Source organism: Sporacetigenium sp. TC11 (genome assembly GCF_058146105.1).
Window position 1 is genome coordinate 115,343 of record NZ_JBYVNY010000006.1, and the last position, 57,671, is coordinate 173,013.

At 29.3% G+C, this 57,671-nt stretch carries 61 protein-coding genes, 1 pseudogene and 1 riboswitch (1 of these 63 cut by a window edge); of the genes and pseudogenes, 50 read left to right on the plus strand and 12 right to left on the minus strand.

The features are described from left to right. Positions 1–102 precede the first annotated feature (102 nt). Complete coding sequence (locus tag ACUSRV_RS10500; protein ID WP_490141906.1) at positions 103–1,311, plus strand: DHHA1 domain-containing protein; 1,209 nt, start codon at positions 103–105, stop codon at positions 1,309–1,311. A 67-nt stretch (positions 1,312–1,378) separates the two neighbouring features. Here the strand turns inward: ACUSRV_RS10500 and ACUSRV_RS10505 are convergent, their stop codons facing one another. Next, on the minus strand, positions 1,379–1,840 hold the full coding sequence (locus ACUSRV_RS10505) for a hypothetical protein (protein WP_490141907.1): 462 nt from the start codon (positions 1,838–1,840) through the stop codon (positions 1,379–1,381). A 278-nt stretch (positions 1,841–2,118) separates the two neighbouring features. Here ACUSRV_RS10505 and ACUSRV_RS10510 point away from each other — a divergent pair, with 278 nt between their 5' ends. Beyond that, positions 2,119–2,679 (plus strand): flavin reductase family protein, encoded by a 561-nt coding sequence (locus ACUSRV_RS10510; protein ID WP_490141908.1) that lies wholly within the window; start codon positions 2,119–2,121, stop codon positions 2,677–2,679. Positions 2,680–2,738: 59 nt separating this feature from the next. Here the strand turns inward: ACUSRV_RS10510 and ACUSRV_RS10515 are convergent, their stop codons facing one another. After that, on the minus strand, positions 2,739–3,638 hold the full coding sequence (locus ACUSRV_RS10515; protein ID WP_490141909.1) for an acetamidase/formamidase family protein: 900 nt from the start codon (positions 3,636–3,638) through the stop codon (positions 2,739–2,741). Between the two features lie 212 nt (positions 3,639–3,850). Here ACUSRV_RS10515 and ACUSRV_RS10520 point away from each other — a divergent pair, with 212 nt between their 5' ends. Further along, on the plus strand, positions 3,851–5,023 hold the full coding sequence (locus tag ACUSRV_RS10520; protein ID WP_490141910.1) for a PucR family transcriptional regulator: 1,173 nt from the start codon (positions 3,851–3,853) through the stop codon (positions 5,021–5,023). A gap of 95 nt (positions 5,024–5,118) precedes the next feature. On the opposite strand, the gene ACUSRV_RS10525 is transcribed toward ACUSRV_RS10520, so the two are convergent. Then, the gene (locus ACUSRV_RS10525; protein WP_490141911.1) at positions 5,119–6,360 is read right to left on the minus strand and encodes a sensor histidine kinase; all 1,242 of its coding nucleotides are present in this window, start codon (positions 6,358–6,360) and stop codon (positions 5,119–5,121) included. Then, positions 6,361–7,038, minus strand: coding sequence for a response regulator transcription factor (locus tag ACUSRV_RS10530; protein WP_490141912.1), 678 nt, complete (start codon positions 7,036–7,038; stop codon positions 6,361–6,363). Positions 7,039–7,173: 135 nt separating this feature from the next. Between ACUSRV_RS10530 and ACUSRV_RS10535 the strand changes: the two genes are divergently transcribed. From ACUSRV_RS10535 to ACUSRV_RS10565, 7 genes are all read left to right on the plus strand, one after another. Then, complete coding sequence (locus tag ACUSRV_RS10535; RefSeq protein WP_490141913.1) at positions 7,174–7,962, plus strand: polyphosphate polymerase domain-containing protein; 789 nt, start codon at positions 7,174–7,176, stop codon at positions 7,960–7,962. Next, positions 7,911–8,597: a DUF4956 domain-containing protein gene (locus ACUSRV_RS10540; protein WP_490141914.1), complete on the plus strand. Its 687-nt coding sequence runs from the start codon at positions 7,911–7,913 to the stop codon at positions 8,595–8,597. Before ACUSRV_RS10535 ends, ACUSRV_RS10540 begins: the two co-directional genes overlap by 52 nt. Positions 8,598–8,611: 14 nt before the next feature. Next, entirely contained in the window at positions 8,612–10,096 is a 1,485-nt protein-coding gene (locus tag ACUSRV_RS10545) for a CotH kinase family protein (protein WP_490141915.1), read from the plus strand. Positions 10,097–10,187: 91 nt separating this feature from the next. Then, positions 10,188–10,856 carry an N-acetylmuramoyl-L-alanine amidase gene (locus tag ACUSRV_RS10550; RefSeq protein ID WP_490141916.1) on the plus strand — a complete coding sequence of 223 codons (669 nt, stop codon included), beginning with the start codon at positions 10,188–10,190 and terminating at the stop codon, positions 10,854–10,856. 141 nt (positions 10,857–10,997) lie between these two features. After that, positions 10,998–11,594 (plus strand): hypothetical protein, encoded by a 597-nt coding sequence (locus ACUSRV_RS10555; protein ID WP_490141917.1) that lies wholly within the window; start codon positions 10,998–11,000, stop codon positions 11,592–11,594. A gap of 197 nt (positions 11,595–11,791) precedes the next feature. After that, positions 11,792–13,174 carry an MATE family efflux transporter gene (locus ACUSRV_RS10560; protein WP_490141918.1) on the plus strand — a complete coding sequence of 461 codons (1,383 nt, stop codon included), beginning with the start codon at positions 11,792–11,794 and terminating at the stop codon, positions 13,172–13,174. A gap of 213 nt (positions 13,175–13,387) precedes the next feature. Further along, positions 13,388–13,951 (plus strand): NUDIX hydrolase, encoded by a 564-nt coding sequence (locus ACUSRV_RS10565; protein WP_490141919.1) that lies wholly within the window; start codon positions 13,388–13,390, stop codon positions 13,949–13,951. A 155-nt stretch (positions 13,952–14,106) separates the two neighbouring features. On the opposite strand, the gene ACUSRV_RS10570 is transcribed toward ACUSRV_RS10565, so the two are convergent. Beyond that, positions 14,107–14,736, minus strand: a complete 630-nt coding sequence (locus tag ACUSRV_RS10570; RefSeq protein WP_490141920.1) for a nitroreductase family protein — start codon at positions 14,734–14,736, stop codon at positions 14,107–14,109. A 130-nt stretch (positions 14,737–14,866) separates the two neighbouring features. On the opposite strand from ACUSRV_RS10570, the gene ACUSRV_RS10575 reads away from it, so the two are divergent. The 4 genes from ACUSRV_RS10575 to ACUSRV_RS10590 all read left to right on the plus strand — a co-directional run bounded on the left by ACUSRV_RS10575 (position 14,867) and on the right by ACUSRV_RS10590 (position 17,516). Next, entirely contained in the window at positions 14,867–15,193 is a 327-nt protein-coding gene (locus tag ACUSRV_RS10575) for a winged helix-turn-helix transcriptional regulator (protein WP_490141921.1), read from the plus strand. A 16-nt stretch (positions 15,194–15,209) separates the two neighbouring features. After that, complete coding sequence (locus ACUSRV_RS10580) at positions 15,210–15,848, plus strand: oxygen-binding di-iron domain-containing protein (protein WP_490141922.1); 639 nt, start codon at positions 15,210–15,212, stop codon at positions 15,846–15,848. A gap of 31 nt (positions 15,849–15,879) precedes the next feature. After that, positions 15,880–16,638 carry an HpcH/HpaI aldolase family protein gene (locus tag ACUSRV_RS10585; protein ID WP_490141923.1) on the plus strand — a complete coding sequence of 253 codons (759 nt, stop codon included), beginning with the start codon at positions 15,880–15,882 and terminating at the stop codon, positions 16,636–16,638. A 209-nt stretch (positions 16,639–16,847) separates the two neighbouring features. Continuing rightward, the gene (locus ACUSRV_RS10590; RefSeq protein WP_490141924.1) at positions 16,848–17,516 is read left to right on the plus strand and encodes a C40 family peptidase; all 669 of its coding nucleotides are present in this window, start codon (positions 16,848–16,850) and stop codon (positions 17,514–17,516) included. Between the two features lie 62 nt (positions 17,517–17,578). On the opposite strand, the gene ACUSRV_RS10595 is transcribed toward ACUSRV_RS10590, so the two are convergent. Then, complete coding sequence (locus ACUSRV_RS10595) at positions 17,579–18,469, minus strand: prohibitin family protein (protein ID WP_490141925.1); 891 nt, start codon at positions 18,467–18,469, stop codon at positions 17,579–17,581. A gap of 207 nt (positions 18,470–18,676) precedes the next feature. Here ACUSRV_RS10595 and ACUSRV_RS10600 point away from each other — a divergent pair, with 207 nt between their 5' ends. The 8 genes and pseudogenes from ACUSRV_RS10600 to ACUSRV_RS10635 all read left to right on the plus strand — a co-directional run bounded on the left by ACUSRV_RS10600 (position 18,677) and on the right by ACUSRV_RS10635 (position 24,028). Continuing rightward, positions 18,677–19,138, plus strand: a complete 462-nt coding sequence (locus ACUSRV_RS10600) for a hypothetical protein (RefSeq protein WP_490141926.1) — start codon at positions 18,677–18,679, stop codon at positions 19,136–19,138. Positions 19,139–19,202: 64 nt separating this feature from the next. Beyond that, positions 19,203–19,676 (plus strand): hypothetical protein, encoded by a 474-nt coding sequence (locus ACUSRV_RS10605; protein WP_490141927.1) that lies wholly within the window; start codon positions 19,203–19,205, stop codon positions 19,674–19,676. 458 nt (positions 19,677–20,134) lie between these two features. Beyond that, a complete protein-coding gene (locus ACUSRV_RS10610) occupies positions 20,135–20,731 on the plus strand; it encodes a YdcF family protein (RefSeq protein WP_490141928.1) in 597 nt (198 codons plus the stop codon). Positions 20,732–20,982: 251 nt separating this feature from the next. Continuing rightward, positions 20,983–21,135, plus strand: a pseudogene (locus ACUSRV_RS10615) (IS1595 family transposase); the annotation flags it as partial. A gap of 175 nt (positions 21,136–21,310) precedes the next feature. Next, positions 21,311–21,811, plus strand: a complete 501-nt coding sequence (locus tag ACUSRV_RS10620) for a hypothetical protein (protein ID WP_490141929.1) — start codon at positions 21,311–21,313, stop codon at positions 21,809–21,811. A 583-nt stretch (positions 21,812–22,394) separates the two neighbouring features. Continuing rightward, positions 22,395–22,925: a hypothetical protein gene (locus ACUSRV_RS10625; RefSeq protein WP_490141930.1), complete on the plus strand. Its 531-nt coding sequence runs from the start codon at positions 22,395–22,397 to the stop codon at positions 22,923–22,925. 173 nt (positions 22,926–23,098) lie between these two features. Beyond that, positions 23,099–23,575, plus strand: a complete 477-nt coding sequence (locus tag ACUSRV_RS10630) for a glutathione peroxidase (protein ID WP_490141931.1) — start codon at positions 23,099–23,101, stop codon at positions 23,573–23,575. A gap of 21 nt (positions 23,576–23,596) precedes the next feature. Beyond that, the gene (locus ACUSRV_RS10635) at positions 23,597–24,028 is read left to right on the plus strand and encodes a MarR family winged helix-turn-helix transcriptional regulator (RefSeq protein WP_490141932.1); all 432 of its coding nucleotides are present in this window, start codon (positions 23,597–23,599) and stop codon (positions 24,026–24,028) included. A gap of 51 nt (positions 24,029–24,079) precedes the next feature. Here the strand turns inward: ACUSRV_RS10635 and ACUSRV_RS10640 are convergent, their stop codons facing one another. From ACUSRV_RS10640 to ACUSRV_RS10650, 3 genes are read right to left on the minus strand one after another with little or no spacing between them, the layout of a single operon-like run. After that, a complete protein-coding gene (locus ACUSRV_RS10640) occupies positions 24,080–24,850 on the minus strand; it encodes an ABC transporter permease (RefSeq protein WP_490141933.1) in 771 nt (256 codons plus the stop codon). Next, a complete protein-coding gene (locus ACUSRV_RS10645; protein ID WP_490141934.1) occupies positions 24,837–25,565 on the minus strand; it encodes an ABC transporter ATP-binding protein in 729 nt (242 codons plus the stop codon). The genes ACUSRV_RS10640 and ACUSRV_RS10645 overlap by 14 nt, the downstream gene beginning before the upstream one ends. Then, positions 25,565–26,500, minus strand: a complete 936-nt coding sequence (locus ACUSRV_RS10650; RefSeq protein ID WP_490141935.1) for an ABC transporter substrate-binding protein — start codon at positions 26,498–26,500, stop codon at positions 25,565–25,567. Before ACUSRV_RS10650 ends, ACUSRV_RS10645 begins: the two co-directional genes overlap by 1 nt. A gap of 157 nt (positions 26,501–26,657) precedes the next feature. Here ACUSRV_RS10650 and ACUSRV_RS10655 point away from each other — a divergent pair, with 157 nt between their 5' ends. The 4 genes from ACUSRV_RS10655 (at position 26,658) to ACUSRV_RS10670 (ending at position 31,781) form a co-directional block, all read left to right on the plus strand. Then, positions 26,658–27,593: a prenyltransferase gene (locus ACUSRV_RS10655; protein WP_490141936.1), complete on the plus strand. Its 936-nt coding sequence runs from the start codon at positions 26,658–26,660 to the stop codon at positions 27,591–27,593. 18 nt (positions 27,594–27,611) lie between these two features. Then, positions 27,612–28,583 (plus strand): TIM barrel protein, encoded by a 972-nt coding sequence (locus tag ACUSRV_RS10660; RefSeq protein WP_490141937.1) that lies wholly within the window; start codon positions 27,612–27,614, stop codon positions 28,581–28,583. A 127-nt stretch (positions 28,584–28,710) separates the two neighbouring features. Next, on the plus strand, positions 28,711–31,134 hold the full coding sequence (locus ACUSRV_RS10665; RefSeq protein WP_490141938.1) for an HD domain-containing phosphohydrolase: 2,424 nt from the start codon (positions 28,711–28,713) through the stop codon (positions 31,132–31,134). Between the two features lie 23 nt (positions 31,135–31,157). After that, a complete protein-coding gene (locus ACUSRV_RS10670; RefSeq protein ID WP_490141939.1) occupies positions 31,158–31,781 on the plus strand; it encodes a GyrI-like domain-containing protein in 624 nt (207 codons plus the stop codon). A 132-nt stretch (positions 31,782–31,913) separates the two neighbouring features. Here the strand turns inward: ACUSRV_RS10670 and ACUSRV_RS10675 are convergent, their stop codons facing one another. Beyond that, positions 31,914–32,936 carry an epoxyqueuosine reductase gene (locus ACUSRV_RS10675; RefSeq protein ID WP_490141940.1) on the minus strand — a complete coding sequence of 341 codons (1,023 nt, stop codon included), beginning with the start codon at positions 32,934–32,936 and terminating at the stop codon, positions 31,914–31,916. 127 nt (positions 32,937–33,063) lie between these two features. Here ACUSRV_RS10675 and ACUSRV_RS10680 point away from each other — a divergent pair, with 127 nt between their 5' ends. The 18 genes from ACUSRV_RS10680 (at position 33,064) to ACUSRV_RS10765 (ending at position 49,794) form a co-directional block, all read left to right on the plus strand. Next, on the plus strand, positions 33,064–33,990 hold the full coding sequence (locus ACUSRV_RS10680) for a LysR family transcriptional regulator (protein ID WP_490141941.1): 927 nt from the start codon (positions 33,064–33,066) through the stop codon (positions 33,988–33,990). Positions 33,991–34,440: 450 nt separating this feature from the next. Beyond that, positions 34,441–34,929, plus strand: a complete 489-nt coding sequence (locus tag ACUSRV_RS10685) for a prolyl-tRNA synthetase associated domain-containing protein (protein WP_490141942.1) — start codon at positions 34,441–34,443, stop codon at positions 34,927–34,929. Between the two features lie 90 nt (positions 34,930–35,019). Beyond that, a riboswitch (Lysine riboswitch) is annotated at positions 35,020–35,203 on the plus strand. 123 nt (positions 35,204–35,326) lie between these two features. Further along, positions 35,327–36,709 carry an APC family permease gene (locus tag ACUSRV_RS10690; RefSeq protein WP_490141943.1) on the plus strand — a complete coding sequence of 461 codons (1,383 nt, stop codon included), beginning with the start codon at positions 35,327–35,329 and terminating at the stop codon, positions 36,707–36,709. A gap of 17 nt (positions 36,710–36,726) precedes the next feature. Continuing rightward, positions 36,727–38,325, plus strand: coding sequence for an amidohydrolase (locus ACUSRV_RS10695; protein ID WP_490141944.1), 1,599 nt, complete (start codon positions 36,727–36,729; stop codon positions 38,323–38,325). Positions 38,326–38,482: 157 nt separating this feature from the next. Further along, entirely contained in the window at positions 38,483–39,124 is a 642-nt protein-coding gene (locus tag ACUSRV_RS10700; protein ID WP_490141945.1) for a CPBP family intramembrane glutamic endopeptidase, read from the plus strand. A 186-nt stretch (positions 39,125–39,310) separates the two neighbouring features. Beyond that, entirely contained in the window at positions 39,311–39,898 is a 588-nt protein-coding gene (locus ACUSRV_RS10705; protein ID WP_490141946.1) for a hypothetical protein, read from the plus strand. 59 nt (positions 39,899–39,957) lie between these two features. Beyond that, entirely contained in the window at positions 39,958–40,110 is a 153-nt protein-coding gene (locus ACUSRV_RS10710) for a hypothetical protein (protein WP_490141947.1), read from the plus strand. A 175-nt stretch (positions 40,111–40,285) separates the two neighbouring features. Further along, on the plus strand, positions 40,286–40,477 hold the full coding sequence (locus ACUSRV_RS10715; protein ID WP_490141948.1) for a hypothetical protein: 192 nt from the start codon (positions 40,286–40,288) through the stop codon (positions 40,475–40,477). 68 nt (positions 40,478–40,545) lie between these two features. Beyond that, complete coding sequence (locus tag ACUSRV_RS10720) at positions 40,546–40,752, plus strand: hypothetical protein (RefSeq protein WP_490141949.1); 207 nt, start codon at positions 40,546–40,548, stop codon at positions 40,750–40,752. 32 nt (positions 40,753–40,784) lie between these two features. After that, a complete protein-coding gene (locus tag ACUSRV_RS10725; protein ID WP_490141950.1) occupies positions 40,785–41,051 on the plus strand; it encodes a DUF2651 family protein in 267 nt (88 codons plus the stop codon). Positions 41,052–41,080: 29 nt separating this feature from the next. After that, positions 41,081–41,836, plus strand: a complete 756-nt coding sequence (locus ACUSRV_RS10730; protein WP_490141951.1) for a hypothetical protein — start codon at positions 41,081–41,083, stop codon at positions 41,834–41,836. Between the two features lie 77 nt (positions 41,837–41,913). Next, positions 41,914–42,186 carry a hypothetical protein gene (locus ACUSRV_RS10735; RefSeq protein WP_490141952.1) on the plus strand — a complete coding sequence of 91 codons (273 nt, stop codon included), beginning with the start codon at positions 41,914–41,916 and terminating at the stop codon, positions 42,184–42,186. Positions 42,187–42,235: 49 nt separating this feature from the next. Continuing rightward, complete coding sequence (locus ACUSRV_RS10740) at positions 42,236–42,937, plus strand: hypothetical protein (protein WP_490141953.1); 702 nt, start codon at positions 42,236–42,238, stop codon at positions 42,935–42,937. A gap of 409 nt (positions 42,938–43,346) precedes the next feature. Beyond that, positions 43,347–44,165 (plus strand): nitroreductase family protein, encoded by an 819-nt coding sequence (locus ACUSRV_RS10745; RefSeq protein WP_490141954.1) that lies wholly within the window; start codon positions 43,347–43,349, stop codon positions 44,163–44,165. Positions 44,166–44,325: 160 nt separating this feature from the next. Further along, complete coding sequence (helD, locus tag ACUSRV_RS10750) at positions 44,326–46,632, plus strand: RNA polymerase recycling motor HelD (RefSeq protein ID WP_490141955.1); 2,307 nt, start codon at positions 44,326–44,328, stop codon at positions 46,630–46,632. Between the two features lies 1 nt (position 46,633). Beyond that, on the plus strand, positions 46,634–47,797 hold the full coding sequence (locus ACUSRV_RS10755; RefSeq protein WP_490141956.1) for an aldo/keto reductase: 1,164 nt from the start codon (positions 46,634–46,636) through the stop codon (positions 47,795–47,797). A 132-nt stretch (positions 47,798–47,929) separates the two neighbouring features. Then, complete coding sequence (locus ACUSRV_RS10760) at positions 47,930–48,538, plus strand: hypothetical protein (RefSeq protein WP_490141957.1); 609 nt, start codon at positions 47,930–47,932, stop codon at positions 48,536–48,538. Between the two features lie 227 nt (positions 48,539–48,765). Next, positions 48,766–49,794 carry a DUF362 domain-containing protein gene (locus tag ACUSRV_RS10765; RefSeq protein ID WP_490141958.1) on the plus strand — a complete coding sequence of 343 codons (1,029 nt, stop codon included), beginning with the start codon at positions 48,766–48,768 and terminating at the stop codon, positions 49,792–49,794. A gap of 64 nt (positions 49,795–49,858) precedes the next feature. Here the strand turns inward: ACUSRV_RS10765 and ACUSRV_RS10770 are convergent, their stop codons facing one another. Beyond that, complete coding sequence (locus ACUSRV_RS10770) at positions 49,859–51,529, minus strand: ribonuclease J (protein ID WP_490141959.1); 1,671 nt, start codon at positions 51,527–51,529, stop codon at positions 49,859–49,861. A gap of 291 nt (positions 51,530–51,820) precedes the next feature. On the opposite strand from ACUSRV_RS10770, the gene ACUSRV_RS10775 reads away from it, so the two are divergent. From ACUSRV_RS10775 to ACUSRV_RS10795, 5 genes are all read left to right on the plus strand, one after another. Next, on the plus strand, positions 51,821–52,195 hold the full coding sequence (locus ACUSRV_RS10775) for an ArsR/SmtB family transcription factor (protein WP_490141960.1): 375 nt from the start codon (positions 51,821–51,823) through the stop codon (positions 52,193–52,195). Positions 52,196–52,204: 9 nt separating this feature from the next. Next, entirely contained in the window at positions 52,205–52,945 is a 741-nt protein-coding gene (locus ACUSRV_RS10780) for a metallophosphoesterase family protein (RefSeq protein ID WP_490141961.1), read from the plus strand. Between the two features lie 25 nt (positions 52,946–52,970). Further along, positions 52,971–54,017: an ACR3 family arsenite efflux transporter gene (gene arsB / locus ACUSRV_RS10785; RefSeq protein WP_490141962.1), complete on the plus strand. Its 1,047-nt coding sequence runs from the start codon at positions 52,971–52,973 to the stop codon at positions 54,015–54,017. A 77-nt stretch (positions 54,018–54,094) separates the two neighbouring features. Further along, the gene (gene arsD, locus ACUSRV_RS10790) at positions 54,095–54,403 is read left to right on the plus strand and encodes an arsenite efflux transporter metallochaperone ArsD (RefSeq protein ID WP_490141963.1); all 309 of its coding nucleotides are present in this window, start codon (positions 54,095–54,097) and stop codon (positions 54,401–54,403) included. A 1-nt stretch (position 54,404) separates the two neighbouring features. Next, positions 54,405–56,225, plus strand: coding sequence for a TRC40/GET3/ArsA family transport-energizing ATPase (locus ACUSRV_RS10795; protein WP_490141964.1), 1,821 nt, complete (start codon positions 54,405–54,407; stop codon positions 56,223–56,225). A 66-nt stretch (positions 56,226–56,291) separates the two neighbouring features. On the opposite strand, the gene ACUSRV_RS10800 is transcribed toward ACUSRV_RS10795, so the two are convergent. Then, a complete protein-coding gene (locus tag ACUSRV_RS10800) occupies positions 56,292–57,089 on the minus strand; it encodes an arsenite methyltransferase (protein WP_490141995.1) in 798 nt (265 codons plus the stop codon). Positions 57,090–57,276: 187 nt separating this feature from the next. Here ACUSRV_RS10800 and sigZ point away from each other — a divergent pair, with 187 nt between their 5' ends. After that, positions 57,277–57,671, plus strand: the 5' portion of a protein-coding gene (sigZ, locus tag ACUSRV_RS10805; protein WP_490141965.1) for an RNA polymerase sigma factor SigZ. The gene runs 157 nt beyond the window's last position; 395 of the gene's 552 nt are visible here — the first part of the coding sequence; it begins with the start codon at positions 57,277–57,279; the stop codon falls past the right edge of the window.

Consider the following 57,671-nt stretch of genomic DNA (forward strand, 5'->3'; position numbering starts at 1 on the left):
TACATAACATATTTTTCTTTTAATTTAATGACTTTCAAATTAATATATAGTATATAATTGTATTATAGACAACAAAAAATAGTCAAAAGCGGAGGAATTAAATTGGAAAAATTATATTACAATGATCAATACATAAGAGAATTTACAGCAGAGATAATTGATATAAAAGAAATAGATTCAAAGTTTCATGTTGTATTAGATAAAACTGCATTTTTCCCAGGTGGCGGAGGACAATTTGCAGATAGTGGGAAAATAGATATCCATGAAGTAGTTGATATATACGAAGAAGATGGATTAGTTTATCATGTATTAGAAAAGAAGCCCATAAAAATACATAAAGTAAAATGCTATATAGATTGGGAAAAAAGAGAAGATGGAATGCATCAACATTTTGGACAACATATATTATCAGCTTCTTTTGTAAAGTTATTTAATGCAAATACTGTAGGATTTCACCTAGGAAATGAAGTTAGTACAATAGATATAATAGGGCAATTTGTTGAAGAAAAAATAAGAGAAGTAGAAAAATACGCAAATGAAATAATAAGTGAAAATATAACTACAGAAATTTTAGTTCCTACAAGAAAAGAACTAAAAAAGATGGGATTAAAAATAGATGTTACTAAAATTGATGAAGAAATAAGAGTTGTAAAAATTGATGATTTAGATGTAAATCCTTGTTGTGGAGTACATCCAAGATCAACTTTAGATGTTAGAATGATAAAAATTAAAAAATATGAAAAATATAAACAAGGCATGAGAATAGAGTTTTTAGCAGGCAACAGAGCTATAAATTACTCTATTGAAAAAGATAGTATTTTAACTCAAATATGTAGATATCTAAGTTGCAGTGATAAAGATGCTATAAGAGGTATAAGTAGTTTGAATGATAAATTACAAAGTGTTCTAGCTCAAAACAGAAAGATTGAAGAAGAATTAATGAAATATCAAATTAAAGAAATGATAGATACATCTCAAAGAATTGGAGATATTTCTGTAGTTAAGAAAATCTATGAAGATAAAAATGTTAAAGAAGTAGGAAAAGTAGCATCAAAAATAGTAGAACATGAAAATGTTATAGCATTAATGGTTGCTAAAGGTGATGATAAAGTTAACTTTATTTTTGCGTGTTCAAAGAATATAAAGAATATAAGCATGAATGACTTATTAAAGGATGCTTTAACTTTAGTAGATGGTAGAGGCGGAGGAAGTCCTTTCTTAGCACAAGGTGGAGGAAACAACAACGGAAATATAGATTCTGCAATGGATTATGCATTTATGAAAATTAATAATACAATAAATAATAAATAATAATTTAAAGTCTAGGTGTAAAATCACCTAGACTTTTTTCTTCGAACCATTGTATAGTTGTATTTATCTAAACTTCTCCTTTAAGAGTATCTTCAATTTCTTGGAATATAAAATCATATCCGTATAGATTTCCTACACTTTCTCCAATTAATTGCGAATTTCCAGATGATATTCCTTTATATAGACTTTCATAGTTTTGTTTATATAGATTAATTGTATCTAACAGTTTTTTGTTAATATCAGTATACTTTGTAGGTATTTCATTTGTATAATTAAATTCATTTAGCTTATTAAGTCTTAGATCTATAGGTTTTCTACTTTCCTCTGGATTATCCTTATTAAAGGCAAATATTATAGGGTATGTTTCTTCTACATTCTGAAATTCATCAATAAATTTTAAAACGTATTGTTCATATTCTTCTTCACCTGTGCCGTTTTGTAAAGAATATACATTTTTAAAGCCAAAACCAAGTAGGGCTATAGTTGCTACTAAAGTTAACGCTGTTAATATAGATTTTTTATTAAACATAATAATGGCTCCCTTTTTATATATTTATATAATATTTTTTGCAAAATATAATTTTATATGCGTAGTATATTTTACTTATAATTTTTTATTTTCAAAATAATATATAATTAAAATATAAACAAAAAAGAGACTGGGAAATACCAGTCTCTTTTTTGTTTGCCCTTAGGCGCACTATAACAATAAGATACTACAAGGGAAAGAAAAAGTCTATAGTTTTATTAAATTTTGACTTATAATTTCATTGTCGCGACAAACAAATAATTTATTGGAGGAGAAATATGATAAAAAAGAAAATAGCAAATATACCTTTCGGCCCTTATGTTACGGTTTTAGCAGGGGCTACTGTTAATGGAAAGCCAAATTATGCCACAATAGGTGCATATGGGGTTGTAAGTCAAAAACCTGTATTGTATATTTCATTAAAAAATTCTCACTGTACAACTTCAGGTGTAGTGGAAAGTGGATTTTTTAGTGTAAATATACCGTCAGCAGATTTTATTGAAAAAACTGATTTTTGTGGAAGAGTTTCGGGGAATAAAATAGATAAATCAAATGTTTTTAAGTCATTTTATGATGAAGCAGGGAATGCGCCTATGATAAAAGAATGCCCTGTGAATTATCTTTGTAAGGTAATAGAAACTATTCCTATATTTGATTTCACAATGTTTCTTGGAGAAATTGTTGCAGCATATGGTAATAAAGATTGTTTGGAAAATGGAAAACCAGATGCTCTAAAGGTAAATCCAACGATACTAATGGATACAGGTTATTTTGATTTAAAAGGTAGGGTAGGATCAGTATTCCAAGCATGTAGTGGTTATTTAGAAAATATAAAGTAGGATTAAAAAACTCCTAAGCAATGATTGAAAATCTACTTAGGAGTTTTTTTATCCTTATTCTAAACCATTTTGTAGTTGTATTTATCCAAAATATATTTTGGAAGTTCCATACGAGCTGTCATTAATGGGTCCACAACCTGGCAAATTCTTAAATCACCAACTAAGGACAACAACGTTCCAGCTTCATAAGCATCCATATTTAATTCATTTATCAAAAACTTATGCATATGTATAGTAGCGGTTTTTGCTGCTTCATCTAAGGTTTTTTTAGAAGCGATAGTCATAATATGTTCACCTTCAACAACCATAGGTAGGGGAAGAGCCTTATCTTTAATTACATCAACTTTTACCACTGTTTCACCGCTTACTTCTAGCCCACATATAACAATTTCTCCATCGGCCATAACGGCATGTAAATCCCCTATTGATAATAATGCACCCTTAGTATGTACTTGTAAATATACAATAGAACCTTTCCTTATTCTTTTGCAATCTAAATTTCCGCCATGGGAATCTGGTATAGTAGTTTTAATCTCACCATCGTAAGGTGCCACCCCGATAACTCCTATCATTGGATTTATCGGTATTTGAATCTTATCATTAAAAATAACTTTGTCATTTTCTATAGGAATAATTTTTGATTTCGTTTCATAAAAAAACTCTCCTAAAATGCCACTATCAGGTCTTATAGTCATTACACCATGATTGTTTATTTTAATATCAATAATTTCTATTTTTAATATATCTCCAGATTCAGCTTCATCAATATATAATGGTCCAGTAGCAGGATTATTTAGCTCTCTTTTAATAGTACTAAATGGTTGATTTTCACTTTCTATTTGATTATTATAGCAGTCATATGTTTCAAATATAACAGTATCTCCTGAATGTACTTTTAGGGCTGGTTTATGATCCTTTGACATTGTATATATACAATCTTCTTTTTTTATTTTTTTCAATTGGAAGCCTCCCTTTTATGCCATATATAAGCAATTATTAACATATATTTTTAAATATATTAGTTTATTGGATCTTTTTTTATTAATCCTTTAATTTATTATATCATTTATAGAAGAAGCAGTTCGTATACTTAATTTAAATTGCTATTTGACATGACCTAGCTAAGCCCTTAGAATTAATATAAAAATATTGTTACAAAGGGGAAGCAAGTATGTCTATTACCGTACTAGAAGCAACAAAATTAGAGACATTTAAAAACTTTAGATTAGTAGCAGGCCATCGTGGTCTTGATAATATTGTAGAGAAAACAGGAATACTAGATTGGGAGTTTATTACAAAGTTAGAAGGCCACATTATTGAAGGTGAATTTGCTAAAGGCGAATTTGTTCTTAGCAGTTTATTATTTGCAAAGGACAAACCAGAGCTAATTATAGAAGCAGTTAAATATTTAGGAGAAAGTGAAGTAAGTGGTTTGGCAATAAAAAATATTTATTATGATAATCTTCCTATTGAAGTAATCGACTATGCAAATGAAAAATCTATTCCTATATTTATTTTTGATAATAGTGTATATTTTGAAGATATTATTACCGAAGTGATGGATAAAATAAGATCTATAAACAATTATGAATTACTTGAAACCAAAGTTGATGTGCTTATTAAAACGAATCTTAACAAGGCATTAATAAGGGATATAGCCTTTGAAATAAACAGTAGCTTCAAAGAGTTTAATTTTGTTTTATATATCAAAGAAAAAAGATTTTTTGGAGATAATAAGATAATTGCACTAATTGAAAAGTTAAAAAGAAATAAAAGCACCAGCCTTTATGATTCTGTTTTAAAATATGGAAATGGTATTTTAATAATATCTACCTTGGAAAAGCTTGAAGAAAAAAATTTTAAGAACACAGTTAATTTATTATTGAAAACAATTGGTATAAACATTTCAGAATATTATATAGGTATTAGCAATTTACATACAAGTCTTAGTGAACTTGGAAATGGAATAAACGAAAGTATTTTTGCACAAAGAACAGGAGAGGTTTCTCCTAATAGCTTTAATTATTTTAGCGATATAGGTGTATACGGCATTCTTATGCCTTATATTAAGGATACCTGGATTCATAGTTTCTATAACAGAATAGTAATGCCAATTAAAAATTATGATGAAAAATACAATGCAGAATTGTTTAGCACAGCAATTAAATATATTGAAAATGACGGGAAAATTAATGAAACTGCTGACGCGCTTTTTTTACATAAAAATACTATTAGATATAGGATAAATAAAATAAAAGAATTGTTAAATATGGAGGATTGTGAAGGCAGCTTTTACGAACAGCTTTCAATATCAATAAAGCTATATAAGATTTATAATATTTAGATCGAATATTATAAAATAACCACTTAATATAGGAATAACACTATACTAAGTGGTTATTATTTTGCAAAAAATTAAACTTATAAAGTAATTACTTCTTAACGTATAGAATGTAGTTCAATACTAAATACTGTACTTTCATTTAAGGCACTTTTAGCTGAAATCTTTCCTCCATGTTGCTCAATTATAGATTTAGCAATGGCAAGGCCTAGTCCATAACCACCACTGTTTCGAGAACGAGATTTATCTACACGATAAAACCTATCAAATAGCTTATCTATATATTCTTCGGGAATTCCTTTGCCACTATTGGCAACTGATAAAACAATATTATTATTGTATTTTTTCAAAGTAACGTAAACTTTTCCATTAGGGTTTGTATACTTTAAAGCATTATCTAAAAGTATAATTATTACTTGTTTAATTTGCTCATTGTTACCATGGATTAATAAATTAGGTTCAATATCATAATCTAATAAAATATTATTTTCAAAGATAACAGCTTCCATTGTTAGAATTACATTTTCAACGGTTTCACTTAAATCAAAGTCAGAAAAAAACATTTTTATATCTGGTGAATCTATTTGTGTTAGATAAAGTAAATCATTTGTCAATTTAGTCATTCTTTGTACTTCAGATTTAATATAATAAAGCCATTTTGACTGAGTATTCATATTATCATTTTCATTTAAAAGCACATCCACATTTGTATTTATAACAGCAAGTGGAGTTTTTAGTTCATGTGACGCATCTTCAATAAATTGCTTTTGTTTATCAAATGCTTCTTTAATTGGTTTTATTGATTTATTTGCGAAAAATCTACTTATAAAGAAAATAATAATTAACATAACGAAAGCAACAATTAAAAATGTATAAACCAAATTTGTAAGGATACTTATTCTTGAAGTTATATCTAAAAATACTATTCTATATCCGTCTATATATGATTCTTTTATAAATGCCCAATTATTATCATCTAATTTAAAGTTCCCTCTATCTTTACTTTTTGAGAGTGCTATATTTTTAGCAGTTTCATAAAAATCATTATCCATATCAAATACTGAAAAAGAATTTATTATAACACCTTTAGTATCAGTTATTAGACTAAATGAAACTGAGCGTTCTGGAGGAGGTTCATTATTATTAAAATTATAGTGCAAATCCCTAGGACCTTGGCCAGATTTTACTTTAAACTCTGATAATTTATGTAATTCTGCATCTATACCCCTTTGAACATTATTATATGTAATTAAATATATAGATGAAAAAGATGCTAACATCATAACAGAAATTATAACTAAATTAAGAATGAGAAATTTATTTCTAAGATCTTTAAACATTTAATTTTTTACCTCCAGAATATATCCTACTCCGCGAATAGTGTTTATTCCTACATTTGAATTCAAAAACTTAAGCTTTTTTCTTAGGAAAGAAACATAAACTTCCACATGATTATGCTCAACTTCAGAATCAAATCCCCAAAGTTTTTCTATTATTAATTCTTTAGATGTGACTGCTTTTTTTCTAGAAATAAGAAGTTCTAAAAGTTCACTTTCCTTTAATATAATCTTCATATCTTTATTTTCTCTGGATAACTTAAGTGTTGAAGTATCTAACTCAATATCTCCAAATTTTAAAGTATTGTTAGGTAACACCTCACCCTTACGTCTTGATAGAGCTCTTATTCTTGCAAGTAACTCTTCTGTTGCAAATGGTTTTGGCAGATAATCATCTGCGCCACTATCAAGTCCAACTACCTTATCAGAAATTTCTCCTTTAGCTGTAAGTAATATAACTGGTGTTTTTATTCCATCTTTTCGTATTTGTTTAAGAATGCTTATACCGTCCATTTTAGGAAGCATAATATCTAATATTATCAAGTCGTAAATATTACTTAAACAATTATCAAGTCCAGATTCTCCATCACTAACTGCATCAACTGTATAATGATTTTTTCTTAATATTTGAAATAATGCTTCTGCTAAATGAAGCTCATCTTCTATTAATAATATTCTCAAAATCAAACCTCCTATTTATATTATTAATTATTATATCATACCAAACCTTAAATAAACCTTAAGTGAAAAATGTAATCTATTTAAGGTTTGTTTAAGGTTTACTTTGTAAAATTAAACTCAGAAAGGGGTGTTACTATGGCAATTGAAGTTTTTAATAGACATGAAAGTAAGTTTTTAATTGATGAAGATATATATAATTATATTCAAAATGATCTTTTAAAGTATATGGACCTTGATGATCATAATAAGGAATATGGATTTTATACTATAAGCAATATCTACTTTGATACAAATGATGACTATTTAATAAGAAACTCTATATCTAAGCCAACATACAAAGAAAAACTTAGAATAAGGGCTTACGGAGTTCCAGATATTGATGAGAAGGTTTATTTAGAAATAAAGAAAAAATTTAACGGTATTGTAAATAAAAGAAGAACAAAGCTAAAGCTAAGTGAAGCCTATGATTTTGTAAAGAATAATACAAAACCTAATATTAAGAATTACATGAATAAGCAGGTGATAAATGAAATCGAGTATATTTTAAAAATATATGATCTTAGTCCTAAGGTTTATTTAGCTTATGATAGAAAGGCATTGTTTAGTAAAGAAAACCGTGACCTGAGAATAACCTTTGACACAAATATAAGAACAAGAAGATATGATCTAAAGCTCGAAAATGGTGACTATGGAGAAAGTTTATTAAAAGGCAATAAATTACTTATGGAAGTAAAAGCAGAAAAGAATATTCCTCTGTGGTTGTCGAAACTACTTTCAGAATACAAAATATATAAGACCAGTTTTTCAAAATACGGTAATGAATATAAAAAAATGTTAGTAAATGAAAGAAATTTGAAAGGAGAAAATATTATATGTTCGAAACAATATTCAATTCAACATCAGCTGATACAGCAATATCTTTAACAAATGCAATGCTAACAATGGCTATATCATTTATTTCAGGAGGGCTAATAAGTTTTACTTATATAAAAACCTGTAATAAAAAAGGATATTCTCAAAATTTTGCTCTTACACTTATTATTATACCTATAGTTGTTGCAATAATTGTACTTTTAATAGGAAGCAATATAGCAAGAGCATTTAGTCTCGCAGGCGCCTTTTCAATAATTAAATTTAGAAGTGAGCCAGGAGATTCAAAGGATATATCATATATTTTATTTACAATGGCAGCAGGACTTGCTTGCGGAGTAGGAGCTTTTGGATATGCAGTTTTATTTACAATATTTCTTTGTCTGTTAATGAGAATTCTTAATTTATTAAATTTTGGTTCAAAGAAAACATCACAAAAGCTACTTAAAGTGACTATTCCAGAGGATTTGAACTATGAGGATGCCTTTGACGATATATTTGAAAAATTTACAACAAGTTATGATCTTATAAAGGTAAAAACTACTGATTTAGGCAGTCTTTATCAGCTTGTTTATGGGGTATCAATGGATAATAAAATAAGTCAAAAAGAATTTTTAGATGAACTAAGATGTAGAAATGGTAATTTGAACATTACATTATCTATGTATGCTGATAAATTGGAGTACTAATGGAGGAAAATAAAATGACCGAGAATACAAAAATTAAAAAAATAGTAGCTATAGCCTTTGTTGCCATAGTTATAATTGCAGCAGTTGCTTATAAAGTTTATAATAAAAATTCAACGCCTGTATCAAGTACAAATAATAAAACATCAGTAAAATATGAGTCAATATTTAAAAAGGATGAAGTAATAGATATAAAAGTTGAAATACAAGAAAAGGATTTAAAGAGTATTCTCGATGATCCTATGGCAGAGGAATATAAAAGTGCAAAAGTTACAGTTAATGGTGAAACTATAGAAAATGTAGGTTTTAGAACAAAAGGAAATCTTACTCTAAAATCAGTTGCAAACACTGATTCTGATCGTTATAGCTTTAGAATTAAGTTAGATGAATATGTTAAAGGACAAAATATTTTTGGACTTGATGAATTTGTTGTAAACAATATGTATTCAGACCCTTCATATATGCGTGAATATTTAAGTTATGAAGCTCTAAGGGAAATAGGGGCAGATGTACCAAAAGCAGTTTATACAAATCTTTATATAAATGGAGAACTTTATGGATTTTACCTTTGCGTTGAAGCTATTGATGATAGTTTCCTGGAAAAAAGCTTTGGAAGTAGCGATGGTAATTTATATAAGCAAGAACGAGGTAGCACACTTCAATATGTAGAAGGCAGTAACTATGATAACAGTGAATTAAAATCAGGAGATAATAAGACAAAGGCAGATCTTAAAAATTTCATTAAAATCTTAAATGAAATGCCAGAAGGGCAAAAGGGTGATATTGAAAATGTACTGGATGTAGACAGTGCATTAAAATATATTGCCGCTAATACTGTCCTTGGTAATTATGACAGTTATAGTGGAAGCAATGTACAAAATTACTATTTGTATAGCCAAAATGGCAAATTTAATGTTATACCTTGGGATTACAATATGTCAATGGCGGGGTTTGGTTCAGGAGGAAGTGCTACAACTATACCAATAGATGAACCTGTAATGGGGGTTAATATAGAAAATCTTCCTCTAATAGATAACCTATTGGAAGTAGAAGAGTATAAAACACAATATCATGAATATGTACAGCAGCTTAATAATTATCTTGAAAAATTTGAGCCGAGGGTAACAGAACTTGCCAATATTATAAGACCATATGTTGAGGCAGATCCTACGAAATTTTATACAATGGAACAATTTGAGGCAAACATAAAATATTCAGAGAATAACACAGATTCAGTATCGAGTGCTACGCAAAATTCAAATGAAAATCCAACAAATAAAGAGCGTCCTGAAGAGATGCCACAGAGAGCGCCAGAAGGATTTTCAAATAAGGAATTACAACCACCACAAGGCAAACCTAATGGAGGTAAAGTAATGATGGGCGGCTCTATTATAAATTATGTGAGAGATAGAGTTGAAAATATTAAAAAACAATTAGCAGGAGATATTCCTACTACTGGAAACACAACTATGAATAACGACAAAATGGGGGATCGGAAGTAAGTTTTTGGAACTTATTGATAGAGATTATAATAATATAATATAGGGCTTCCTCTTTGGAAGCTTATTTTTAAGTTTAATGTGGAGGTATATTATGAAAATATGTATAAATGCAGGACATACTTTGAGTGCAGCCGGTAGTGGAGCTATAGGTATAAAAGTCGAAAGTATAGAAACTAGAAAGGTAGCAAAAGAAGTTATTAGGTTGCTAAAAGAAGAAGGTCATACGGTTATAGACTCAACGGTAGATTATACCAATTCACAATCAGAATATCTTAAAAAGGCTGTTGATCCAGCTAATAAAAATAATTGTGATTTATTTGTAAGCATTCACTTTAATGCTTTTAATAGTAGAGCATTTGGTACTGAAGTTCTTATTTATTCAAATGATTCTAAAAGCAAGGATGAGGCTGAGAGAATATGTAAGAGTATAAGTGATTTAGGGTTTAGAAATAGAGGAGTTAAGGTAAGAGATGATCTTTATGTTTTAAAAAACACTAATATGCCTGCACTACTTGTTGAGTGCTGTTTTATAGATAATGAAGAAGATATGTATATTTATAACCCTAAGGATATGGCAAAGGCTATTGTAGAAGGATTACTTAATAAAGATATAAAAGATAAACCTATAGAAAAACTTCAGGATGATGGTGTGGTTTATAGGGTAGTTGTAGGTTCTTTTAAAGATAAGGAAAACGCAGAAAATATGCTTCAAGAAGTAAAAAGTAAGGGATATAAAGATGCTTTTATAGCTAAGAGTTAAATTTAGATCTTATTAAAAAACTCCATTTATGGAGTTTTTTATATTTATCATTTAAGGTTTATTTAAGCTTAGCAATTTAGAATATAGATATAGACAAAGGAAATAAACTCAAAATATAAACAAAAGAAAGGTGATAGAATTATGATGAAATTAATAAACAAAAAAGGATATTTAGTACCTATTATAGTAACAGTGGTATTGTTAATGATTTCAGCCACATATGTTTACAAATTAAAGACAAAAGACAATGTGGTAGGGCGTATAGGTAATGAAACTATTACTAAAGACGAATTATATAACTATTTGGTTAAGGAAAATGGACAAACAGCATTAGACTCATTAGTAGCTGAGAAAGTTATTGAACTAGAAGTTAAAAGTAAAAATATTAATATTGCTGAGGAAGCAATACAAAAGCAACTTGATGAGCTTATAGAAGAAAATGGAGGAAAAGAAGTATTTAATCAGACATTAGAGTATTACAGCTATACAATTGATGATATAAAAAAGAATATTAAACAAGATCTAAGCATTAAGAAGTTACTTGAACCTAATATTAAAATAACAGAAGCTGAGATAAAAGCTTACTATGAAGAAAATAAAGAAACTTTTGAAGATGCTAAATACGAAGATAGTAAAGAAAAAATAAAAGATATTATTTTTGAGGAGAAATTATCAACGGAATATAGTACATGGATTGAAGATAAGTATACTGAATATAAAGTAGAAACATTGCTATAAAGAAAATATAAATTTGCACTAAAAAGAATTCTTAAAATACCTTTTATTTATGTCACGACTCACCAATGTATTATATGATATAATAGTACTAAAATGTCTTGTTGTAGTATTATATTTCTGTGGTTTTTATATTTTTGGAGAATTAAATTTATTTTTAAAAATCAACGGATAAAATTTAATTAGATGGGAGTTTTGACATGAATAAAGAGACAACTAACAGATTAGGGACAGATAGTGTAGGTAAATTATTGCTAAGCTTAGCACTTCCAGCAATTATAGCACAACTTGTGAATATGCTTTATAACATTATTGACCGTATTTACATAGGACATATACCACAAATAGGAGCAACTGCTTTAACTGGTGTAGGAGTAACATTTCCTATTATTATGGTTATTACTGCTTTTAGCTCACTCATAGGAATGGGCGGTGCACCAAGGGCTGCAATAAAAATGGGGGAGAAAAAAGATAATGAAGCTGAAGAAATTTTAGGTAATTGTCTTGTTCTTTTAATAGTTATTTCAATAGCCTTAACAGTTATATTACTAGCTACAGGGGAAAAATTATTAATGATGTTTGGTGCAAGTAGTGAAACTATTAATTATGGGCTTGATTATCTAAATATATATGTAATTGGGACAATATTTGTAATGATTACATTAGGATTAAACAGTTTTATATCAACACAAGGATTTGCCAAAATTAGTATGTTAACAGTATTAATAGGCGCTGTTATTAATATAGTTCTTGACCCGATTTTAATATTTACTTTTAATATGGGTGTTAAAGGTGCAGCTATTGCAACAGTAATTTCCCAAGCTTGTTCAGCTATATGGGTTATAAGATTCATGTTAGGAAAAAAGACTAAACTAAAAATTTATAAGAAAAACATGAAGTTAAAAAAAGAAGTTATAATTCCTGTGCTTTTATTAGGGAGTTCTCCTTTTATAATGAATAGTACTGAGAGTCTTTTAAATATTGCTTTAAATTCTTCACTACAAAGATATGGAGGAGATATTGCAGTAGGGGCAATGACAATTATTGCAAGTTTGATGCAAATACTATTTTTACCTTTAATGGGATTAACACAGGGAGCACAACCAATAATTAGCTATAATTATGGAGCCAAAAATAATGATCGTGTAAAAGATACATTTAAACTGCTTTTAATATCATCTTTAATTTTTTCATCTGTTTTGTGGGCATTGATGATGGTATTTCCACAATTCTTTGTCTCTTTATTTAGTAAAGATCCTAGGCTTATGGATCTTACAGTATGGGCAATGAGGATTTACTTGGGAACTGCCTTTGTACTTGGAGCACAAGTTGCCTGTCAACAGACTTTTATAGCAATTGGCCAAGCAAAAACGTCACTTTTCCTTGCACTACTTAGAAAAATAATTCTATTAATACCTTTAATATATATTTTACCAAATTTCTTTTCTGACAAGGTTTTTGCAGTATTTTTTGCAGAACCGATATCAGATGTTATAGCAGTTAGCATTACGGTCATTGTTTTTATAAGTCAGTTTAAAAAATTATTATACGAAAAAGAAGAAAATACACCACTAAAGTTTTAGTGGTGTATTTTTATAACATATATTTATTGACTTTATATTTTAATAATTGTTTTGATATTCCTAGTCTTCTAGCCGCTTCAGCAATTTTATTATTTCAATTTTAAATAATTAGTTTACATTATAGCATAAAGGAAAAAAATTTACAAATTTGCGAATCTTTTTTATTATTAATATATAGACAATAGATAATAGAAGGAAGGGGTTTGAAAAATTATGAATTTGATTGAATATATAAAAAAATATAAAGCGTTTAATGAACAAGAAGAAAAGGATAAAGAAACAACTATAAAATGTTTGGAGATGTTTGATAATATACTAACAAGAGATAACGAAATAGTACATATGACAAGTTCTGGATTTGTAGTAAATAAAAATAAGGATAAAGTCTTATTGGTACATCACAACATATATAATTCCTGGTCATGGACTGGAGGACATGCTGACGGAGAGGCAGATTTATTATATGTTGCACTTAAGGAAGTCGAAGAAGAAACAGGAGTAAAAAATATTTACCCTGTTAGCGATGATATTATATCATTAGATATTATACCAGTGTTAGGCCATATAAAAAAAGGAAAGTATGTATCTCCACATTTACACATATCAATTGCTTATTTAATTGAAGCTGATGAACATGAACAAATTTTTGTTAAGCCTGATGAAAACAGTGGGGTTAAGTGGATACCTATAAAAGAAATAGATGAATATTCTAATGAGCCTCATATGAAACAAATATATAATAAAATAATATCTAAAATTAATACATCATCAATATAACATTAGAGATAAACTTACAACTATCGTTGGATTTATAATAGGAGCAATTGTTTATAAGTTTATACCTAAGAATGAAGCTGAAGTAAATAAATAAAAAATACTGAAGTAATAAAAAAATACTACTGTAGCTTAATAGCAACGGTAGTATTTTTGTTTTATATTTCTTTTAAAATTAATTCTTCTTTATCTAATCTAGGTCTTTGTGAAGGAGATTGATCTGGATAACCAACAGGTAATAAGGCAACAATGTCGTATCTAGAGTCAAGTCCTAAAAGATCTTTAACCTTTTCTTGATCAAACATCATAATCCAACAAGTTCCAAGTCCTAAATCTACAGCTCTAAGAGTTATATGATCAATTGCAATAGCTGCATTTAAGTTTAAATATGACTTTATAGAAGCTTCATCTGAAAATCTTTCTTTTTTATTATTATCACTAGGTTTATTAGCTTTAGCCGAATAATCATTATCCAGTGGAGTATCTTTAAAAGCTTGAGCTTCACTAAGTTCTTTCATTCTATCTAACATTGAAGCCATAGATTGATTATCAACACAACATGCAATTATTGCTGGAGCATCACCTACAAAAGGAAGTGGAGTACATTCTTTTAATTTTGCTCTTGCTTCTTCACTTTTTATAACTACATAACGAGTAGGTTGTAAATTTGTTCCTGAAGGAGCCAATCTTCCTGCTTCTATTAATTCGCTAATAAAGTTTTCTGGTATCGCATCAGATTTAAATTTTCTTATACTTCTTCTTGATTGCATTGCTTCTAACAATTCCATAAAAACACCTCTGTATGTATAGAGTTGTAATAACTCTAATTATTTTATATACTAATTATATATTTATGTAATTGGTTTTAATAGTATGCACTTTTATGTGAGATACTATACGAAAGGAGAGTGACATCAAATGGAGAATACAGATGACAGGAAATATAAATGTCCTTTGGAGTATACACAAAAGGTTATAGGGGGAAAGTGGAAGCCTATTATACTTTGGCATTTATCTATTGAAGGTGTAAAAAGATATGGAGAACTGAAAAAGTATTTAACAGGCATTTCACATAAAATGCTGTCTCAACAGTTAAAAGAACTTGAAAAGGATAAGTTAATTCATAGGGAAGAATATCATCAGATTCCGCCTAAGGTAGAATACTCTATTACAGAAAAAGGTAGAACAATACTTCCAATATTAGAACAAATGCATAAATGGGCAGTAGAAAACTTAGAAAAATAGGAAGGGAAAAAATAATATGGCAACTATTTATGAGAATTTACATCAATTTAGCAGTTATATACCACCTATCGACCTTACATTTCACCAATATTTATTGTTAGCTGATGAAGCTGTGTTAGTGCATACAGGAAATATGCAACAAGCAGAAGCACTAATTCCAAAACTTAAAGATATTCTTAAAAATAAAACTTTAAAATATATTTTCATTTCACACTTTGAATCTGATGAATGTGGAGGGCTATCAGTAATATTAAAACATTTTCCAGATGCTAAGCCAATTTGTTCTGAAGTTACAGCAAGACAGTTAAGTGGTTTTGGAATCACAAATGATTTTATTATTAAAAAGCCTGGAGAAAAGCTAATTACAGATGATTATGAACTTGAATTTATAAGTTATTTATCTGAAATGCATCTATGGGAAGGTCTACTTCTTATGGAAAACAAAAAAGAAATATTCTTTAGTAGTGATTTAATGTTCCGCCTTGGGCAAGCTAATGGTAAGGTAATAGATGGAAATTGGCAAGAAGAAGTAGACAACATTGCCCCACATCAAGTACCAGATCCAGATAAAAGATTAGAACTTCAACAAAAATTGTCAAAATTAAATCCTAAGTTTATTGCAACTGGACATGGTCCGTGTGTTAAAATACAATAAAAATATAATATAAAGTTAAAGGGGGATTAACATGTTTGAGAACAAATTGAAAAAAATGCTTAAAGAAGGTAAATCTGCAATAGGTACATTTGTATCTATGGATAGTCCTGATTTAGTTGAAATAATGGGATTAACAGGTTTTGATTTTGTTATTATAGATGCTGAACACGGCCCTATGGATGCAGAAACATCAATGAATTTGATTCGTGCAGCAGAGCTTCACAATATGACTCCTATTGTACGTATTAGAGAAAACTCTGAAACAGTTGTCTTAAAGCACTTAGATGTAGGAGCTCATGGGATACAGGTTCCTCAAATAAATACTGCTGAAGATGCGAAGTTATTAGTACAAAGATCGAAATACAGTCCTTTAGGTAAAAGAGGGGTTGCAATGCCAAGGGCTGCTGATTACGGATTATATCCAATAATGGATTATTTTGAAAAGGCAAATAATGAAACAATGATTATAGCTCATTGTGAGAATATAACTGCTTTAGAAAACCTAGAAGATATAGCAAAGATTCCTGGGATAGATGTAATATTTTTAGGACCATTTGATATGTCTCAATCTATGGGAATTCCTGGACAAGTTACACATCAAAGAATTGAAGAAGCAGCACAAAGAGTACTTGATGTTTGTAAAAAATACGATAAAGTACCAGGTATATTTGCTGTAACTGCAGAAAATGCAAAGTCGAGAATAGAACAAGGATTTAGATATGTTCCTATAGGAATGGACTGTACTTTAATTGGAAGTGCTTTCAAAGAAATTGTAAGTAAGGTTAAATAAACTTTTAAATAATCAGCCTAACATCTCAACTTATAAGGTGTTAGGCTTTTTTCTGTTGCAATAAAATAATGTAACAGTATATAAAAAGTATCAGAAAATTCTATTAAAGAAACTTTTTCTTCACTTCTTGTCAAAAATAGTATATTATTATACATATAGGACACTACAAACTCAATTCGGAGGATAACTACCCCCAAGGAGGATACATAATGAACAAAAGTATAATAGTTGCAGCTATAAGTTTATCTGCTTTAGGCTTAGGAATAAATACAAATGAATCTTATGCACAAGAAGTAGGAACTATAACAGCTAGCTCATTGAATGTAAGAGCTGGGGCTGGAGCTAAATATAGTAAAGTAGCAACTGTATATAAAGGCAATAAAGTTGAAATAATTTCATCATCAAATGGATGGTATAAAATAAAATTAAGTAACGGAAAAACAGGATGGGTTGCAAGTAATTATGTAACTAAAAGCAAGGCAAATCAAAATACTCAAGCACCATCTCGAGGGGTAGGAAGAGAAGTTGCTGTAGAATTAGCTTATAAGCAATTAGGTAAGAAGTATGTATGGGGAGCAGAAGGTCCTAATAGTTTTGACTGTTCTGGCCTAACATCTTATGTATATAGAAATGCATTAGGTAAAACTATTCCTAGAACTTCATCAGCTCAAAGTAAGTATGGAGAATATGTACCCAGAGCGGAACTTCAACCTGGAGATCTAGTATTCTCAGGAGCAAAAGGAAGCGTAAGTCATGTTGGTATATATATAGGCAACGGAAAAATGATACATGCCCCACAAACTGGTGACGTAGTTAAAATATCTGATATAAATAGTGGTTATTATAAAGACAGATACATAACATCTAGAAGACCTTAATAAAAAACAGCTTGATAAGTCGATTATCAAGCTGTTTTTTATTAACTAATACTCTAAATATATTATTGTTTACCAACATCAACTATTAAACCATTTCCCCCATTTGATTCAACATTAGGTCTCTTTCCATTCCACTTTTCTAAGTACTTCATAGTGGCCTTATAATTCATCAAATCTTTATTCATAGATTGCTGAATTATTTTATTAGCTTCAGCTTCACCTTTTGCTTCAATAATTCTTCTTTCAGCTTCTAATTGAGTTTGTTCTTTAGCTATTTTAGTTTTTTGTAATGCTAATTTTTGCTTTTCTATTTCTTGAGCTATAGCTTGTCTATCTCTTATTGCAGCCTCTACATTTTTAGGCACACTTGTTCTTGATAGTGCTGCTTCCTCAATAACAATACCATATTCTTCTGCATTTTGCTGCATATACCTAGTAAGCTTGTCATTTACTTCAGCTTTCTCAGTTAGATAAACTTCCATTGTAGTATAATCTTTTGTAACCTCAGTAACCCATGCTTTTATTTTACCACGCATGATATCATTCATTATTTCTTCCCCTGATTTTCCTCTATATCTCTTAAATACATCAGGCACATTATTTTTATTAAATGAATATTGTACTGTTAAATCTACATTAACAGCTCCATCTGAGCATTGAACATCAAAACTTTCATCACCTTTGCTACCTTCTTTTTTATTTTTAGATAAATAAAACTGCTCAGTAGCAACAGAATAAAGTGTAACTTCTTGCCATGGCATAACAACTCTAAGACCTTCATTTAACACGGTTTGTTTAACTCCACCATTTAACGAGTAAACTACCCCAACGTATCCTTGTGGTATTTTTTCTGTAAATAAGGTAAATCCAATAACTACAACAACCAACGATACAATAAGTTTAGGCAATTTAGGACTTATTTGAGGTTTCTTAAACACACTACTCTTTTCCATAAAATATTTTTCTCCCCTTAATTATTTTTATAAAATATACAATTTAAATCATAACCTCAGATGGAATTTTATACAAGTCTAAAAAACACCATTCAAAACAAAACTAGTACTTTTTAATATTTGGAGAATTTTGTTTGAAATATAACAACTTAATTACCAAAAATGTTATAATTAAGCAACAATATACATAATAAGGGGAGAAGTTTTATGAAAAAATTGACTATTACTATACTTTGTTTAGTAGCAATGGGATTACTGTGGTATTTATTAGGAAATACTAGTGAGCAAAAACAAGTAGAAAAAGTTGCTAAGAATTATTATTCTGCGCTTGTAAGCGAAAATTATGAACAAGCATTTGAGTATTTATATGTTTATGATGAACATTTTGATGTGGGTACTAATCGTAGTAGAGCAGAAGCTAAAAATGTCTATATGAAAAATATGAATCAACTAAAAGAACGTGGTTATAAAGTGAAAAACTTTGAAATAGACCAAATTAGACTGAAAGATGGAGTGTTATTAGTTGATACCACTGTTTCTATTGAATACGATGAAAAAACAAAACCAAGAATTGAAACATTACAGTATAATAACTCAAAAGTTTTTGTTGATTATTCTGAAGATGAATTTGCACATTATAGAGGTGGAAAGTTAAATATGCTTCCTTAAAATTATAGTATTATCTATTTAATTAATAGATATATGAAAACAATAAGGGATTAGGGGGAATATCATGAAAAAATTGTTATTATTTACTACAATTACTATTATAATAACCCAGCTTTTAATAGGTTGTTCATCCAGTAAGGTTGTTGCATTTAATGAACTTAACTCTCAGGTAATTGGCTTTACTGAAAATGATGAAAAATCAAAACTCATTCCGCCAGATACACTACTTATGATGACGAATAACGATTTCCAAAGATTTAGGAATAAGTACTTTACACCAAAAAAAATCCCGATGGAATCACCAGATAAAGAAAAGTCAGTTTTATATTTGCAGATTCCATCTTCAACGTCGTCGGTAAATCAGTATAGTGTTGAAAGTATAAATGTAAGCAATGATACTTTAAACGTAAACTTAAAACAAATCGGAGCTACAGAAGTATGTACAATAGAAGGCGTTGTTACAATAAATTGGGTTATGATAATAGAACTAGAGAAAACTAATTTAAAAGATAATATGAAAATAGTTATAAATAAATAAGATAATATTAGTATGAACTACTTAGGACTTTGCAACTTTATTTATACGAGAATGATAAAATGTCATTCTTTTTTTGCTTATTTTAGATAAAATCTAATTAATAAGTTTACAAAATTTATATTAATGTGAATTTGGGTTTAGAATATAGAAGAATATTCTATGATTTATGATATATATTTAATATCTAGTTTAATTAGGTATTATTGCATAGTTGTATAAAAATGTGTAATAGTTTAATAAATAATAGGTTGTATTAAATAATTCTGTTGATATTTGAATAAAACGAGCGACTATTCTATAATGTAAGAAATATAAGTGGATTGTGAAAAATTTTTAGGTATCGTTGAAATGGACGAGACTTATTTCCTATACTATGAGAAGGGTAAACGTAAAGTGAAAGGAAGAAAATCAAATATATAAATAACGACTATATTAACATTGAAAAGGATTGATTCAAATTGACCCCAAAAAATGGATTAAGATTAGTCTTTACCGTAATAGTCATTTTTCTTATTTTTATTAGTTATTCAGCTTTTAGCATTTGGATTTTTAGTAACAAAGTTCAATTAGTTAAAACTGATGTGGCTGTGGTACTTGGTGCTGCTGCTTGGGATAATGAACCATCTCCTGTTTTACGCGAAAGGATAAATCATACTATCTGGCTTTATGAGAATGATTATGTAGATAAAATTATTTTTACTGGTGGTAAGGGCAAAGGCGATAAATATGCTGAGTCTGAGGTTGCAAGGGATTATGCTATTAAAAACAATGTTAATTCTGATGATATTCTGATTGAAACTAAATCAAGAATCACAGAAGAGAACATAAAATACGCTTATGAAATTGCTGTTGAGAAAAACTTCAACACCTTTACTATTGTAAGCGACCCTTTGCATATGAAAAGAGCAATCTTAATGGCAAAAAACACTGGAATGGAAGCATATTCATCACCTACGCAAAGTTCCGTATATAAAACATTGAATAGCCAAGTACCATTCTTCTTTCGAGAGTTGTTTTTCTATATCGGTTATATTTTCAGTTTGCCATTTAGGTAATTCTCGTTAGAAAATAAAAGGGGTTAAAATAAGCAATGCAATTTGAAATATTAGATGATAGAAAACACCAAATAATATAGTTCTTTGACTAATACACAATGCTAATTTTTAGAAAGATATAAGATGGTCCGAGCAATATTGCTTGGACTTTTTAATATAGGACACAGTTGACACCTAAAAATCTATTAAAGGTGGTTAAATAATGATAAGAATCATATTGTTAATATTTATTGCACTTAGTTATCTTTACAATAGGCTACTACATGAGTTGGTTTAAATGGCTTAAGTTATTTGAAACAGATAAAGACACTATAAAGACTAAAAATTTTATAATTCAAAGTAATGTTGCTTATTCTTATGCAAGGATAAGTGATTTTAAGTATAGAACACCATCATTTGCTTAAGTTGTTATAATTACTTTGTAAATAAAATATGATTCAGTAAAAACAAATAACAAAGGGGGAAGATTTTAGAGTTAAAAAATCTACATTTATTGTTATCATTTTATTACACAGTTGTATAGTATTGTGCATTGGTCTAATCTGTAATACTAAATATAAAATTCAGGGGGATTAAATAATGAAAAAAAGGAATGTAATTATTTTTATACTTTTGATAGCGTTTCTTTTTATAAGCTATAACTTTGGGTTAAGAAACTCTTTTAACTCCTTAGAAATCACTAAGGTTGATGAAAAAACAATTTCAGAATACCTTGATACAAAAACAGATGATATTCTTGCTGCAACAGATGGTAGCGTGTATAGTGCGTTTACTATTTTAGGAACTGATAAAGATAGGATATATTTATGGTTATTAAAAGAAGAATATATAAAGAAGGATAATGACATAACTCTACAAAGTGGTGTATCTTTACCTGTAGTTTTATATATTAAAGATGATAGCAATAATATTGAAATTATAAGTCATAAGATACCAGCAGATGGAGCAGAACATGAGGAAACTATGAGAAAATTATTCCCTAGAAATATAAGAAATAACATAAATCATAATTATAATGAACGTGCAAAGAGTCTCGAATTGGATATTAAAAATAGAGTTAAAGAAGATTTCAAAAATTAAAATATAAGATTTTACTTTTAAATTATTTTTTTATAGTCATTACAATTTTTTGTTAAAGAAAAAGACTAATCATTTCTATTCACAATCTTTATATACTTTTCAGTATGGAGCAAATATGCTAGATGAGATTCTCGACACGCTTCTTGTTGCTTTCGGAATATCTCTGTTAAATTGTGTGATTAATATGATAATAAATCATTTTTGTAGAGAGTCAGAATTTGAAAAAGGGTTATTATTTAGTATTTGTGTATTGATACAAGTATTTACAGTACTATTTTTCTTATATAGTTTATATGGATTTATTGCAGCTAATATCTTCCATAGATTTACCTTTGAAGTTTTTATGAATAGTTATACTCCAGTTTACTAGTGTTGATTTTTATATTATTTTATATGAAATCTGGATAGTAAGTCTATAAAAATATAATCTTGATTTATACAGCATAACTGTACCAGAGCAACTTAAAGAAGAATTAGATGAGTAGGCTGTTAAATAGAGAATCAAGGTGTTATAAAATAGGTAATATGTAGTTTAGGGTTAGATTGTTATAGGAATATAGGTAAATGACTACAAGGAGGAGAAATGTCTAAAATATTTAAAAATATTATTGGATATATAGTTTTTACTATAGTATTTGGGTTAATGATATATTTTTCAGTTACCTCACCTATTAATAGGTATGAGGATACAAATGAAGATCCTAGAATTATTATTTTCATGATTATCTTTGGTTTAATATTTGCAATTTCCTATTGGATTGCAAAAAAACTTACGCAAAAAGGATATAGTCGTTTAAAAGTAAGACTGATTTTTTCAACATTAGTAGCTTTAGGTAGTGGAATAGTACTTAATGTTAGCTCGATGTTGTCAGGTAGCAGTATAAGTTTAACTTATACGTTACTTACGATGGCAATAGTTGGAATAGGAGTCTTTATGAGAAGTTACGGGGATAAAACTATAAAACAAAAGGATTTATTAGATTTTAATAGGGAAGAAGGAAAAAAATCAGACTTGAAAAAATCTATAAAGAACTCTTTATTGCTATTAATTATTATGTTTTTTCCTTTATTGAGTATTTTTGTTGTCGTAATAATTATATATTTAGTAAAATAGGTAATCTAAAATAAAAAGATAAATCTACAATTTATATTATAAATCGTAGATTTATCTTTTTATTTTAGTCAAAATCATTGACAGTAAAATTTTTAAAAGGTAATATATAAATAAATTGAATACAATTAAATTTGATAAAATTAAAAATAAAATATATTAAAGGAGAATTAATTATGAATTTTTATGATTTTTCAGCCAAAAAAATAAATGGGCAAGATGTTAATATGAATAAATATAAAGGCAAGGTAGTGTTAGTAGTAAATACTGCAAGTAACTGAGGCTTAACACCACAATTTTCTCAGTTAGAGGAATTATACAAAACTTATAAAGATAATGGATTTGAAATCTTAGGATTTCCTTGTAACCAATTTAAAAACCAGGATCCAGGAAATAACAATGAAATTCATAACTTTTGTCAATTAAATTACGGAGTAACTTTTAATATGTTTGAGAAAATAGATGTAAATGGAGAAAATGCACATCCACTATATAAATTCTTAAAAAGTGAAACTAAAGGATTCTTAAATGATGAAATAAAGTGGAATTTCACAAAGTTTTTAGTTAATAGTGAAGGAAAAGTAATTAGAAGATATGCACCAACAACTACTCCAATGAAAATAAAAAGTGATATTGAAAGATTACTAAAGTAAAAAAGATTGTAGGTGAACTTTATGGATAAAGATATATATTTAAAATTAGATAACCAGCTATGTTTTTCCTTATATGCAGCATCAAGAGAAATAATAAAACTATATAAACCATTTCTCGATGAACACAATCTTACTTATACTCAATATATAACTATGCTTGTATTGTGGGAAGAAGAAAAGGCAACTGTTAAGGATATTGGCAAAAGACTACATTTAGATTCAGGAACATTAACACCATTACTTAAAAAATTAGAAAGTATGGAGTTAATAACAAGATATAGAGATAAAAACGATGATAGAGTAGTCATAGCAGAATTAACTCAAAAGGGATATGAATTAAAAGAACAAGTATCAGACATACCAGAGAAACTATTCTGTAAAACTAATATGACATACGAGCATGCGATGCAATTAAAGGAAAACTTAGATAAGTTATTAAAAACTTTAGATTAAAATTAAAAGCTATGAATTTAGAACCATATTATTCTAAATCCATAGCTTTATTTATATTGTGTCCTTCTTACCTATTTTAATCCATCTACAAAGCTTATCTTCTAACATATCAATAAACTTAAATATTAAATACCCCATAATACTAAGGGCTAGTATTCCACTAAACATTTCAACATAGGTTACCATCATCCAGCTATTCATTATAAAATATCCAATACCATAGGTTGTTGCAAAATTTTCACCAAAGAATAGTACAGATATACTGACACCAACACTAATTCTTAAGGCAGTTATTATTTTAGGAAGTACTGATGGCAGTACTAAATGTCTATAAATTTGCATCCTGTTTAATCCAAGGGACATAACAGAATAAAAAAGTTCCTTTGGTATTTCCTTAACTCCATCCCTTGCTGCAACAATAATTTGAAATATAATTATTATTACTATAAGCACAATCTTAGGAGTATTTCCAAGTCCAAATAAAATCATTAATATTGGTAGAAATGCTATTTTAGGAATGGGATAGAGTATATAAACTATAGGAGTTATAAGTTCATCTGCTTTTTTATTCATACCAATCCAAAGTCCAATTATACTTCCAAATACTAATGATATTAAAATTGCTGCAGATATTCTTCCAAGACTTACTAGTAAATGAAGGCTTAGAGTACCTGGGAAAATTTCAATGAAATTTAAAATTGTCTCATAGGGCGAAGGGATTGCAGAAGATCCAACAAATAAATGAAGTATGTACCAAAACAAAATTACTACTAAACTTCCATATAAGGTTTTGTTGTATATAATTGCTTTAAGATTCTTCATTTAAACACTTCCTTACCTCAAGACACACCTTATAAAACTCTAAGTTGTTTCTTAAATCCTCAGCTCCAAAATATGGATTATCTATTATATTCTTAATTTTTCCCTTGCTCATAATTACAATCTTTTGCCCAAGAAAAACAGCTTCTTCAATATTATGAGTTACCATTACCAAAGTAATTTGTCTTTCCTTATATATATCTAATATAAGATTTTGAATATGTTCCTTTGTCATGGCATCTAAAGCTGATGATGCCTCATCCATAAGTAGCAAATCAGGCTCTAGAGCCAAAGTTCTTCCAATGGCAACTCTCTGCTTTTGCCCACCACTTAATTCCCCAGGAAATCTTTTTGCATATTCATTTATTCCTAAGTCATTTAGTATAGATGAAACTTTAGTATTAACTTCATCTTTTTTAAATCCCCTTGACTTTAATGAAAAAGCTATATTATCCCAAACACTTTTCCATGGAAGAAGACCATAATCTTGAAGGATTAATCCAGTGCTTTTTCTTATGTCTCTTAGTTCATCATTATTAATAACTATACTTCCTGAAGATGGCTTTATAATTCCTGCCAATGTATATAAAAGAGTAGTCTTTCCACATCCTGATGCACCAATAATAGCACAGGTAGTATTTTTATTTACACTTAGAGAAACTTTATCTAATGCTTTTTCCCTACCATAGAACACGTCTATATCTTTGATTTCAATCATTAATTAACGAACTTTCCTTCAACTAGGTCTTCATATTTTAAAGTTATTTCTTTGTTTAAAACTTTTTTGTTCCAATCCATAATACTTTGAAGATATTCTTTGCTAGGTACTCTTGCATTATGATATTCTGGTAAGATTATTTTATCTTTAGTTTCTGGATTTAATTTTAGAGTGTCAATTAATATTGATCTTGCTATAGCATCATCATTATTTATTTCGTCAACAGCCTTGTTATATGCTTTATGGAATAACTCAACTGCTTTTTCATTTTCTTTTATAGCTTTTCCTGTAAACACCATTACATCTGGTGAGAACTCGTCATCAGTCTCAATTAGTTTCTTAGTAAGACCTTTTAGTTCACCTTGAGATGCCATTGGCTCAGGGATAACAGCCATATCTAAAGTTCCTTTACCAATCATTTCAAGTCTAGCAGGTATTTCGTTTATGTAAACCTTTTCTACATTATATTTATCACCTAAGCTTTTATCTGATAAGTAGTTAGATACACTGACTTCCATCATTCCAACCTTGATATCTTTCTTTTCTTCAAATCCTTTTTTAATTAAGAAAGGGAATGCTCCATCAGTACTTGTTGTTACCTTTATATCAAAACCATTTTCAACATTGTTTACCAAAGCAATAACGTCTGTCATAGCCCCATCTAACTCACCACTTTGAAGAGCACTTTGTCTGTTCATTGCATTTGTATAAACTTGAACATCTACATCTAAACCAAGTTCTTCAAAATATCCATTTTTATCTGCAAGAAGTATTGGTGCAGAGTCAACAGCTGGCATAACTCCGACTGTTAAAGTTAAGTTTTCTTTTGGCGTATCCTTGGGAGTTTCTTCTGTAGAAGCTTTTGGACTACAGCCAACTGCAAAAGTCATCATAGCAGCTAAAAGTATTGCAGATAGTTTTTTAGTGATTTTCATTGATACATCTCCTTTTACATTATTTATTAACATAATAATTGTATTACTTTGAGACAAATAAATCAATAATTCTATCTTTTATTATTCTAGTTTACAAAAACCTCATGTATAATTAAATGTATGTTTAAAATTATATGATTTAATGGGAGATGAAATTATGCAATTGAGAGAGGAAATGACAGAGTACTCAAAAAAAGAGTATATTTTGAAGTTAATAAAGGATTTATGGATTGCACTAAGACCCCTATCTCTTACACTTGCCATAGCTTCAACAACTCTAGGTATGCTTATAGCTAATAGAGAAGGAAAGCTATTTAGTGGAGATTTAGCATTAGATATATTCAAAATAGTATTGATCACTATAGGGGGAATGCTTGTACAAAGTTGTGCAAATTTAATAAATGATTTTTATGAAGGATCTTTTAAATACCACAGACCAGGAGAAAAGACATATAAGTTTTTAAAGTATGAAAGAACTGCTTTTGACCTTTTGGTATTTACTTTTGGTATGTTATGTATAGCAGGAACTGGACTTATTGGATTAATATTAATGTATTTAAGTACTCCAAAGCTTATTTATATTGGAATTGCTGGTATTATTGGCTCTTATGCTTATACAGGTGAACCATTTGTATATAAAAAGAGGGGATTAGGGGCTGTTTTATCACTTATACTTATGGGGCCTTTAATGGTATTAGGTTCTTATGTTGTATTTACGGGTGAATATTCTATTACTCCTATAGTACTTGCATTACCAGCAGGAATTATGATTCCTCTGATGATGATGGCAAATGAGATAAGAGATTTTGAAAGAGATAAAAATCTTGGAATAAGAACACTAACAGTTATACTAGGTATTAAAGCGGGTAGAGCAATTTATATTTCATTAATAGCTATTGCATATGGTATGACTACAATACTTGTTATTACAAAGGACTTACCTATATTGGCTTTATTTGTATATTTAACAATGCCAATAGCTATTAGGTCATATAAAAAGGCATCTATGCCACAGACTAGCGCAATAAAAATTACAAATATACTTCACATAACATTTAATCTTATTACTATAATTGCTTTAATTTTAGGTTAAAAATATTAAGGGGACGACATGAGATATTTAACAAATTTGACTACATTGGACTATCACATGGATTGGTTTGATAATGATTGGGAAAAAATAAAAGAATTCATAAATAGAAATAAATTGAATGGATTAGAATTAATGTTCTTAAAAGGGTATGACGAAAAAAACATTCCAAAAGATACTGTAGTTGGAATGCATTTGAGTTACTGGTCTATGTGGTTGGACTTTTGGAGAGAAAATCATACTGCCTTAATTGAGCAGTTTGGAAGTGAAGAAAATATTATATCCTTTTATGGTGGATTAGATAAAAATACACTAATTGAACATTATAAATGGGAAGTTGAAAATGCTAAAAAGTTAAATGTAGAATATGCAGTTTTTCACGTAACACATTCTGAAATACTTCATACTTATAATTTTGAATTTACCTATAGTGATTGGGATGTTCTTGAAGCTACGGCAGAGTTAGTAAATGAATCTTTTGGAGATGTAGATGAAGGTTTTACATTATTATTTGAAAATCTTTGGTGCCCAGGTTTAAAGCTAACTGATGTAGATTTAGTAGAACGATTTTTAGATAAAATCAATTATCCTAATAAAGGGATAATGTTAGATATAGGTCACCTAATGATAACAAATCCTAAAATCCAAAATGAAGAAGAAGCTTGTAAATATATTCTTTCAGTTATAAATAATCTTGGAGATTTAAAAAATTATATTAAAGGTATTCATTTAAACAAGTCATTATCAGGGGCTTACTTAAGGTCAGATCATAGTGAAAAAATAGAAATTCTTCAAAGTAAGAAAGATTTTTGGGATAAACTTGAATACTCGGGAAGGCATATTAAAAATATTGACTTACATGTTCCCTTTGACTCTCATTTTGTAAAAGAGGTAATAGATGAAATAAAGCCAGAATATCTTGTATTTGAAGTACTAGCCCCAAATTTAGAAGAACTTGAAAATATGCTTACAGTCCAAAGAAGTATATTTTAAAATTAGTTAAAAAAAAGACAAATATTGTATAAAAATGTAGAAATACAAAGGAAGAAAGCTTATAATATAATTGCATTGTCTTTAGATGATGCAATTATTTTTTTGGTTACAGTAAGAAGGTGATTATTTGAAGATAAGAACTAAAATAACTTTTATCACAATGTTTATAACTGTTTTATTTGTTTTTTTTAGCAATATTGCATTTGAAAAGTTCTTTTCAAATTATCTAGAAGATCAAGAACAAGATCAGATTGAGTACATTAGTAAAAGTATAAATTCTTTTTTTGATGAGAGGAAAAATCAATATAGAGGTAGTGTTAACGATTGGAGTCATTGGGATGACACCTATAATTTTACAAATAATAATTACCCAGAATTTAAAGAAAAGGCCCTTATAAAAGACGATTTTATAAATCTTGAATTAAATTTTGCTATTGTTGTTGATGAAGATAATATAATTAAAAGTAAACAATTTTACAATCTTAATAATAAAAAATTCGCACAATTTCCTGAGGGATTTAATAAGGATATTGATGAAGTTATAAAATATTCGGTATCTAATGAAGATACGTCCAGTATAGCGAAAATAGGAGATGAATTTTATTTTATTGCAACATCACAAATAACTGATACTAATAAAGAAAAAGACCCTAATGGAAAACTGATATTCGGTAGACTTATTGATGAAAATATGATTAAAGACTTAGAAAAAGTCACAGATAGTCAAATATCTTTTTCTACAATAAATAATCTATATGAATATATATCAAAAGAAGATTCTCTAAAAGAAAGTGGAAATATTTTATTTAATAAAGTTAAGTTCAGTAAGAATAAGGACACTATAGTAGTGGAACTTATTTATCCAAATACCTTCCATGAAGATGATTTTACTTTAGTCAAATTAGAAAAAACAAGGGATTTATTTATAGCAGGAATGAATCAGATAGAGAAATTTATGTATATATATGCACATATAATGGTTTTAATTTTATTTGTAGTTTTCACTTTATTGGGAAGATATATATCAAAACCATTTACTAAGTTAATTAGTGAAGTAAAAAATCTAGATTTAACAAAAAGTGAAACTCAAAAATTAAAAATATATGGCAAGGATGAGTTTTCGTTCTTGAGAAATTCAATAAATAATATGTTAAGTAAAATAGAGACAGAACAATTTAAGGTAAGGGAAAACAAAGAGAAATTATATGCGATACTAACATCTGTAGGGGATGGGGTTATAGCAGTTGATAAAAATGGGAAAATAGAGTTTATAAATGATATAGCACAAAAGTTAACTGGTTGGAGAAAAGAAGAAGCTTATGGGCAACCATTTGAGAACGTATTCAAAATTATTGGTGAACATAACAACACAATTTTAATTTCGAAAGATGGATTAGAAAGAGATATTGAAAATACATCAGCACCAATTAAAGACAAATTTGGGAATGTAATCGGCGTTGTTTTAGTATTTAAGGATATTAGTGAAAGAAAAGAAAAACTAAAGCAAATTGAATTTTTAAGTTACCATGATCAATTGACAGGGTTACATAATAGAAGATATTTTGAAGAAGCATTAGAAAAATTAGATACTAAAGCTAATATGCCGTTATCAATTGTGTTTGCTGATGCAAATGGCCTTAAGACAATAAATGATGCTTTTGGCCATGAATATGGAGATTTACTTATTCAACAAATTTCAGATGTTTTAAAAACAGAATTTCGCACAGAAGATATAATATCAAGGACTGGTGGAGACGAATTTGTTATATTACTTCCAAAAACTGAAGGATTTGTTGTACAAAACTTGATAAAAAACATTAAAGAAAAAATTGAAAAGAAAACAATAATGGATATTAATATATCGGCTTCATTTGGATGGGATACAAAACATAATGAGAGTCAATCTATTTGGAGTATCTTGAAAAATGCTGAGGATTTCATGTATCAGAAAAAAATACTTGATGGTTCAAATAAGCGAAGTACGGTAATTAAATCTATAATTAATACATTATATCTTAATAATCCTAGGGAAGATGCTCATTCAAAAAGGGTAGGTATTTTGTGTGAAGATATTGGAAAAGCATATAACTTAAGTGATGATAAACTTAAAGAGCTAAAAGTTGCTGGTGAGTTACATGATATAGGAAAGATTGCAGTTGATGATACTATATTAAATAAGCCAAGTAAATTATCTAATACGGAATGGACGCAAATAAAACGCCATCCAGAAACGGGTTATAGGTTATTATGTACTTCTAGTGAGTATTATAATATTGTAGAATATATTCTTGCACACCACGAAAGATGGGATGGTAGTGGTTATCCAAAAGGGTTAAAAGGATATCAGATTCCATGGAAAGCAAGGATAATATCTATTGCTGATTCATATGATGCAATGACATGTGATCGTTCTTACAGAAAGCCGTTAAGTAAAGAAGAAGCAATTGAAGAAATAAAGAAAAATGCTGGAACTCAATTTGATCCAGAAATCGCAAAGGTTTTTGTTGAAATACTTGAAAATGATAGTAAACAAACTATTTATAACATATAAAAGGATATATAGGGGGTATACATATGACTAAAAAGATAGAGTATAGAAAAACGTATAAACACATTTACCTACCAAAGACTACACCAGATATTATTGACCTACCTAAGATGCCATATATAATGATTAATGGTAGTGGAAATCCAAACGGTGAGGAGTTTGCAAAAGCTACAGAAGCATTATACAGTATAAGTTATGCAATTAAAATGTCATATAAAAGTGATGATGTACCACATGAATACTATGAATATACGGTTTTTCCACTTGAGGGAATATGGGATTTAATTGATAAGTCAAAGCCATCAACTGATAAGGATAATTACAAATATACAATTATGATAAGACAACCAGACTTTTTAACTGACGAATTATTTGAGAGATTTTTAGAACAAACTAAAAAGAAAAAACCAAATCCATTTCTTGATAAATTAGTATTTAGTGAAATCACTGATGGATTATGTTGCCAAATGATGCACATAGGAAGTTATGATGATGAGAAAGAAAGCTTTGATAAAATGGAGAAATTCTGTGAAGAAAATGGATATATACGTGCTTGTAAAACTCATAGAGAAATATATATATCAGACCCACGAAAGACAGAAGTTTCAAAGCTGAAGACTGTTTTGAGATTTTCTGTAAAAGAGGGTTAGTAGATAAAGTACTTATTTAATATAGTGCTTGAGTTAAGTATGTAGTTAAAGGGGGAAGTTATTTTTTTCCTTTAACTACATAGTATATAAATAATGCGTCTTAGATAAAGATAGATTATTCAAAAACAATATTTATAACTTTGACAAAACCCATTTTGCCATATTTTGCACATTTTCATTTTTATCGTTACAGGCTCTTTGAATTAATGGTAAATACTCAGGTTTGTATGCGTTTAGCATGGAATTAAGTGCATTTGTTTTATAACGCCAAACCTTATCCTGTGGGATATACCAGAGTTTCGGTTGTATAACATTTTCTAGAAACTCATAATCTGCTTCAATTATTTGCTCAAAAGACAATCTTTGACACAATTCAGAAAGAAATGGAAACTCTTCATCCTCTGACCATGAATTTTTATTAAACGGACAAACATCTTGACAAACATCACACCCAAATACCCAACTGCCCATCTGTTCATTAAATTTTTCATTTGGTAAATCCCAGCCTTCCCATGTAGTAAGACAAGAGATACATGAGGAGCGATTCATAGTATATGGCTGTGATAAAGAAGAGGTTGGACAGGATTTAATACATAAATTACAGAGTTCAGGACATTGCTTCAATTTTGGTATTTCAATAGATTCCAACTCTTTGTCAATTAACCATGCCTCTAAATACACCCAAGAGCCCGATTCTGTATAAAAGAAATTATTTTTACGCACTAATCCTAGTCCAGCTTTTAATGCAGCCCAACGTAACCCAGTAATACCGAATTTCCTTTCAGTAGCTGTTTTAAGCCCCATTTTTTGCATATATCTTTCAAATCTCAAGCTATCTTGAAAATCTTTAGAGTTCTCATCTTTTCTACTATCTACTAAATAATACTTAGCAATTAAACCTTTCACGTTCTGTGGAATATGATATTTTCCATATCGTCTTACACAAATAACTATTGATTTTGCCCATGGATACATATCTTGTAAATGAGCAAAACGATAAAAACCTTCATAATATGGCTTCGATTCTGGAACCCGCTCAATTCTTTCATTAAGTTTTTCTTCATAATCATACATATCAGATATTTTAATAATACCGCATTTTTCATAACCAAGATCAAGTGCTGTACTTTTTATTTGTTCTGCAAGTAAACTCATTTCATTTACACCCCTTTCATAATTTTATACTATCAAATCAGTATGTATTTGTAAAATTGATATATTCGAATTGACAATTCATTTTTACAAATATATTATTTATAATATAGAGAATGGAGTGAAATAAATGGATATTAGACACTTAAAAACATTTAAAACTATTATAGAAGAGGGTAATTTTTCAAATGCTGCAATGAAACTAGGATACACGCAGTCTACTGTTACATCTCAAATTCAGCAACTAGAGCAAGAGCTCTCGATTAAACTATTTGAAAAAATTGGTCGTAACATGGTATTAACGTCCTTAGGGAAAGAATTGACACATTATGCAAATGAATTGCTTGACACAGTAAAAAAAATAGAGAGTATTGGGAAATATGCTGATAACATTACAGGTGAGTTGAAAATTGCAGTTGCAGAATCATTGATGTCTTATAAACTACAAAATGTGTTGAGCTTATTCAAAGAAAAAGCTCCTGATGTAAAACTTTCTATTATTTCACTGAATTGCCTTGCCATAAAAAATATCTTATCAAATGGAGAGGTAGACCTTGGTTTAATGTACGATGTAGGGAGTCAAAATGATAGTTTGATTACTATTAAGCTATCTGATTTCCCTTTAGCTTTAATATGTTCACCTTTATTAGAGCAAGATAAATTTGATTTTTGCAAACATAACCAAGAAATAAATACAAGTCTTATTGTTAATGAGCCTGAATCTATTTATCGAAAAATAATTGAAAATTATTTTTGTGATAAAAAGATATTCTTAAATAACACAACTGAACTTTGGAGTATTGAAGCAATAAAAAGATGCGTTGCAAGTAATTTAGGAATTTCTTTATTGCCTCGCTTCACAGTAGAAGAAGAACTGAAAAATGGTAAGTTAAAAGAACTGGAGGTAGGCTGCTCTGATACCAAAATCACAGCAATTTACGCTTATCACAAGAATAAATGGATTAGTCCTGCAATGTCGTTGTTTATGCAATTAGTGAGGGAAAACTTTAATATTGATTATAATGATTTACATAACAAAAAAGACCTTCATATATGAGGTCTTTTTATTTAATGTTTTTAGTTGATATGCTTATCTAATTATCTTTTTCTTTTTTGTTTTTCTTATACACGATAGTATCTATTATAATTCCGCCTACACCTACTATAGTCATAACAAGATACATAATGGCTTTATTGGGTGCTCTAAACAAACCATTCAATCCATACGTTATCAGTAATAAATTTACAATCATTTGCATAATAAACATATGCTTAGGGAATTTCTTAATTGTAATCACTCCTTTTAAAGATATTCTTCTTAATTGTATCATCAATTACGAAGCATAACTACTCAATATATTTTATTGATTTGGCTTTGTTAGATAAAATTGCATATAATTGTACATTAATTTAAAAAATTATAAATTATCTTAATTGGAAAATATAGTATAATAGTGATTAGAGATTTTATTATCACTAGTTCTATGAAATAAAGAGGAGGTATATTATGGACAAGCAACAAAAGGTTTTTCAAAAACTTGATGAATTAAACATTACATATGAGGTGACAAACCATCCACCAGTTTACACAATAGAAGAAATGGATGATCTAGGTATTTCAAAACATGGAGATGTATGTAAGAATTTATTTATTAGAGATGCAAAGGGAAAAAGACATTTTCTTGTTGTACTAGATAAAGATAAACAAGCTGATCTAAAAAACATAAGGGAGCAACTTGGTACAACTGGTTTGAGTTTTGCATCTGAAGAGAGGCTATCAAAGTATTTAAATCTAAGTAAAGGTGCTGTAACTCCTTTAGGTGTTGTAAACGATGAAGACCATTTAGTTGAGGTTGTATTTGACAGAGATTTAATAAATAAACAAAAGCTAGGGGTTCATCCTAATGACAATACAGCAACGGTTTGGATATCTTTTGATAACCTTAAGAAACTAGTAGAAAATAATAAAAACACAATTCATTATTTGACTATTTAGTATTGATTGTAATATGGATAATGTTGACAACATATAAATATAGTGTTATGATATTAAAAATCAAAACTTCATAAAAATCCTCATCCTAAAGGGTGGGGTAGAGGCGCGGTTGTTAAGAGTAACTATATCGAGGTTGGAAGCCTATGACATATAGTAAAAGGAGCCACCGCCGAAGCTTCAGATACCAAAGTCTGATTGCTGGGTCTGTATCAAATAGGTGCAGGACTGTCATCATTGTATATGCTCGATACTTTGATGTTGCGCTATCTCACATTGAGCCAGAAGGGAGAGAGGATTGTCTTTAGCTTTGCTATACGTATGTATACACCTGACAAGCCTGTTAGGTGTTTTTATTTTGCAATTTTTTAAATATGGAATATAATGGGAGGAATAATATATGAATAATAATTTAGCACAGCCAACTCAAAATACGGAGTCTGGCTTTAAAAAAGAAATTAGTTTATTTGGTGGGGTAAGTATTTTAGGCGGTATAATGGTAGGCTCTGGAATTTTTTATTTAGGGTCATATGTATTAATGAGAACTGGAATGAGTTTAGGGTTAGCCTTATTAACTTGGGTTTTAGGAGGAGTAATTTCATTATTAGGCGGAATTTGTTATGCAGAACTAGGTGCATCAGATCCTCGTGCTGGAGGACTTACTGTATATTTAAGTAATGCATATTCACCTATAGTTGGTTTTTTAAGTGGATTTAACAACTGGTTAATAGCTGGTCCTGGTTCTATTGCAGCTTTGGCAATTGCACTTCCAAGTGCTTTAACTGCTATACTTCCTATGGGGGAATGGACAGTTAAGTTTGTTGCTATAGCATTGATAATATTACTTACAGTTGTAAATTATTTTGGTGTTAAGTTTGGATCAAAACTTCAAAATATTTCTATGGTTGCAAAATTAATACCTATTGGAATAATAATGGTTTTAGGCCTTGTATTTGGTAAAGTAACACCGGATTTAAGTTTAGCTCCAGTGGCTGGTGACGTAAGCTTTGGCTCAATTATAAGTATGGTGGCATTTGCAGTTGTTGCAAGTTTATGGGCATATGAAGGATGGACTAATTTAAATACTGTAGCTGAAGAGGTAAAAAATCCTAAGAAAAACCTACCTCTTGCAATTATAATATCTATTGTTTCAATAACAGTACTTTATACATTATTTAATTATTCTATATATAGAGTTATACCTTTTGAAGAAATTCAAAGTCTAATAGCAAGTAATGAGTATTATTTAGGAACACATGCAGCACAAAAGTTAATGGGGAATACCGGTAGTATTTTAGTTATAGTAGGTATGGTAATAGCTATGTTTGGTGCTTTAAATGGATGTATACTAGCATTTCCTAGAATGTATTATGCGATGAGTCAAGAAGGTCATTTCTTTGAAAGCTTTAAAACATTACATCCTGTACATAAAGTTCCTCATAATGCTTTAATTGTACAATGTATAATATCTATAGTTTTGGTATTACTAAGAGACTTAAATCAGTTAACTTCTTTAGTTGTATTCTCAGGGATGTTGTTTAACACTTTAGGGGTATATGCTGTTATGGTTTACAGAAAGAAATTCCCAAGTGCAGAAAGACCTTACAAGGTAATTGGATACCCTGTTACAGTAATATTAACAACTATTTTATTCTTAGGATTAATGGTAAATACATTTATTGAAGATCCTCAAACTTCAATTATAGGTTTACTTGTTCCAGCGATAGGTATAATATTTTATATATATTTTGATAGAAAAAACAAAAGAAGACAAAACATATAAGACAGGGGGATTATCTTATGAAAACAATTTTAAAAAATGGGAAAATATATATTGAAAAAAATAATTTTGGGGAAGCAGTTTTAATTGAAAATGGGGTTATTAAAGAAGTTGGCACTAATGAAGAAATATTAAAAAATAACGCTGATAGTATTATACATCTTCAAGGGAAAACTGTTTTGCCAGGTTTAAACGATAGCCATTTGCATATTTCATCGGTGGGAGATGCAATGAGTTCATGTGATTTAACAAATGCAAGATCAATAGATGATGTTATTGAATTAGGAAGAAAATTTATTGAAGAAAATGAAGGAACAACTGCATTATATGGTCGTGGATGGAATCAAGATTATTTCACTACTGGTGAAAAAAGATTATTAAATAGATTTGATTTAGATAAAATATCTACAGAAATTCCAATTGTATTTGATAGAGTATGTATACACGTTGCAGTTGGAAATACAAAGTCTATAGAAATAATAGGTGTAGATGAAAATACTGTTGTAGATGGTGGAGTAATTGAACTTGGAGATGATAATAAGCCAAACGGTGTATTTAACGAAAACGCAACTAGTTTAATTCGTTCAGCTATACCTAATAAAAGTGATGAAGATATAGAAAAAGAATTTTTGTTAGGTGCAAATTATGCTTTAAGTGTTGGTATAACATCGATTCAATCATGTGACATTATGAATAAAGAATTTAAGAAAATGTTTGATATTATTAATAATATATATGCTACCGAAAAAACGAAGTTAAGATATAGTTATCAGTTCAATTTCCAAGATATAAATGATTTTAAGACTTATCTACAAACTGAACATAAATATGGAGCATATGATGAAAAATTCTTATCAAAAGGTGCTCTAAAGTTATTTAAAGATGGTTCTTTAGGTGCTAGAACTGCTTTAATGTTAGATGATTACAAAGATGCTCCTGGTGTTAGGGGTGTAGCTGCATTAAGTGATGAACAGTTACAAGACTTATGTGACTTAGCAACAGAAAATGGAATTAGAGTAGCAACTCATGTCATTGGCGATGGTGCAGTGGAGAGTGTTATTAACGCCTATGAAAAAACTATGAAAGATGGAAAAAATCCTCTTCGTCATGGTATGGTTCATTGTCAAATAACAAGTAAAGAACAACTTGAAAGAATTGCTAAATTGAATATACCTGTTATGTATCAACCTATTTTCTTAGATTACGATATTCAAATTGTAGAAGATCGTGTTGGAGCTGAATTTGCGGCTACATCTTATGCTTTTAATACATTGTATAAATTAGGAGCTCCAATAAGTTTAAGTTCAGATGCTCCAGTAGAAAACTGTAATCCGTTTCCTAATATTTACTGTGCAGTAACTAGAATGAGAATAGATGAAACTCCGGCAGGAGGATTTTATCCAAAGGAAAAGATGGAGCTAGAAGATGTTATTGATGCATACACATATGGAAGTGCTTTTAATGAATTTAAGGAAGATTTCAAAGGAAGATTAAAACCAGGATATGTAGCTGACTTAATTGTACTTGATAGAGACATATTTACTATAGATGAAGTAGATATAAAAGATATTAAGGTGGAAAAGACAATGGTAGACGGTGAATTCGTATACGAAAGATAGAAGTAGGAGCTAGGGTTAAATAACTCTAGCTCTTTTTTATTGTAAATGGTTAGATTTAGTAATGTTAAAAATGTGGCACATCTAGTATAATTAAATCATAATTTAATATACGGTTATATAAAACTGAAATAAAGACCATATATCTGGGGGATGGAAAGTGGAAAATATTAAAAAAATATCTATAGTTGCAATGATTGCAATGGCAGCCATATCTTTTACAAATCTATTTGGAATTAGTGTTGCAGGAATATCTGTTTTTATTGGTGTGGCATTTTTCTTCGTAAATAAGACAATGGAAAAGCAAGTTTTTGCTGGTAGTGGGTTAGATTTTAAAGCAATTGGAACAGATCTAAAAGAAAAATCCATATGGTTTTGGATTGCTATGCCAATTATAATGGATATAGTTTCTATAACATTGTCAAAATTATTTTTACCAGAGTACATTGATCACGTACTTGCAAGAGCAGGAAATCTTGTTTCCTTTAACGCTGGTATTTTTCTTATTGTACAACTTATAGTATTGGCTTTAGGTGAAGAAATAGCATGGAGAGCCTTCTTTCAAAAGCAACTTCAAAAAGCGTTGCCAATTGCACCTGTGCTTATTACTTCTTCAATATTGTTTGCACTAGGGCATATTACAAGTGGTAATTTTACAATTGTTGCTTATGATGTTTTCTTTGTATTTGTGAACAGTATTCTTTATGGTGTTATATTTCATAAAACGAACAATGCATGGATTAGTACAATATCACATTTTGCTGCCAACTTATTTAGTGTTATAGTTTTGGTATTTTTATAAAATATCTATCTAAAGGCCCAATCTTAATTATTACAAACAAGGTTGGGCCTAAATAAATTAGTATTGTAAATACGATTAACTATTAATAATTCTTATACTCGGGGGATATTTTATGGATATCGAGATACAGCTCTAGAGATATTACGTAGTAGCATAATAATGCGTATCAAAGGAGGGAGCGGATTTATGAAAAAAAATATTATATTTTTAATATTAATCTTAATGGGTATTTCATTGTTTTTAGTAGTTAAATTCATTGATGGTGCAAAAACAATAGAAGAAGCAATAAACATACCTGGCTCAAATAAAGTAAGTGTTATTCACGAAGAAAAACATGGTAAGGGGAGTATAGTGTTCAGTTATACATCTAGCGAAAAGGGGCTATACACTGCTGTTGTTAGAAAGGGCATAAGGGGGTATAAAACTGTATACAGTGGTGTGCAGGGAGATGTAAAATTTGTTTCAGAAAAACACGGGATGTCCCACACCTATTTTCCTAATATAGAAAAAATTGGTCTCCCAATATATTTCGGAATTATTGGAAACTCTAATATAAGTGAAATTAGAATTGTTGAGAAAAAAAGAGGGGTTGAAAGGCAGGCAAAAATTATTGAGTCGAACGGTACAAGGATATGGCTGGTATACATGAATCGACTTGAAGGCTCCGATTTTGATATCATAGGTTATTCAAAAGACGGCAAGGAACTGGTTAAAATAGACGGCAACATATCTCCATTCTACGTAGAGCAAAAACCATTCAAAGGTTATCAATAATTAATTTAAGATTAATACAAATTATATTTGAATATAATATATTAAAGGAGGGCTTATTCATGGAAATATTAATAAATATATTTGAAAGCGTTGCTCACCTTATAGTAGGTATATTTTCAGGTAATGAATGGAAGAAAATTAGTAAATGGATAAAAAAACAAATTAAAATTATTTATAAACACATACAATGTAATTATAGTATGAAGGGGTAGTGATTAATCACTACCTTTTTTAGTTCAATAAAATATACAACTATCACTTCACAGTTTTTACATATTGCTAAATATAAGTTTGTTATCTAACATTTTATACTCAAGGTTTTGATAATATATGTTAAAATGTATTATAGTATTAACAAATAAAAATCTTACCTAAGGGAGGTATGAAATGGCAAAAAAAATATTTTTAGCATTAATTATATCTGTAGGTATTATAATGCTATCTTTATATGTATTCCCTATGATTTTTTATGGATATGGAGATGCAGCTCTAGAGATATCGTTGGCATTTGGAACAAATTTTACTATTTTACTTAGTTTATTAATTATACTTGAAAAATTAGATAATAAAAAAGAGTAATTTTAAAACGTAATATATATATTTGGTAGTAGTATAAAACTACTACCAAATAGAATAGGGGAGAATTTATGGAAAAAAGGAATTTAATAAAACTTTATGGACTTGCTTTTATTGTTGGAATATTAATACTGATGAACTCTATAAATATAGCTCAATCTGATGCCTATAGCTATGTTAATCTAGAACAATCTATTGTAAACTATAGATTTCTAGGCTCTATAATAGCAATATTAGGTGGATTAGGCGTGATAAAAAATACAAATATTGAGTCATAATATTTATATATTGCGGAAGAGGTGAAATATATATGTCTAGCTTTATTAATCATAATCCATTTGAATTGGTATTAATTATTTTTCCATTATCTACTTTTATAATATCTTTAATAGGCCAATTTTTAATAAAGAAAAAAGTAATCATTTTAAGCATTGTATTTATAGGATATTTAATTGCAACATTTACTTTATTTAACTCATCCTTTCTAATATGGTGTTTTGTTTACACTGTCATATCGTTATTTGGAACACTTATTGCAGATTTAATTCTTAGATACAAGAAAAAATCTACAACATAAATTTTATATAATATAAAGGGGGTCTGGATTTGTTTTATATTATTTTTGGTTTACTTCTATGCTTACTTATATTTGTTGTTTCTTTACAAAACAAAGAACCTGAAAAATGGTTATGGGCAAAAATTATAGGAATTTATCTTTGTTATTTCGTATCTATTTATATTGAGGTAATTAAGATACCAATTTTAATTATTATAGTCTATTTTATAATTAAGAAAAAATCAAATCTAAATATAAATTCGAAACTTTTGGCTCTTGGATTTTCTCTTATCTTATACATTGCAATAAACTATGTTGTCCCTCAAGAAGTATTACAGCCGATTTATGGAAATAATAGAGAATCTATAATCGAATGTATTAAAAGAGATCCTATTATAAAAGATAAGAATAATTTTGCAATTGCAGATATTGTAGATACTGACAAAAATACAAGAGTAGTAGGATTTTTTTCTAGTGGTGGAACAGGGGTTGCCACATTTATCAAAAATAAAGATAATAATTACAAAATGGAACAAAGAGAGATACAAGAAAACACAATGACCGCCTATTTTACCATTGTAAATCCTAATACATTAGTTAAGAAGCTTGTAGTTGTATCTAATGGTAGCGATCTAGACAAAATAGAAGTTATAGTAAACGGAAAGTATAAGAAAACTAAAGACAATCTTATAAATAAGTCATCTGTATCTATATTTGATATAGGATTGCCGACAGACGAAGAAAAAGATATTAGTATAGATTTTAAATTTTTAGACGTTAATGGAAACGAATGGGAAATAAATTGATCTAAAAGTTCATATGGCGGTAAATTATAATTGAACTTAAAGGGAAATACAAATCAATATAAAAAGGGGGGATTGCCATGATATCGATTAATTATCCAGTTAATTATCCGGTTTTATGTTTTCTTATAGCCATTGTCACAGCAAGTATAGTAGGGGTAATATATTTAGTACGTAACCATAGATTAAGAAGGAAAGATTATATAATTGTCTATGCTATTACTTTGATAATACCTGTAATAAATTTGATGAGTCCTGTTAAAGCAAGAGCTATCCTTGCAATTATGATTTGGGCCATTTTTCCTACACTAATATTAGGGACAATAACTAATTTTTTGTTTGACAAGAAATAGTTTATTTTACAATATCTATAGACTGGATATTAAAGGGGTGAAAATGTAAATGAATTTTATAAAAGCTATTGGGCTTTTAATATTTTCATTTTTAGGTTTTATTGTTCTTGCAACTATAGTTGGAATAGGTACGCTAATCTTGTTTTTTGTAACACAGCTTTGGTTATCTGGAGAGAAAAGTTATTTGTTGTTTGTATCTAATAATTGGAATATAGTTTCTGTAATTATGCTAGAGTTTTGGGTTGTTTATTTATTAATTAGTATAAAAGACAAGTTTACTAAAGAAAAAATATCGAGAGATGATAAAAATATAATAAGAAGATTTCAAAGAGCTCCAAAGCTTTATAAAATTATTTATGTGGTAGCTCTAATAATTAGTACATACTGTGGGATTACAAGCTATACAGTTTTATACGAAGGTAGCATTAAGGTAAGTTCTCCGCTAGCTCCTATTGGACTTACATATGAGTATAGTGATATTAAGAATGTTGATGTTGGAGTAAGAAGAGTTGATCTGAAGGATTATACTCCATATTATAGAGTAAAATTTTATAATGATAAGACTGTTGACCTTTTTGGTGCAAGTATGGACGAACAAGAAGGAAGATTTTTTGAAGATATTTTAATTGATTTAGATAAAGAGCTAAAAACTCAAGGAGTTAGGAAAAATGTGAACAGGAAAGATTTTGACAAATATTCAAAAGGATTAGATAAAGAATTTGTAAGTAATATAGAGAAAATTTTTGAGTAGAAGAATAATATTCTTAAAGATGAACAAGAGGGATATCTATGTTTACTGTTAATGGAGCGTTATATTATGGTTTTTTTAGTATGGTTTTTGATTGGTTAATAAAATTTATAGCCATATATACGATGTATACAGCTATAAAGGCTTTTAAAATCTATATAAAGAAAAATTCATAATGTTTATATACTATGAAGCAAAAATATGAGAATTAATTTAAACACTATATTAGAACATAACCTTAAATAAAAATATTAGCTTAATAGTATAATTTGTTACTTTATTTTTTTTCATTGTGCTATAATACCTAATAGGGATTTTCCTTTTTCGTAGTTAGTGCGAAATTGTAGAAAGTCCCTAAAAGCTTTTTTGTGTATAAAATGTAAATTTAATATAATCTAAGGAGATGGGGTTTATGATTAGAATAGACGTTGAAAAATGTATAGGATGCGGACAATGTGTTAAAGACTGTTTCCCAAGAGATATAGAAATAATAGATGGAAAAGCTAAGGTTAACAATGTAACTTGTATGAAATGTGGACATTGTATAGCTATATGTCCTAGAGAAGCAGTATCAATAAATGAGTATGATATGAATGATGTAGCTAACTACGATAAAGATGAGTTTTCAATAGATGCAGATAAGTTACTAAACTTTATAAAATTTAGAAGAACTGTAAGACAATTTAAGAACAAAGAAGTAGAACAAGAAAAACTACTTAAAATTATAGAGGCAGGAAGATTTACTCAAACAGGCAGTAATTCACAAAATGTAGCTTATACAGTAGTAAGAGATAATTTAGAACAATTAAAGAATTTAACTTTTAAAGCTTTAAAATCAATGGGAGAAGAATTATTAGAAAAACTTCCTAAAGATGATGTAAGATTTAGAAGATATGCAAACATGTGGATAAACATGAATAAAGAGTATAAAGAAGATCCTAAAAATGATAAAATATTTTTTAATGCCCCAGTTATTATAGTAGTTACAGCGGGTTCAGAAGTAGATGCAGCCCTAGCTTCTTCTAACATGGAGCTTATGACTAATGCCCTAGGCCTTGGGACTTTCTTTAGTGGGTTCTTTGTAAGAGCAGCACAGGGAAATAAGGAAATTATGGAACTGCTTGGATTAGATGAAGATAAAAAAATTGTAACATGTATGGTAATTGGATATCCTAATGTTAAATATTTTAGAACAGTACCGAGAAAGAATGCAGATATATCTTGGAAATAAAAATTTAAGAAAAGTCAAAAATTAAAATTATATATCACTGCACAGTTTTATAATACGCGGTAAAAGGAGGAGAACTATATCTTCTCCTTTAATTATTTATAATACATATATATAAAACAAATGATAAAATAGTATATATATAAAATTGAAAGGATAAAACATGACTGCTAAAAAACATCCTGATTATAAGGAAGAAATAGAAAGACTAGAATATACTATAGACTATATAAAAACAACTTTAAGAGCAACGGCAGATTATAAGAATTTATATAGAGAAAATATAAGAGATGCTATGAAAAATTTAGATGATACAGATGCCAGTCAAAACTACATAAACATAATGTTAAATACTAAGTTTTTAGAAGTGGCAGAGCGTAATTTAGATGCATTAGCTAGAGCTAAAAACAAACCTTATTTTGCTAGAATGGACTTTAGATCAAAGGGTAGTGATAAAACAGAAAAATTATATATTGGGAAAACATCATTGTTTAGAGCAGAAGATGACATACCCCTTATAATAGATTGGAGATCTCGCATTGCCAATCTATATTATGAGTCAAGGCTAGGTGAAGTATCTTACAAAACAGAAGTTGGAGAAGAAGAAGGAGAACTGTTCTTAAAAAGACAATATTCAATAGAAGAAGGAAAACTAGAAAATATACTAGATATCGATATAACTACAAATGATACATTCCTTCAAGCATCTTTAGAAGCTAACGCAGATAATAGACTTAAGGATATAGCATCTACTATACAAGCCGAGCAAAACAGGGTAATAAGAGCGGCAATGAGTAAGCCACTTATTGTTCAAGGGGTTGCAGGTAGTGGTAAGACTACTATAGCTCTTCATAGAATAGCTTACTTTATATATACTTACGAAAGAACATTTGACCCAGACAATTTTATGATAATTGCACCTAACAACTTATTTATTAATTATATATCTGAGGTACTGCCTGAATTAGGTGTTGAGAAAGTTAAGCAAACTACCTTTATAGATTTCATGGGAGAACTTATAGAAAATGAATATAATATTGTACCACCTAATGAAAAGTTAATTAAATTAGTAAGTGGAAAAGACAAAGAAGAAAACGAATATATAAAATGGGCATCAAGTTTTAAAGGTTCGCTAGAGTTTAGGGACATAATGGATAATTATGTAAACCAGGTGGAATCTAATTTTGTTCCAAATGTGGATTTTGCATTAGAAAATAAGATATTGATGTCAAGGAAAGCCATAAGGAATATGTTTTTAAATGATTTAAAATATCTTCCTTTTTATAAAAGAATAGATGAAATTAAAAAAACTTTATCTACTAGATTAAAATCTATAAAAAAAGATGTATTACACAATATAGAAGCTAAATATGAAGAAGAGACAGATTATATTTTTGACAATATGCCTGAAGGCGATGAAAGACGATTGAAAATAATATCTCTTTTAGATGAAAAAGAAAAAAGACTAAAAACTATGCAAAATACAATGAAGACATTGGTTAAAAAGTACATAGCTAGTTTCCCAAAGGTTGATTTATTTGACTATTATAGAGAATTATTAACTGTAGAAAATTTAAGAAGATATTCAAATGATAATTTAGAAGAAGATAAAATTGCTTATCTTTGCAAATTATCAAATGATTTATTAAATGAAAAGAAAATGGAATTAGAGGATTATGCACCACTTGTTTATCTAAAACACAGAATATTTGGATTCAAAGATAAAATAAAAATTAACAGTGTTGTTATAGATGAAGCGCAAGATTTTAGTTTATTTCAATTTTATACACTAAAAACGGTGTTAAATACTAATAAGTTTACTATTTTGGGGGATACATCTCAAGGAATTCATTCTTACAGAGGAATAAATAACTGGGAAGATGTATTAAACAAGGTATTTGATGATGTAAATAGTAACTATAATACCTTGGTCCAAAGTTATAGAACTACAATAGAAGTTATGAATTTAGCAAATGAAATAATTAAAAAACTAGACAACGAAGGAACAGTTCTTGCAAAGCCAGTAATTAGACATGGACAAAAGCCTCAAAGTCAGAGTTTTGAAAAAGAATGTGAATTAGTAAAATCTTTAGAAGAAAAAATAAAAGAACAAAAAAATGAAGGATATAAATCTATTGCAGTTGTATGTAAGACTATGGAAGAATGTAAAAAGCTAAAAAAATTATTTGATAAAAATAAAATAATAGATACAAAAATTATAAATGAAAAAGATGAAAGTTATGAAGCTGGTATTGTTATTATACCGTCATATTTAGCAAAGGGATTAGAGTTTGATATTGTATTTATAACTAATTTAGAAGAAGCGTATATAATGGAAGATCTAGATATTAAGTTATTATACGTGGCTGTAACAAGGGCAATGCATAAGGTTTATATTTATTACAAAGAAGGAACAATGCCAATATTGAATAATATAGGCACTGATTTTTATGAGAGGAATGGTATTTAATATGAAATATAGAGTAAATCCCAAAAATGGTGATAAGCTTTCTATACTTGGATTTGGATGTATGAGATTTGCAAAAGATGAAAAGGAAGTAGAAAAACAGATTATTTATGCTATAGAGAATGGAGTAAATTATTTTGACACAGCATATATTTATCCAAATAGCGAGGCTGTATTAGGACGTGTACTTTCAAAAGGTTATCGACACCGTGTTAAAATTGCTACAAAGCTTCCACCGTACCTAATAAAAAAATATGACGATTTAGATAAAATTTTTAATGAGGAATTAAAGCGTCTGCAAACAGATTATATAGACTACTATTTCTTACATATGATAACAGATATAAATATATGGCAAAGACTTATAGATATTGGTATTTTGAAATGGATAGAAGAAAAGAAACAAAAGGGGCAAATTATTAATATTGGATTTTCATATCACGGAGGCAGAGATGAATTTATTAAAATTGTAGATGCCTATGACTGGGAATTTTGTATGATTCAGTATAATTATCTAGATGAAAATAATCAAGCAGGGAAAAGCGGGTTACAGTATGCCGCAGCTAAAGGGTTACCTGTTATGATAATGGAGCCATTAAGGGGTGGAAAGCTAGTAACAAAGCTTCCAAAAGAAGTTTATAATGTATGGGAAAAAGCATATATAAAGCGTTCTCCAGCAGAATGGGCATTTCGTTGGATTTGGAACCATCCAGAAGTGACAGTTGTATTATCAGGTATGAATTCACAGGAGATGGTAGAAGAAAATATAAGAGTGGCATCACAAGCGGAGGCAAACTCTTTTACTAATGATGATTATGAGTTATTTAGCAAGGTACGCAATATATTAAATGATAAAATCAAAGTACCATGTACTGGATGTAATTACTGTATTCCTTGCCCAAAAGGTGTAGATATCCCTACATGTTTTTCTTGTTACAATGATATAGCGGTTGAAGGTAAATTATCGGCTATTGGAAAATATGTAATGCAGACAAGTTTGAAAACTCAAGCGCACAATGCTTCTCTTTGCTCACAATGCGGAAAATGTGAAAAACATTGCCCACAAAAGATTGCCATAAGAGATGAATTATCTAAGGTTTCAAAAACCATGGAAGGTTTTTATTATAAACCTGCAAGGTTTTTTATAAAGAAATTTATGAAATTATAGTTATAAAAACACAAAATAACCCCTTCGATGAGATGTGCTCAGCGGAGGGGTTAATCCAGCGTGTAGTGGAATGAGAACACAGATTCTAAAATATATTTATATTATATAAAAGGATAACAAGGGGGAAGGGGTATGGAAGAATTATTTTTAAACAAAAACTTAGATGATTTATTTGAAGAGTGCCACGAAGTTGATAAAAAGGCACTAAGTATTTATAAAAGAACTATAGGAAATCCAACTACAGTAGGGGAATTTATAGATAAATTTAATGAATGTATAAGCAAAAATGGGTCAGGAATTATGACTTATCTTAAAATTATAGAGAAAATGCAAAACAAAGAGTTTTTTATATTTCTACTCGATACTATAAAAAATTCAAATAACAATATACAAATACAATTCATATTCAAGTCTATTACAAATTTACCTGATGAAATATCTACTGTAAAAAGTTACATTCCAGTTATTTCAAGTATAATGCAAAATAACATAGATACAGAAGTTATATACCATGGGTCATGTTTATTATATAGAATTGAAAATAAATACCCTGATTTAAGTGAAGAAATAGAGAATATAAAGGTAGTATTAGACCCTAATTCATTTCAAAGGTTACTTAAAAAATTTGAAATAATGGATAAATGGGAAACAGCGAATCATAGAGGAAAGATAAAACCAGGTTACTTGCTAACGCAAGAGGATTTTGTAAACTACGCAATCAAATTTTTAAAGATTAAATAAATGATTTACAATATAAAATGGAGCTTATAACTCCCTTATTTAAAGCTTACAATTTTATGTTTTGAAGATACATAGTCATAATAATTATAAGTTTGATGTTGACTTAGAGTTAACTCTAAGTGGTATAATATGGGATATCAAGAGGCCATATTCATAAAGTATGGCTTCTGAGAAAAAGTACTATACTATATATAGAAATTAATCATATAAAAAAGGAAGGTGCTAACTTGAGCAAAGTATATTTTATTAAGAATTCAGAATCAGATTATAATAAACTTGGAAAAGATGCATTGGAGCTATTGAAAAAGATAGTATCAGAAACAGGCCACAAATTTGAAAAAGAGGTACCTATAAAGGTTCATTTTGGTGAAAAAGGAAACAAAACATTTATTCCTGCAAAATGCTACGATGAAACTATAAACTACCTAAAAGAAAATGGAGTAAATCCATCTTATATCGAAACAAATGTATTATATAGGGGGTCAAGGACTACTACAGATAATCATATCCAAACAGCAACAGATCATGGATTTACACAGATCCCTATTATAATAGCAGACGGAGATATTGGAACAGAGTACGACGAAATAGAAATAAATAAAGACTACATAAAAACATGCAAAATAGGCAAGGGTTATGGTAAGCACAAACAATTCATTGTTATGAGCCATTTCAAAGGCCATGGAGCAGCAGGATTTGGTGGTGCTCTAAAGCAGCTAGCTATGGGTTTTGCAGCTAGAGGTGGAAAGCTAGAGCAACATTCTGGGATATCACCTGTAGTAGATGCCCAAAAATGTATATCTTGTGGTATTTGTGTGAATAAATGTAACTTTAATGCCATTGAAACACCAGATACGGCGATAATTGATGAGAGTAAATGCATTGGCTGTGCGGGATGTATTGCTGTTTGCCCTCAAGGTGCAATTGAAAACACATGGGGAGGATCTAATTTTCTTGAGAAACTTTCAGAGTATGCCTATGGAGCATCAAAAGATAAGGATATAATATACATAACCTTTGTTCACAATATTACCGAGGAATGTGACTGCGCGGGTATACATATGAAACCAATTGCAGATAATATCGGTATTCTTGCCTCAAAAGATCCTGTTGCCTTAGATACAGCATGCCTGGACTTAGTTCAAAAAAGCAGTGGAGAAAAACTATTTAAAAGTGGTAGAACATCTCTAGAGCATGCCCAAAAAATTGGATTGGGAACAATGCAGTATGAGCTTATTGAAATCAATGAAGATTAAAATATATAAGTAAAATAAAAGGGTGAGTACAATGTTATTGTATTCACCCTTTATTAACTATATATTATACTTCCATTATTATTGGCAATATCATTGGATTTCTCTTAGTTTTTTGATATAGATAATCTCTTAGGTTATCTTTTATACTATTTTTAATATATGCCCATTCTTTTATATCTCTAGCTTGGCAGTCTTTTAAAACTTCATTTACAATGCTTTTTGCATTATTTATTAAATCTTCAGATTCTCTAACATATACAAATCCTCTAGATACAATATCTGGTCCTGAAAGTACTCTACGGTCTTCCTTAGATAAAGTAACTACTACTGTTATAAGGCCATCTTCAGATAAATGCTTTCTATCTCTTAAAACTATATTTCCAACATCTCCAACTCCAAGGCCATCTATTAATATTTTGCCTGTAGGTATATGTCCAGATATTTTAGCAGAGTTTTTATTAAGTTCAAATACATCTCCAGTTTTTATTATAAATATGTTTTGACTTGGCATTCCTAGTTCTTCAGCAAGTTCAGCATGTTTCTTTAGATGTCTATATTCTCCATGAACTGGAACAAAGAATTTAGGGTTAGTTAATCTATGAATTAATTTTAACTCTTCTTGGCAAGCATGACCTGAAACATGTATATCTGCCATATCCTCGTATACAACTTCAGCGCCTCTTTCAAATAATGAGTTTATAACCTTTGATACAGGTTTTTCATTTCCTGGTACTGGGCTTGATGATAGAATTATTAAATCACCTTGTTTTATTTGTATTTTTCTATGTTCACCTGCAGCCATTCTAGAAAGAGCTGCCATAGGCTCACCTTGAGATCCTGTAGTTACTATAACTAATTGACTATCGTCATACTTATGAGTATCGTTTAAGTCTACTAACATACCATCAGGTATATTTAAGTATCCTAGTTCCATACCAACATTTACAACGTTTACCATAGATCTTCCTGATATTGCTACTTTTCTATTAAATTTCTCAGCAGAGTTTATTACTTGTTGTACTCTGTGTACATTTGATGAAAATGTAGCTACTATTATTCTACTTGAATTAGCTTTTCTAAACATTTCATCTAATGTTGCACCTACTGTTTTTTCTGATAGAGTGGATCCTGGTCTTTCAGCATTAGTACTATCAGCTAGTAAAAGTAATATACCTTCTTTACTTAATTCACATATTCTGTGAAAATCCATAGTTTCTCCACCTATTGGTGTTAAGTCTATCTTGAAATCACCAGTATGGAATATTATACCTTGGTCTGTGTGAATAGCTAAAGAAAAGGCATCAGGAATACTGTGAGTAGCTCTTAAAAACTCTACTTTCATACTTCCTAAGCTTACTATGTCTCTAGGGCTAACTGCATTTAAATTTACATTGTTTAATTTATGTTCTTTTAGTTTGACTTGGATTAATCCTATAGTAAGTCTTGATCCATATACAGGTACATTTAATTTTTTTAGCACATAAGGAAGAGCTCCTATGTGATCTTCATGTCCATGCGTTAGAAATATTCCTTTTACTTTCTCAACATTTCTTAATAGATAACTTATATCTGGTATAACTACATCTATACCTAACATTTCATCTTCTGGAAAACTAAATCCACAATCGATGATCATTATTTCATCTTTGTACTCGATTAAAGTCATGTTTTTGCCGATTTCATTTAAACCGCCTAAAGCCATGACTTTTATTTTGTTGTCGTATTTTCTAAACAAATCACTATCTCCTTTTTATTTTAAAATTTTATGCAAACGCATTCCGAACATACTAATACAATAATATATAACACGCCCTATTATCCGCTAATATAATAGTAACATAAAATAGGTCAATTATTCTAGCTATTTTAGTTATAATATGTTGCACTTTAATATAATGACCTAAAAACTTTTGTTATTTGTGTGAAATTTCAGTATAAATATATTGTGAAAATATAGTTTACAAAACACTAAATTTAACATATCATATGAGTATAAATGAATATGTTCATATATGGAGGTGAAGAAATGGAATTAATTCAAATGATAAAGGCTCTAGGGGATGAAAGTCGTATAAAGATATTAAATACTTTAAGATATTGTCCATTGTGTGTTTGTGAAATAGAAGAAATACTAAATATGACACAGTCAAATGCATCTAGGCATTTAAACAAACTAATGAACGCAAAAATAGTTACTTACTACAAAGAAGCTAAGTATGTTTATTATAAACTAAATGAAGAAACACTTCAAAGGCATCCTTTTATAAAGGAAATATTAGATAAAGAACTTGATAAAATTGATAAGTTAAAAGATGATTATGAAAAAACAGTTTCATTTAAAAACGATGGATTATCTTGTGAAGTATTAGAAAAATTCAAAGGAAATACTGAGGATAAATAGGAGGTAAACATGAGATTAGCAGTAATAAGTGATATTCACAGCAATATTTATGCACTAGATGCAGTACTTAATGATATTGAAGATAGAAATATAGACTTAGTTATTTGTACTGGAGATTTAGTTGGATATGCTACGTTTCCAAATGAAGTTATAAATACTATAAGAAAAAACAAAATATTGACTATAATGGGCAACTACGACGATGCAGTAGGTAACTATAGACTTGTATGTGGATGTGACTATCCAGATCCTAAAGATGCAGAAAAAGCAGCAAAGAGTATGGCATTTAGTTTAGAAAATACTAGTGATGACAACAAAGAGTACTTAAGAAGTTTGCCTAAATATTCAGTTTTAAACATAGGTTCTAAAACTATAAGATTTGTTCATGGAAGTAATAGATTGATAAATGAATACCTAAAGGAAAACTCAAAAGAAGCAGATGAAGTAATGAATGAAATTAATGAGGATATATTAGTATGTGGACATACTCATATACCTTACTTCAAATACTATGGGGATAAATTACTTGTCAATGGTGGTAGTGTAGGAAAACCAAAGACTAACAATCCTGATGCTAATTATGTAATAATAGATGTAAAAAATCATGAAGAAAATAAAGTTGAAAATAGTGAAGTAAGTGTTGAAATAATAGAAGTACCTTATGACGTTGAAAAGACAGCTAAGGCTATAGAAGAATCAGATTTACCAGATGATTTTGCTAGACTTATAAGAACTGGAAGTGCAAAGTAAAAAAATAAATAAATGGAGGAGTAAAATGAGTAATAAAAAATTATCATTTTTGGATAGATATTTAACACTTTGGATATTCTTAGCTATGGGAGCTGGAATAGGTCTTGGGTTTGTATTTCCAAAGTTTGTTGAAGGAATAAATTCTATGCAAGTAGGGACAACATCTATACCATTGGCTATTGGGTTAATATTAATGATGTATCCACCACTAGCAAAGGTTAGATATGAGGAAATGGGAAGAGTATTTAAAAACGTAAAAGTACTTTTATTGTCACTAGTTCAAAACTGGGTTATAGGTCCTGTTTTAATGTTTGCACTTGCTGTTATATTCTTAAAAGGATACCCAGAATACATGGTTGGACTTATAATGATAGGTTTGGCACGTTGTATAGCAATGGTTATAGTATGGAATGATTTAGCTGATGGAGATAGTGAGTATGCAGCAGGATTAGTTGCTTTTAACTCTGTATTTCAGGTGCTATTTTTCTCAGTATATGCCTATGTATTTGTAACTATTTTACCAAAATGGCTAGGCCTTGAAAGTACAATTATAAATATAACTATAGCTGAAGTTGGAAAAACAGTTTTTATTTATTTAGGAATTCCTTTTATAGCAGGCATGATAACTCGATATACACTTGTTAAAGCTCGTGGCAAAGAATGGTATGAAAATGTATTTGTACCTAAAATAAGTCCAATTACATTAATAGCTTTATTATTTACAATTGTGGTTATGTTCTCATTAAAAGGAGAATTAATAGTTACATTGCCGTTTGATGTTGTACGTATAGCAGTACCATTACTAATATATTTTATTGTTATGTTTTTAGTTTCTTTCTTCCTAGGAAAGAAAATTGGAGCAGATTATCCTGTGACAACAACATTAGCATTTACAGCGGGAAGTAATAACTTTGAATTGGCAATAGCTGTAGCAGTAGGAGTATTTGGCATACATTCAGGGGCTGCATTTGCAGCAGTTATAGGGCCATTAGTTGAAGTTCCAGTTATGATAGCGTTAGTAAATGTAGCTTTATGGTTTAGAAAAAAGTATTTTAATGAAAAGGTTAATTAAAAGATTATAATAGAGCATTATATTTATATAAGGCTCTATTATAAATAAATTTCAAATTAAATATGGAGGGGTTTTATATGAAATTAGAGATATTTGAACCGACTATGTGTTGTCCAACAGGGATATGTGGACCAAGTGTAGATGAAAAGTTAGTTAAGGTTGGTGAAAACATAGAAATTCTGAAAGGTAAATATGAAGGGCTAGATATACAAAGATATCAACCACAAACACATCCATTTGTATTTATGGGAAATATGACAGTAAGTTCATTATTACAGGAAAATGGTCAGCAAGTACTTCCGATAACTGTTTTAGATGGAAAAGTAATAAAGCAAGGTGAATATCCAACACTAGAAGAAATGGAAGAAGCTGTTAGGGGTGAGTAGTATGGCACAGTTTATATTTTTCTCTGGTAAAGGAGGAGTAGGAAAGACTTCTATGGCATGTACAACAGGGGTCTACAATGCCGGCAAAGGCCTTAAAACACTAATAGTAACTACTGATCCTGCTGCTAATTTATCAGATGTATTCGAACAAGAAATAGGTCATAAAATAACTAAGATAAATAATATAGAGAATCTTTATGCTATGGAAATAGATCCAGATGAAGCTACTAATGAGTACAAAGAAAGATTATTAGCTCCAATGAGAGCAGTTTTTGATGAAGATATGATAAGAATAGCTGATGAACAATTAAGTGGGCCATGTACTGAAGAAATGGCATCATTTGATAGATTTATTGATTTTATGGAAGTTGATGATTATGACGTTATAATATTTGATACTGCACCAACAGGACATACTATAAGACTTTTAGAACTTCCTATAGACTGGTCCAAACATATAGAAGAAAGTGCACAGGGTAGTGGCCAAACTTGTATGGGTCCTGTATCAATGATACAAGATAGCAAAGATAAGTTCGATAGAGCAATAGCAAAACTTAGAGATACATCTGTAACTGATTTTATATTTGTTATGCAACCAGAACAAACGTCATTAGATGAAACAATAAGAGCATCTAATGAACTTAATGAACTTGGTATATCTACAACTAAAGTTATAATAAATGGGTTTATACCAAAGGATGAAGCTATAATACCTTTCTTTAAGTCTAGATATGAAATGCAACAAGGGTATTTACAAAAGGCAAAAGATATATTTAATAATTTACCAATAGATACTATGGAGTTATTTGACAGTGAACTTAAAGGTGTAGATAGATTTAGAATAAGTGCATCTATATTATTTGAAGGAAAAAAAGTAGAAAAGGCTACTAATGTTGAATACAAAAATATAGATGAAGTAAGTATACAAAAAAATGAAAATGCAAAATCACTTATTTTACCTAATAAAAACTCTGTTAGAAATATATTCTTTTCAGGTAAAGGTGGAGTTGGTAAAACCGTAATGGCATGTGTTACAGCTGTTAAGACTGCCAATGAAGGATTTAAAACACTTCTTCTTACAACTGACCCTGCAGCTCATATAGGTAAGGTATTGGATAAACCAATAGGAGATAGTCCAGAACCTATAGAAGGATGCCCTAATTTATATGCAGCAAAAATTGATCCTAAAGTAGCTTTTGAGGAATATAAAGAAATGGTATTAAAAGATGCTAAATCTAAATTTAGTGGACCTACAATAGCTACTATGGAAGAAGAACTAAATTCGCCATGTACTGAAGAGATGGCAGCTTTCCAAAAGTTCATATCATATGCCTCAGAAGAAGAATATGACGTTATTGTATTTGATACAGCTCCAACCGGCCATACTTTAAGACTTTTAGAACTTCCTATGGATTGGTCCAAACAAATACAAATGAAAGCTGGAGTTACTTCACAAATAAGTGAAGAAGACAAAAAACAAAAAGAAAAATTCGATAGAGTTATATCTAATATGAAGGATAAAGACAAAACTACTTTTAGTTTTGTTATGTATCCTGAAAAAACTCCAATAATTGAGGCTTATAGAGCAAGTGAAGAGCTTAAAACTGTTGGAATAGAAACCCAAATGGTTATAGCTAATCTTATAATACCTGAAGAACAAGCTAGTACACCGTTCTTTAGAAATAGAAGAAATATGCAAGAAAAATACTTACAAGAGATACAGACTTATTTTAAAGATTCTGAAGTAGTTAGAGTGCCTATGTATGATAAAGAGATAAAAGGAATAGATATGTTGACTAAAATAGGTAATAGTATATTCTAAAAATTAAAATAAGAAATTTAATATAAAAAATACCTTAAAATATTTTAAGGTATTTTTATATTTTCATTAACTTGATTTCTTTACTGCTTCTATTATAAAAGAAGCAACAAAATCTTCTATGTTCGTATCTGGTGCCCATGCCTTTACAATCTCTCTACTGTTATCTTTAGGTGTCATTCGAACATCCTTGAAACCTGCGTTATGAAGCATAATTTTCATATCTTCAATATATTCAGCACCACCAATACAACTTGCAATTAACGCCATGTCTTGCTTAATGTTTTTGGGTAATTGTGCTGTAGCAATAACATCAGATGTGGATAGCCTTCCGCCAGGCTTTAGAACTCTAAAAGCTTCTTTAAATACCTGCTGTTTATCTATAGAAAGATTGATTACACAATTAGATATGATAACATCTACAGATTCATCAGCTACAGGCAAATGTTCGATTTCACCTAATCTAAATTCTACATTGGTATATCCGCTTTCCTCAGCATTTTTTCTTGCTAATTTAATCATATCAGGAGTCATATCAACTCCTATTACATATCCTGTATCACCCACTTTATTTCTTGCAAGAAAGCAATCAAAACCTCCTCCGCTTCCCAGATCAAGGACTACTTCTCCTTCTTTCAGATCGGCTATAGCAATTGGGTTCCCACATCCTAGCCCCATGTTAGCTTGAGGTGGCACATTTAAAAGATCAGTTTCTGTATACCCTATTTTGATAGATGTATCATTAATATCCATTGTAGCACCACTACAACTACAGCCTCCACTGCAACATCCCCCTTCGAAACCTTTCAATGCAACATCTGAATAGTTTTTGCGTATAAATTCTCTTATTTCTTCTTTATCCTTCATCAAATCACCCTCCAATTTTTTATATCCTAGTATAAATGGCTTTCACTAATAAAGACGGATCATATGAGAAAAAGACGCAGATTTTATAAAAAATATATCTTTTTATTTTACTATTGGTGTTAATATTTTTAAGGTATATAATATAGTTGTAACAATTTTAAATAATATATTATAGAAGGGGATATATATGTGTCCAGAAGAACTATGGAATGCTTATAGTCTTGAGCTCAAGGCCTATATAATGAAACATGTAGCGGATAAATATGAAGCAGAAGATATACTTCAAGAAGTAGGCATTCGTATACAAAAAAATGCAAGTAAAATTAAAGATATCAATAATGTTAAGGCTTGGTTGTATAAAATAACTAATAATCTTATAGTTGACTATTTTAGAGGAGTAAATAAGTATTCATTAATAGAAAATATTAATGAACTACCAATTATAGATACACCTAGACATGAGAATTATAATAAGGAAACAGCAGAATGCTTGCTAAAGCTTGTTGAATGTTTACCAGAAATATACAAAGAAGCAATTATTGAAAGTGACTATAAGGGTAAGAAGCAGAGCGTACTAGGTCA

What these genes read in the sequence shown, in the direction of transcription:
- ACUSRV_RS10670 (WP_490141939.1), top strand. Translation starts at nt 31,158, where the DNA reads ATGACTAAAAAGATAGAGTATAGAAAAACGTATAAACACATTTACCTA.
- ACUSRV_RS10570 (WP_490141920.1), bottom strand. Translation starts at nt 14,736, where the DNA reads ATGGAATTGTTAGAAGCAATGCAATCAAGAAGAAGTATAAGAAAATTT.
- ACUSRV_RS10760 (WP_490141957.1), top strand. Translation starts at nt 47,930, where the DNA reads ATGGAAGAATTATTTTTAAACAAAAACTTAGATGATTTATTTGAAGAG.
- ACUSRV_RS10510 (WP_490141908.1), top strand. Translation starts at nt 2,119, where the DNA reads ATGATAAAAAAGAAAATAGCAAATATACCTTTCGGCCCTTATGTTACG.
- ACUSRV_RS10640 (WP_490141933.1), bottom strand. Translation starts at nt 24,850, where the DNA reads ATGAAGAATCTTAAAGCAATTATATACAACAAAACCTTATATGGAAGT.
- ACUSRV_RS10720 (WP_490141949.1), top strand. Translation starts at nt 40,546, where the DNA reads ATGGAAAAAAGGAATTTAATAAAACTTTATGGACTTGCTTTTATTGTT.
- ACUSRV_RS10710 (WP_490141947.1), top strand. Translation starts at nt 39,958, where the DNA reads ATGGAAATATTAATAAATATATTTGAAAGCGTTGCTCACCTTATAGTA.
- ACUSRV_RS10585 (WP_490141923.1), top strand. Translation starts at nt 15,880, where the DNA reads ATGTTTGAGAACAAATTGAAAAAAATGCTTAAAGAAGGTAAATCTGCA.
- ACUSRV_RS10650 (WP_490141935.1), bottom strand. Translation starts at nt 26,500, where the DNA reads ATGAAAATCACTAAAAAACTATCTGCAATACTTTTAGCTGCTATGATG.
- ACUSRV_RS10800 (WP_490141995.1), bottom strand. Translation starts at nt 57,089, where the DNA reads ATGAAGGATAAAGAAGAAATAAGAGAATTTATACGCAAAAACTATTCA.
- ACUSRV_RS10505 (WP_490141907.1), bottom strand. Translation starts at nt 1,840, where the DNA reads ATGTTTAATAAAAAATCTATATTAACAGCGTTAACTTTAGTAGCAACT.
- ACUSRV_RS10685 (WP_490141942.1), top strand. Translation starts at nt 34,441, where the DNA reads ATGGACAAGCAACAAAAGGTTTTTCAAAAACTTGATGAATTAAACATT.
- ACUSRV_RS10655 (WP_490141936.1), top strand. Translation starts at nt 26,658, where the DNA reads ATGCAATTGAGAGAGGAAATGACAGAGTACTCAAAAAAAGAGTATATT.
- ACUSRV_RS10535 (WP_490141913.1), top strand. Translation starts at nt 7,174, where the DNA reads ATGGCAATTGAAGTTTTTAATAGACATGAAAGTAAGTTTTTAATTGAT.
- arsB (WP_490141962.1), top strand. Translation starts at nt 52,971, where the DNA reads ATGAGTAATAAAAAATTATCATTTTTGGATAGATATTTAACACTTTGG.
- ACUSRV_RS10565 (WP_490141919.1), top strand. Translation starts at nt 13,388, where the DNA reads ATGAATTTGATTGAATATATAAAAAAATATAAAGCGTTTAATGAACAA.
- ACUSRV_RS10555 (WP_490141917.1), top strand. Translation starts at nt 10,998, where the DNA reads ATGATGAAATTAATAAACAAAAAAGGATATTTAGTACCTATTATAGTA.
- ACUSRV_RS10550 (WP_490141916.1), top strand. Translation starts at nt 10,188, where the DNA reads ATGAAAATATGTATAAATGCAGGACATACTTTGAGTGCAGCCGGTAGT.
- ACUSRV_RS10590 (WP_490141924.1), top strand. Translation starts at nt 16,848, where the DNA reads ATGAACAAAAGTATAATAGTTGCAGCTATAAGTTTATCTGCTTTAGGC.
- ACUSRV_RS10560 (WP_490141918.1), top strand. Translation starts at nt 11,792, where the DNA reads ATGAATAAAGAGACAACTAACAGATTAGGGACAGATAGTGTAGGTAAA.
- ACUSRV_RS10725 (WP_490141950.1), top strand. Translation starts at nt 40,785, where the DNA reads ATGTCTAGCTTTATTAATCATAATCCATTTGAATTGGTATTAATTATT.
- ACUSRV_RS10735 (WP_490141952.1), top strand. Translation starts at nt 41,914, where the DNA reads ATGATATCGATTAATTATCCAGTTAATTATCCGGTTTTATGTTTTCTT.
- ACUSRV_RS10520 (WP_490141910.1), top strand. Translation starts at nt 3,851, where the DNA reads ATGTCTATTACCGTACTAGAAGCAACAAAATTAGAGACATTTAAAAAC.
- helD (WP_490141955.1), top strand. Translation starts at nt 44,326, where the DNA reads ATGACTGCTAAAAAACATCCTGATTATAAGGAAGAAATAGAAAGACTA.
- ACUSRV_RS10575 (WP_490141921.1), top strand. Translation starts at nt 14,867, where the DNA reads ATGGAGAATACAGATGACAGGAAATATAAATGTCCTTTGGAGTATACA.
- ACUSRV_RS10580 (WP_490141922.1), top strand. Translation starts at nt 15,210, where the DNA reads ATGGCAACTATTTATGAGAATTTACATCAATTTAGCAGTTATATACCA.
- ACUSRV_RS10690 (WP_490141943.1), top strand. Translation starts at nt 35,327, where the DNA reads ATGAATAATAATTTAGCACAGCCAACTCAAAATACGGAGTCTGGCTTT.
- ACUSRV_RS10775 (WP_490141960.1), top strand. Translation starts at nt 51,821, where the DNA reads ATGGAATTAATTCAAATGATAAAGGCTCTAGGGGATGAAAGTCGTATA.
- ACUSRV_RS10660 (WP_490141937.1), top strand. Translation starts at nt 27,612, where the DNA reads ATGAGATATTTAACAAATTTGACTACATTGGACTATCACATGGATTGG.
- ACUSRV_RS10675 (WP_490141940.1), bottom strand. Translation starts at nt 32,936, where the DNA reads ATGAGTTTACTTGCAGAACAAATAAAAAGTACAGCACTTGATCTTGGT.
- ACUSRV_RS10605 (WP_490141927.1), top strand. Translation starts at nt 19,203, where the DNA reads ATGAAAAAATTGTTATTATTTACTACAATTACTATTATAATAACCCAG.
- ACUSRV_RS10600 (WP_490141926.1), top strand. Translation starts at nt 18,677, where the DNA reads ATGAAAAAATTGACTATTACTATACTTTGTTTAGTAGCAATGGGATTA.
- ACUSRV_RS10755 (WP_490141956.1), top strand. Translation starts at nt 46,634, where the DNA reads ATGAAATATAGAGTAAATCCCAAAAATGGTGATAAGCTTTCTATACTT.
- ACUSRV_RS10625 (WP_490141930.1), top strand. Translation starts at nt 22,395, where the DNA reads ATGTCTAAAATATTTAAAAATATTATTGGATATATAGTTTTTACTATA.
- ACUSRV_RS10540 (WP_490141914.1), top strand. Translation starts at nt 7,911, where the DNA reads ATGTTCGAAACAATATTCAATTCAACATCAGCTGATACAGCAATATCT.
- ACUSRV_RS10525 (WP_490141911.1), bottom strand. Translation starts at nt 6,360, where the DNA reads ATGTTTAAAGATCTTAGAAATAAATTTCTCATTCTTAATTTAGTTATA.
- ACUSRV_RS10745 (WP_490141954.1), top strand. Translation starts at nt 43,347, where the DNA reads ATGATTAGAATAGACGTTGAAAAATGTATAGGATGCGGACAATGTGTT.
- ACUSRV_RS10635 (WP_490141932.1), top strand. Translation starts at nt 23,597, where the DNA reads ATGGATAAAGATATATATTTAAAATTAGATAACCAGCTATGTTTTTCC.
- ACUSRV_RS10705 (WP_490141946.1), top strand. Translation starts at nt 39,311, where the DNA reads ATGAAAAAAAATATTATATTTTTAATATTAATCTTAATGGGTATTTCA.
- ACUSRV_RS10795 (WP_490141964.1), top strand. Translation starts at nt 54,405, where the DNA reads ATGGCACAGTTTATATTTTTCTCTGGTAAAGGAGGAGTAGGAAAGACT.
- ACUSRV_RS10620 (WP_490141929.1), top strand. Translation starts at nt 21,311, where the DNA reads ATGAAAAAAAGGAATGTAATTATTTTTATACTTTTGATAGCGTTTCTT.
- ACUSRV_RS10545 (WP_490141915.1), top strand. Translation starts at nt 8,612, where the DNA reads ATGACCGAGAATACAAAAATTAAAAAAATAGTAGCTATAGCCTTTGTT.
- ACUSRV_RS10695 (WP_490141944.1), top strand. Translation starts at nt 36,727, where the DNA reads ATGAAAACAATTTTAAAAAATGGGAAAATATATATTGAAAAAAATAAT.
- ACUSRV_RS10715 (WP_490141948.1), top strand. Translation starts at nt 40,286, where the DNA reads ATGGCAAAAAAAATATTTTTAGCATTAATTATATCTGTAGGTATTATA.
- ACUSRV_RS10740 (WP_490141953.1), top strand. Translation starts at nt 42,236, where the DNA reads ATGAATTTTATAAAAGCTATTGGGCTTTTAATATTTTCATTTTTAGGT.
- ACUSRV_RS10680 (WP_490141941.1), top strand. Translation starts at nt 33,064, where the DNA reads ATGGATATTAGACACTTAAAAACATTTAAAACTATTATAGAAGAGGGT.
- ACUSRV_RS10645 (WP_490141934.1), bottom strand. Translation starts at nt 25,565, where the DNA reads ATGATTGAAATCAAAGATATAGACGTGTTCTATGGTAGGGAAAAAGCA.
- arsD (WP_490141963.1), top strand. Translation starts at nt 54,095, where the DNA reads ATGAAATTAGAGATATTTGAACCGACTATGTGTTGTCCAACAGGGATA.
- ACUSRV_RS10780 (WP_490141961.1), top strand. Translation starts at nt 52,205, where the DNA reads ATGAGATTAGCAGTAATAAGTGATATTCACAGCAATATTTATGCACTA.
- ACUSRV_RS10595 (WP_490141925.1), bottom strand. Translation starts at nt 18,469, where the DNA reads ATGGAAAAGAGTAGTGTGTTTAAGAAACCTCAAATAAGTCCTAAATTG.